The sequence below is a fragment of the Mesorhizobium sp. M7A.F.Ce.TU.012.03.2.1 genome (assembly GCF_004006095.1).
Classification (GTDB): domain Bacteria; phylum Pseudomonadota; class Alphaproteobacteria; order Rhizobiales; family Rhizobiaceae; genus Mesorhizobium.
The window spans coordinates 3,540,823-3,594,899 of record NZ_CP034779.1; the positions used below are offsets into that span (position 1 = coordinate 3,540,823).

Below are 54,077 nucleotides of genomic sequence, written 5' to 3' on the forward strand. Positions count from 1 at the left end.
GGAGTAGGGGAGTAGGGTGGGTTCGAAGGCATTCCAAACATACTCCCTTATTCCCCTACTCCCTTACTCCCATAAATTCTAATTCCCCAGCGCCAGCTGATCCGTGATCTCAAACCGCTCGGCGTCGCCGATGCGGATCATGTTGAGGCTGCCCTCCCGAGTGAAGCGGAATTTGCTGGGCGCGTCGGAACTGGCCGGCCGGCCGCCGCGGAAGGAAATGACGCGCGTGCCGCCATCGGGCCAGGTGACCGTGACGTCGGCCTTGTCGGCGGTGCGTACGACGTTGACCTTGCAGCGCTCCATTGGCTGGCCGACATAGCGGGCGCAGGGAATCTCGGGATCCGGTGAGACGTCGGGCGCCGCCAGCGCCAGTGCGTACGCATCCTGCATCGCGGCACGGCCGATTTCCGCTGCCGATTTTGGCGTACTTTCGGCTGCCGGACCGGCGCCGCCAAGCCGCGCTGTCAGGTCGGGCGGCGGGACCGGCGCGCTGTTGGCCGAGCCGGTGGCGTGGGATTGATCCGGCGCCGAGGACTGCCCGGTCTCATTGGCGCTGCCGGTGGAGGCAACCACCGGCGCATCGGCCGGTCTTGTCTCGCCTTCGACATAGGGGGCCGGATTGAGGGGGATGAGATAGCGCGCCGGCGCCCAGCCGCTCAGCTTCTCCTTGCCCGTGCTTTCGACCTTGCACCATTTGTAGCCGTTGATGTCGTTGCAGCCGAGATTGGTGACCATGTCGCCGCTGCTCAGCCGCGCCTCGACCGTGGCGACCGGCGATGCCGTGGTGCGGACCTTGAGAAGGTCGTCCGGCGCCAGGCCGGTGACGACGGAGATGACGAGCTCCGGCGCCTCTTGGGCCATCTCTTCAGCCATAGCGGGGGCAATCACCGGCCACGCCGTCATCAACAGCGGAGCCGCAATCAGCGCATGGAGGGTTGTTCGGAGCGTAACTGTGCGCCTCATCGTTTGGCCGTGCGCTGATACCGTGCCGCGGCGGATCGAGCCCGCCGCAAGCCCGGCCGGTTTTATAAGGGACGACGCGGCGCCATGTAAGCCCGAAAATTCGGCTCGCCGTTTCGCCAGCCTCAACCCGGACCGCCGGGCCGTGAGGCAGCTCAGCTGGACGGGCGTGAACGCGCAAGAGCGTTCAGCCGGGCATGAACGCCAGAGCGTTCAGCCGGGCAGGGGCATGAACCCGGTTCTGAGCGCGTGAGCCCATTCCGGCCGGCCCGCCTGTTCGGCCTGTCTGGCGGCCGCCTCATGGTCGTAGTCGACGGCGATGGCCTCGAAGCGGTCGGGCTGGCCGTTGCTGCCCAAGGTGACGATGCCGTAGCGCGCATACGGCGAGCCCTGCTCGGAGACATGCGCCGGCGGTGTGGAATCGTCATAGGCAGGGCAGCCGATGCTGCCCGGATTGAAGATGACGGGACCATCGGGGACGCGGATCAGTTCCGCGCGGTGGCTGTGGCCGCACAGCGCGATGCGGCAAGCCGGGTCGAGCGTCTTCAGCCGCCGCCGGATCGCCGCCAACGGCGCACGCACCAGCTGGCCATTGACGATGGTATCGGCGAGATATTTCTCGTCATGGTCGGGACGGGCGTGGAAAGCGATGATTCCGGGTGCGATCTCCAGCGTCAGCGGCTGGGCGAAAAGCATCTGGCGCTGCGTCTCGGTCAGCCGCGCCTGCGCATAGACGTCGGAGGGCCACATGGTGTCATCAGCGGGGTCGGCGGCGACACGGCGGTCGTGGTTGCCGCGCACCGTCGGCAGGTTCAGCGCCTCCAACCGCGCAAATGTCTCGCGCGGCCAGAGCGGGCCGGAAACGCTGTCACCGAGATTGACGGTCAGGTCGGCGCCGCCGCGCCGGCGAAGGTCATCAAGCACGGCGTCGAGCGCCAGCACATTGCCGTGGATATCGGCGAATACGGCGATGCGCATTTCGGGAAGCTCCTGTGTGACGCCGCTTTTCCTTTTGCCCACGTCCGTGGGGCGAGGAACCCAAGTTCTGCAAGGTCAGGCGTGCACTTCGATGTCGTGGCCGCCAACCGCCGGCAGTGCCGGATCGTCGCCGGCGGCGGCGATGACGCTGTCGAGCAGGCCGGGGAAGCGGGCGTCGAGATCGGCACGGCGCAGTGTGATCATGCGGTTGGTGCCGACCACTTCGGCGCGGGTGACGCCGGCCTCGCGCAATTTGGCCAGGTGGTAGCTCAGATTGGTCTTCGAGCCGAAATCGAGGAACTGGCTGCAGTTCAGCGGCACGCCCTGCTTGCTGGCGAGATAGCTCACGATGGCGAGCCGGGTCGGATCGCCGAGCACGCCAAGCACGATCGGCAGGCTGATCTGGTCCGTATTGGGGTGTGGCAAGGTCATGGCTCGAAACTAAGCACAGTCGGGTCCGATTTCAACGCATCCATCATTGTTGGCCCGCACGCGACCTTTCTCCGTCTGGCGCCGATGCTCCCGACCTGTGCTGACACAGGGCTGTCAGGAAGGTTCAGCTATTTTTCCCTGGCTACATTGACATGATGCCCTATTGTGTCCAATTGTTCAATAACTTTTGAACTAAGGACATCCCGCCATGGACAAGCGCCTTTTCTGGCTCGCGCTCGGATCGTTCACGATCTCGACCGAAGGCTTCGTCATCTCCAGCCTTCTGCCCGACATCGCGGCGGATGCCGGTATCTCCATTCCGCTGGCCGGCACGCTGATCACCGCCTTCGCGCTCGCCTATGCGATCGGCACGCCGATCCTGGCGACGCTGACAGGCGAGTGGGACCGGCGCCGCGTCATCCTGTGGACGCTGGTGTTCTTTGTGCTCGGCAACGTCGCCGCTGCCTTGAGTTCCTCCTTCGAACTGCTGCTGATCGCGCGCATCGTCATGGCGCTGTCGTCGGGCCTGTTCGCCGCAACCGCGCAAGGCACCGCGGTGGCGCTGGTCGATGATCATCACCGGGCGCGTGCCATCGCCGTCGTCGTCGGCGGCACCACGGTGGCCGTTGCCCTGGGGGCGCCACTGGGCGCGCTCGTTGCCACAGTTGCCGGCTGGCGCGGCACCTTCTTTGCCATCGCCGGCCTTGGCGCGCTTGCCGGCGCGATCCTGTGGTACCGGCTGCCGCGGGGCATCGTTGGCACCAGGCTGCCCTTGAAGCGCAGGCTGGCGGCAGCGCTGCGTCCCGGCGTGATGCCGATCCTGTTGACGACAGTGCTGGCGCTGATCGGCGCCTTCACCGTCTTTGCCTATGTCGCGCCGCTTGCCATCGAGGGCGGCGGTCTCAGCCAGATCGCGCTGCCCGGCATGCTGCTCGCCTTCGGCGTCGGCGCCGTCATCGGCAACATTGGCGGCGGCCAGGCTGCCGACCGGTTCGGCGCGACCCGCACCGTCGGCTGGTCGTTGGCGCTGAGTGCCGGCATGCTGGTCCTGCTGTCGGTCATCCCGACCTTTCTGCCGCCGCATATTGCCGGACCGGCGCTGATGGCGATGATGGTGCCGTGGGGCATCGTCGGCTGGGCCTTCCCGCCGGCGCAGGCCAGCCGCATCATCAAGCTGGCGCCCGACGCCGCCCCGATCGTGCTGTCGCTCAACGCCTCGGCGCTCTATCTCGGCGTCGCACTCGGCGCGGTGGTCGGCGGTGCCGTGCTGCGCTACGGCGCGCCGGCCGATCTCGGCTTGGTCGCCGCGATCTTCCCGATCATCGGGCTTGGCATCGTGGTGGCCGGCCGCCGGGCGGCTCGGCCTGTAGAGATGCCTGCCGAGTAATCTCTTTGAAAGCCGTCGGCCGGCTCAGCTGGCCGGCGGCAGATCGAAATCGAGCGCGGCGATGTCATCCAGCGCCGCGCGCAGCTTTTCAGCCTTGTCCCTGCCGACGACATCCTCGAAATGTTGCTGGGCGATCTGCCACAGTTTCATCGCCGCCTCTAGCTTGGCCAACCCTTGGGGCGTCAGCCGCACACGCTTGACGCGGCGGTCCTCCGGATCGGCGAAGGTCTCGACATAGCCGTCGCGGATCAGTGGCTTCAGCGTATGGCCGAGCGCCGACAGGTCCATGATCAGCGACGTGGCGATGGCCCCCATCGCCGGCTCGTCGCCGATATGGATCTGGTAGAGCAGGCCCTGCTGCGTCGCCTTGAGGCCTGATGGCTCCACCACATCATCATAAAACTTGCCGAGCTTGCGCGTCGCGCGGCGCAGCGCGGCGTTGTTGCAGAGCGTGAGGCCGGGCAAGCTGTCCTTTGACATGATGGTCCTTGGCGCCGGCGAATGAGGCCCGGCTGCACCCCTCAAATAATCCCCGTCCGTATCATTGACAAGATAGTGGCATATGCCTACTTCCCAATTAGTGGTATATGCCACTAAATCAATCACGCGGCTTTCGGTAGCGCGGCAGATGCCACGGCGCCGGGTCAGTCGAAACGAACCAGATCAGTCGAAGAAGGAACAGGACAATGAGTGGACAGGGCAACAAGGGCACGGCGGTCGTCACCGGTGCTTCGTCGGGCATCGGCGCGGTCTATGCCGACCGGCTGGCGGGGCAGGGCTACGATCTGGTGCTGGTGGCGCGGCGCGCCGACCGGCTGGAGGAACTGGCCGGGCAGCTGCGCCAGACCTATGGCCGCAAGGTCAGCGTGATCAGCGCCGACCTTTCCAACGACGGCGACGTCCGCCGCGTCGAACAGGCGATCGCCAGCGACGACAGCGTGACGCTGCTGGTCAACAATGCCGGCCTTGGCGGCCAGTCCGTGGTGGCAATCGCCGATGCGGACGCTGCCGAACGCATGATCAAGGTCAATGTCATCGCCCTGACGCGGCTGACCCGTGCCGTGCTGCCGGGGTTTTTGGCGCGCAACAGAGGTGCGGTCGTCAACATCGCCTCCGTGCTCGCCTATGAGACCTCGTTCGGCGGCATCTACAGCGGCACCAAGGCCTATGTCGTCAACTTCACCGAGGCTCTGCACCGCGAGGTGGAGGGTACGGAGGTGAAGGTGCAGGTGGTGCTGCCGGGCGCGACACGGACGGATTTCTGGGAGCTTGCCGGCAGCGATATCGACCAGCTTCCGAAGGAAATCATCATGAGCGCCGACGATATGGTGGATGCGGCCCTTGTCGGCCTTGCCAGGGGTGAAGCCGTCACCGTGCCGGCGCTCGCCGAGCCGGCCAAACTGGACATTTTCCTCGGTGCCCGGCAGGCCTTCTACGGCAGCCTGCACGCCGACAAGCCGGCGGCCCGCTACGCGGCTTGAGGTTGAGCGCAGAGGCTGGTTTGCTTCGCAAACCAGTACCCCCACCCCGCTGCTTCGCAGCGACCCACCCCACAAGGGGGAGGGTTAGGGGCGCGCCAACCCCCTTTTGAGGCTTGCAAAAGGCACGCTCCCCACCTCCCCCTTGTGGGGAGGTCGGACCGAAGGTCCGGGTGGGGGTCTGCGCTGACCTTGCAGGACTTGGCTCCTTCTTCGCAATTCCATGGCCGTCTAAGCCGTCCGCCACATCGGAATGATCGAGGCGGCCAGCACCAGTGCCAGCACGATGTTGAGCGCGCGCCATTGCCATTCGGTCTTGAGCAGCCGCGCCAGCACCATTCCGGCCACGCACCACAGTGAAAGCGAGGCGGCGGCCGCGAGGCCGAAGGTGGCGCCGAGCAGCAGCGCGAGCTGCACCGGTCCGCTGGCCAATGCCGCGAACGAGGCCGCGGCACCTAGACCCATCGCCCAGCCTTTCGGGTTCATCCATTGAATGCCGGCGCCGCCGAGAAAGCTGTTCGGCCTGGCCATGCTCACATCCATATTGGGCGGTCCGCTGCGGCCGATCTTGATCGCCAGCCAGACGAGATAGAGCGAGCCGACGACCTTCATGGCCAGTTGCAGCGAAGGCACGGCAAGCAGCAGACCGGCAAGCCCGGCGGCAGCGGCACCCGTGACGGTGGCGAGGCCGGCGGCGCTGCCGACCAGCAGGGGCACGGAACGGCGAAAGCCGAACTGCGCGCCGGACGCCGTAGACAGGGTCGTGGCGATGCCGGGCGTGGTGGTGGCGACGATGGCAAAAAGGATGAGCGGGAGAATGGGCTCGAGCATGCGGCGTCCTCTGTCAGAGGGCTGCGATCGTAGCTGCGTGCGAACTTCAGTAAATGCAATGTTTGCCATGGTCAGCATTAGGATAGATAATGCCACCCATGATCCGAAATCTCGACATGGCGCTGATCCGCACCTTCATCACCGTCGCCGACAAGGCCAGCATGACGGCGGCGGCCAATGCGCTGCACCTGACGCAAGGTGCTGTCAGCCAGCAGGTCAAGCGGCTGGAGGAGGCGCTCGGCTCCAGCCTGTTTACGCGCGACCGGCGCGGCTTGCGGCTGACGCGCACCGGTGAACAGCTGTTCGGCAGGGGCAAGCGGTTGCTGGCCTTGAATGACGAGATCTGGGCCGAGATGGCTGGGACATCGGTGGCCGGCCAGGTGCGGCTGGGCGTGCCCTACGACCTTGTCGGCACCTTGCTGGCGCCGGTGCTGAAGACCTATGCCGAGACCTATCCGCAGATCGAGATATCGCTGGTCTGCGCCTCGTCGCCGGAGCTGACGGCTGCCCTTGCGGCCGGGACCATCGACCTTGCGGTGATCGAGGAACGCGTCGGCCCGTCGGCCGGTGAGTGCCTTGCCATCGACCGGCTGGTCTGGGTCGGTGCCAAGGGCGGCATTGCCCGCGCCAAGCGGCCGCTGCCGGTTTCGATCGTCGCCGACACCTGCGCCTTCCGCCCGGCGGTGCTGGCGGCGCTCGGTGAGCACGGGCTGGAGTGGCGCACCGTGTTCGAAAACGGCAACATCGACGCGACGACGGCGACGGTGCGGTCGGACCTCGCCGTCACCGCCTGGCTAGCCTCCACCGTGCCGGCGGATCTCGACATATTTCCAGCGGAGTCCGGCCTGCCGCCGCTGCCGAATTTTGCCATCAATCTGCATCTGCCGAGGCACGGTGTCGGGCCGGCGGCGCAGGAATTCGCGCGGCACATCCGCGATGGCCTGGCGCGGCGGCCGGTGGCGGCTTGAGAGACTTCTCAGAACTTGGGTTCCTCTACCCCGTTCCTCTCCCCCCTCCGGAGGGAGAGGAAAGCACGCCTGTCCGAACCCGATAGATAGGTAACAGAATGGACTGATTAGATGGGTGACAGTTTTCTTGTCCGCCGGGAGGACCGGCGATGGTTTGGCGAGAGACTGGCATCATGGATGGCGCCAACCCAACCGCTTGGCGCTGCCGCGAACCCATCATAAGGGGGAAAACTGTTACCTATGTATCCGGTTCAAACTGTTACCCATCTATCGGCTGGACACGCCAAGGCCGTCCTGCTACTTCCAGTTCCTGCGCCGTTCGAGCTCGGCCTCGGATGCTTCTCCTGTGACAAACGAGCCGACCTTGATCTCGCCTGATCGTTCGTAGGTCGCCATGATGACGCCTGTGCTGGTTGCCTGCGACTTGATGAGCTTGAAGGCGGCCGGCATCGCGCTGTCGCCGAACAACCGCTTGCCCTTGCCCAGCAACAGCGGGAAGATCATCAATCGGATTTCGTCGATCAGCCCGTTGGCGAGCAAGGTCTGGATCAGATCGCCAGATCCCTGGATGAGCAGGTCAGGTCCATCCTCCTGCTTGAGGCGGCGCAACGTCGCGACGATATCGGGTCCGAGCGCTTGCGTGTTCTGCCAGGTGAGGGTGTCAGGCCGATGCGTCGCCACATATTTGGTCGCGGGGTTGAAGGCATCCGCGATCGGATCCTTCTGATACGGCCAGTAGGCGGCGAAGATGTCGTAGGTTCTGCGGCCGAGCAGCAGGGCGAAAGGCTTGGAGAACAGTTCATCCATCGCCGCGCCCCCCGCCTCGTCAAAGTAATGGAAGGTCCAGCCGCCGAACTTGAAGCCGCCGACCGGATCCTCTTGCGGGCCGCCGGGCGCCTGCATGACGCCGTCGAGGCTGACGAATGTCGCAGAGATGATCTTTCTCATTCCAATGCTCCCGCTCTTCGGTCCACGCCGTCGTGGCCGGACTTCAGCCCAAGGACGGGCGACGAGCCACCGGTCCGACAGGACATATGAAATTTTGGCAAACCACCATCATTTGCGAGGCCCGGGATGGAGATCTTCCGACGAGAACCAGACATCGCCCGATATGGCGGTGGCGGTGTCGTCCGGCGCCTTGTCCTGGACCAGCCAGATCGAGCGGCTGCGCGCGGCCTGCTCGCGGGTCGGGATCCTCGACGCTGAGTCTGCGAGCGAGGCGCCGACGCAGGGAATGAACCACGATCGCATGAACGGATCGCAGGCGAAGCCTTTTTCGGTGCGGATCACCATCACCGCCAGCGGGACGCGCTCGGCCGGGCGCCAGGGGAAGATCATGCGGCCGCCGGGCCGCAGCGCCTTCAGCCACCCTGCTGGTGGCGCTGCGACGCCAGCATTGACGTAGATGATGTCGGATGGCGGCAGGGGCGTCGTCACCGCATCGCCATGGACGACCGTTGCATTGCCATGTGCTTCGAGATTTTTGCGCGCCAGATCGGCCAGCTTTTCGTCGAGTTCGAAGCCGGTGACGGTGCCGCCTGGTAAAACCAGCCTGGCCAGCACGGCGGTGTAGTAGCCGGTGCCGGCGCCGATATGAGTGACGGCCTCGCCAGGTTTAGCCGCAAGCTTTCCGATCCACATGGCATGCAGGAAGGGCTCGCCATTGTTGATGCCCTTGTCGTCGTCGAGCGTCACCAGCACGTTCTGGTAGACATGGGCCGGGTCGGCGCTCGGCGTCGTGACCTTGCCGTTGCCGGCGATGACCGTCCACGGACCGGGACCGAGAAACGCTTCGCGCGGCACCTCGGCGAAAGCCGCTTCCAGGCGTGGATCGGGCGAGCCGGCATGGGCGACCAGCAGCCGCGCGTAGAATTTCCTGATGTCTTCGATCCCGGCCATGCTGCGGGACAACATAGCGCGGATTGTCGATTTGTCGCGAGACTACCCTTTGCGCACGGTAGTTGATTTTCGAAGCGGAGCTTAGCCGATGCCGAAGATGGTGTCGTAGAGCAGCTTGAAGTTGAGCCCCAGGATCACCGCGGCGACTACCCAGGCAAGGGCGGCGACGCCGCGCGGAATGGCGAGATTGCCCATCTTCTTTTTGTCGGAGACGAACTGCACCAGCGGGACGACCGCGAAAGGCAACTGCATCGACAGGATCACCTGGCTGAACACCAGCAACTGGCCGGTGCCCTTTTCGCCATAGAGCGCGGTGACGACCACCACCGGGATGATGGCGAGGCCGCGCGTCAAGAGCCGGCGTGCCCAGTTGGGGATGCGCAGGCGCAGGAAACCCTCCATGACGATCTGGCCGGCAAGCGTTGCCGTCACCGTCGAGTTCAGGCCGGACGCCAGCAGCGCCACCGCGAACAGGATCGAGGCGATGCTCAAGCCAAGCAGCGGCGACAGCAGCTCGAATGCCTGGCCGATCTCGGCGACATCCTGGTGGCCGGTGTTGTGGAAGGCGACCGCCGACACGATCAGGATGGCGGCATTGACGAACAGCGCCAGCATCAGGGCGATGGTCGAGTCCGTCGTTGCCCATTTGATGGCGTCGCGCTTGCCTTTGTCGGTGCGCTCATAGGCACGGGTCTGCACGATAGAGGAGTGCAGATAGAGATTATGCGGCATGACGGTGGCGCCGATGATGCCGATGGCGATGTAGAGCATCTCCGGGTTGGTGACGATCTGCGACGACGGCACGAACATGGCATGCAGGATCGAGCCTGCCGGCGGGGCGGCGACAAAGATCTGGATGGCGAAGCAGCTGAAGATGATGATCAGCAGCGCGATGACGAAAGCTTCGAGATAGCGGAAGCCCTTGTTCATCAGCAGCAGCACGAGGAAGGCGTCGAGCGCCGTCAGCATGGCGCCGCTGATAAGCGGAATGCCGAACAGGAGTTGCAGCGCGATCGCGGTGCCGATGACTTCGGCCAGGTCGCAGGCGATGATGGCCAGTTCGCAGGCGATCCACAGCACGAAATTGACCGGACGGGGATAGTAGGCGCGGCAGGCCTGGGCGAGGTCGCGGCCGGTGGCGATGCCGAGCCGTGCCGCCAACGCCTGCAGCAGGATCGCCATCAGGTTGGACAGCATGATGATGAACAGCAGCGTGTAGCCGAACTGCGCGCCGCCGGCGAGATCGGTCGCCCAGTTGCCCGGATCCATATAGCCGACCGAGACCATGTAACCGGGACCCATGAAGGCGAACAGGCGGCGGAACCAGACCCCCGAACTCGGAACGGCGATGGAGGAATTGACTTCACGCAGGCTGGGCTGCTCGTCCTCGTCGGGCCTGGCGAACCGCCATGAGGAACGGGAGGCTGTGGCTTCGGCTTCGGACATGGGGGAGGGCTTTCCGGGAGACTGGGCGATGTTCCCTAAGCTATGCCATGGCTCAACATTATGCAATATGCTATATTTCATTGTCGTTGCTTTTCATCCGGCCGGCGGTCATCGGGTGGAAACGGCAATCGGAAGCGCTGGTTGCACCTGTGGCGCAATGCAAATAAACGGCCTGAAGAATCAGAGCCCGTGCTATGAAAGCATGGATGGCAAATAGTCCTGGGAGGAGCGCGTATTGGCGCTGAAGAACAGACCGGTCCCGCGCGAGCCGCTGCTTGACGCCGAAATTCATTCGGAGGGCTTCCGGCAGCAGCGCGAAGCGCGCCGCAGCGCGCTGGTCGAGGATTATGTCGAGCTGATCGCCGACCTGATCGAAGACGGCAACGAGGCGCGCCAGGTGGACATCGCCGCACGCCTGGGCGTCGCCCAGCCGACAGTGGCCAAGATGCTGACCAGGCTGTGCGCCGACGGCCTGGTGTCGAGAAAGCCCTATCGCGGCGTGTTCCTGACCGATGCCGGCCGCAAGGTCGCGGAGCAAAGCCGCATCCGCCATCAGACGGTGGAAGCCTTTTTGCGCTCGCTTGGTGTCAGCGCCGAGACGGCGCGCATCGACGCCGAAGGCATCGAGCACCATGTCAGCGCCGAGACGCTGGAAGCTTTCCGCAAGGCGATGACGGCGCGCTGAGCCGCCAGATTTCCGGCGCTGCCGGAACCGTCGCACGCCGGGCACGTTGCTCCCGACAGCGCGCGTTTTGTCGCGCGAACGGAGGAAGCGATGGGCATCGAACAAGCACCGACCGCAAAGGGCAAGCAGGCGGCCGCGGGACTGAAACAGGCGGCGGCGAGGGACGAGCGCAAGACCGAGGCGGAAACCGGCCGTCCGCTTAAAAAGGGCGCGGCGCGTTTCGAGGAACGGTCGAAGAGCTCTGACGGCAAGAGCGCCGGCGCCAAACAGGAAGATTAGGCGTCTGACGTGATTGGCTGCAGGCCAAGGCCGCTGTTGGACGTGGTTTACGTCCTTTCTTGCGGCAGTGTCTATCGCCCTCCGCTATGGCTGCGGGCGTTCGAGCCTTTTGAAAGGTCCAGTGGACCTTTCAATTTGCCTGCGGCAAACCGTTCCCTCACTCCCTGACATCCTGCACCCAGCTGCGCGGGTGGCCGTCGACGCGGAACTGGAAGATGAAATAGGGCGGGATGCAGGTGCCTTTGCCGGCTTTTGCCTGCACCAGATCGTCATAGCCTGCGGTGCAGATATAGTCCTCGCGGCAGGGATGCGCCTTGTCGCAGGCGCGCAGGCCGGCGGTCTTGGTGAATTCCTTCGTGCAGAATTTGTGGTCCTTGCCCGACGCGATGCAGTCGTTGAAGCCGGTCTTGGCCAGACGTCCGCACGTCGCCTCGCCGGGAAGCTTGTCGCAGCTCGCCTTGCGCAGCATGCCACCGGGAAAGCCGCCGGTCTTCTGCTGCGGATTGTCGTAGCGCTGGCGCGCCGCGCCATAGCCGGCGAGCTTGACCGGCGGCTTCTTGTCCCGCGCCGGGTCGATGGCGCAGGCCTTGGCGGTGGCCGGGGAGAGGCGGCAATACTGGTCGTTGCCCCAGGTCGACATCTTGATCTCGCCGAACTCGACCGGGTCGCCGACGGCCGTGCCGGCCTCGCTGACGCAGGTGCCGAAGCCCGGATGGATGGCGCTTTCATGGACGCCAGCGCAGCGCAGGCCGGTGCCGCAGGTCCAGTCCTTGAAACTTGGGTCCTCGCCGCGATAGCAGATCGAGCCCCAGCCATTGTAGAGGTCGGTGCCTTTCAGCGCCTCGGCATATCTGGCGTCCGGACGGGCGGCGAAGCCGCGCGTAAAGTCCGGGTGACTGCCGGCGGCGAACTGCTCGACGATGGCGCGGCGGCGCGGCAGGTCGGCGAAGAACACAGCCGAGCCCGGCACGAAGACGGCGTTGCGGCGCGGCTCGCTGGCCGGATCGGCGCCGGTGTAATGAAAGCCGGCAATGCCATGCGTCTGATGGCAACCGGTGCAGCTCATCTCGTTGAGCCGCAATTTGAAGCCGGCCGCCGACTTGATGGTGGCGAGCGTATTGCCCCTGGCGACGTAGTCCTTCAGCGCCTTGTCGATGTCGGCGTCGTCGACCAGCCCGTAGACGATGTTGTTCTGCGACCGGCTGAGGCCGCCGGGTGCGACGGAGACGGCGCTCCTGGCCAGGAATTTTTCATCGATGACCAGCCGGCCATGGTCGAGGTCGTAGATGTTGCGGTCGGTGAGCAGCCATTTGGCGAAAGACGGCTTGTCGGCCAGCACGGTGGCGCGGTCGATCTGGTTTTCCATCTTCGCTTCATAGAAGCTGGACGTCGCCGGATCCCATTTGAAGATCTTCAGGAGGTATTCGGCATGACCGCCGAAATCGCGCCGCGTCGAGGCAGACAGGCGCAGCACCTGCATGTTGAGTTCGAGTCGCATGATCTGCGACGAATTGAGCATGGCGCCCGACAGCGGCCCCTCGTCGGAGCGCAGCCAGGCGGCAAGCTGGTCGGGTGGCAGGTCTTTCTTTCCGGCTGCCAGCCAGCGCTGGGCAACATCGGCGCAGGACCCGTCGGTGGCGCTTGGCAGGTCCTTGGAGGCGCGCGCTTGTGCCTGCCTGGGTTTGGCGTTGAACACCAGGCTCATGGTCAGCGGCAGCCGCGAGGAAATGCGCTGGCCTCCCTTTCCCTTCACCGGCTTTTCAGCAATCGAATAGTGGAAGCGATAGATCAGCCGGATCTCGCCGCATTCAGTGTGGCCGAGATAGCCGCGGTCCATGCGGTTGACGACGCCGGTGAGGTCCAGCGTCGAGCCGTCGTCGTCGATGTATTTTGGATTGAATTTCTGGCTGGTGTCCTTCGATCTGGCCATGTCGGCGACATAGGGGTCCGGACTGGTCTTCGGCTCGTCGGCGATCTGCTGCTTGACTGTGTCGCGCACCGTCGCCAAAGCCGGTACCGAGAACAGACCGCGATTGTCGACCTCGCGGGTCAGGCCGAGCGCTGGCCCCAGCAGGCGGCTGATCGACAGTCCGCCACGCTCCAATGCCTGCAAGGTGGCGGGGTCGGTGACGGCAACGCTGGAATCGAGCGTCACCGCGCCGGCTACCGGCGTGCCGAGGCAAAACAACGCCGCAATCAGCGACAGGAACGAACCGATCGTCTTCAAGCCCAATACATCCCCCATCCACGAGCAATGCTACAGGCCTTGCGCACTCTCGGCCAGAGCGGTGAGGCCGTCATGCCAGAACCGCCGCGGTCTGGAAAAATGCTGTGACTTGGAGCAACCATTGAGATAGTTGTTTGTTGGGTTGAGCCCCGCAACAACGGGGAAGTTTGCAGCGCGAGGAGTTGCCATGCTCTGGAGAGGCCGTCGTCAGAGTGACAATATCGAGGACGACCGCAGCGGCGGTGGCGGGCTCGGCGGCGGCGGTGGCCAGTTCCGCATTCCGATCGGCGGTCGCACCGGTGGCGGCGGCAGCATCTTCCTCGTCATCCTGGTGGTGCTGGCCGGATGGTATTTCGGCTTCGATCCGTCGACGATCCTGGGTGGCGGCGGCGGCGGACTGGCGCCGGGCGGCGGCGGTCAGATCACCGAGAACAGCGGCCAGGACAGCGGTGCCACACCTGCCAATGACGAGATGAAGCAGTTCGTGGCGACCGTGCTGGCCGAGACCGAGGACACCTGGTCCGGCATCTTCAAATCTCAGGGCCTGACCTACGAGGATCCGAAGCTGGTGCTGTTTTCCGGCCAGGTCCGCTCGGCCTGCGGCTTTGCTTCAGCGGCGGCCGGACCGTTCTATTGTCCCGGCGACCACAAGGTCTATCTCGACATGACCTTCTTCCAGCAGCTCGACCAGCAGTTCGGCGCCTCGGGCGAATTCGCCCGCGCCTATGTGATTGCGCATGAGGTCGGCCACCACGTGCAGAACCTAGCCGGCATCATGTCCAAGTTCAACCAGATGCGGCAAAGCATGGGTGAGGTCGAAGCCAACCAGATGTCGGTGCGAATCGAGCTTCAGGCCGACTGCTTTGCCGGCGTGTGGGCGCATTACACCGGGCAGAAAGGCATATTGGAGCAGGGCGACATGGAGAGCGCGCTGAACGCCGCCAAGCAGATCGGCGACGACACGCTGCAGAAGAAGACGCAAGGCTATGTCGTGCCGGAAAGCTTCAACCATGGCACCTCGCAGCAGCGGCAGACCTGGCTGGCGCGTGGTTACAAGAGCGGCAAGCTGTCGGAGTGCAACACGCTGAGTGGGCCGATCTGACCAGGCCGTTTTCGAGCTTCACCTGCCGGCGATGTTGCCGTCAGGGGCTGTCAGGATGAACGCATCCGGATTGTTCCCTTATTGTTCCTTGCCGCGAGCTCGCCTATAAGCTGCGTCCGCCTAAGCCTGAGGGCGAGCAGAGGAGCTTGATCCTGCATGATCGACCCCAAAACCGCCAGACGGGGCCTTGCGCTCGTCTTCACCACGCTGCTGCTCGACATTATTGGCTTCGGCATGATCATGCCGGTGCTGCCGGCCTATCTCAGGGAATTGACCGGGGTCAGCATCAGCGGCGCGGCGATCGAAGGCGGCTGGCTGTTCTTCGTCTATGCGGCGATGCAGTTCGTCTTCGCGCCGATCATGGGCGGCTTGAGCGACCGGTTCGGGCGGCGCCCGATCCTGCTCGCCTCGGTGCTGACCTTTTCCATCGACAATCTGATCTGTGCCGTCGCCTGGTCCTACCCGATGCTGTTCATCGGGCGTGTGCTGGCCGGCATTTCAGGCGCCAGCTATTCGACGACTTCAGCCTTCATCGCCGATATCTCGAACGATGAGAACCGGGCAAAGAATTTCGGCCTGCTCGGTATCGCGTTTGGCGTCGGCTTCGTCATCGGGCCGGTTCTGGGCGGGCTGCTCGGCACGTTCGGGCCGCGCGTGCCATTCTATTTCGCCGCCGGGCTCGCCTTCGTGAATTTCCTCATTGCGTTGTTTTTCCTCCCGGAAACGCTCGATGACAAGCATCGCCGCCGCTTCGAGTGGAAACGCGCCAACCCGGTCGGCACGCTGCTGCAGATGCGCCAATATCAAGGCATCGGCTGGATCGGGCTTGTCTTCTTCCTGATGACGCTCGGGCACATGATGTATCCGGCGGTCTGGTCGTTCGTCTCCAGCTACCGCTATGGCTGGAGCGAGCAGCAGATCGGCTTCTCGCTCGGCGCCTTCGGCCTGTGCGGTGCGATCGTCATGGCGACGGTGCTGCCGCGCGTGATCCCGCGGCTTGGCGAGTGGAAGACGGCGGTCATCGGCCTGACATTCACGGCAGCCAGCGCCTTCGGCTACGCCTTCGCGTCGCAAGGCTGGATGATCTATGCGGTGATCGTCGTCGGCTGTCTGGAAGCGCTGGCCGATCCGCCGCTGAGGAGCCTCGCCGCCGCCAAGGTGCCGCCTTCGGCGCAGGGCGAGTTGCAGGGCGCGATGACCTCGATCTTCTCGATCACCTCGATCATCACGCCGCTGCTCTATACGGCGATCTTTTCCTGGTTCACCGGGCCAAGCGCGCCGGTGACCTTCGGCGGTGCGCCCTATCTGGTCGGCGCATGTTTTCTGACGCTGGCGGTCATCGTCTTCGTCACCAAGGTGGCGAGGCCCGCGGCGCGCGCAAATGTCTCCGCCGGCGTCGCCGAAGATGGAGCGCAGGTGTGAGCCATGACAGCCGCATTGCGCTGACTCGGGACGGACTGTCGCTGTCGCGGTTGGTCTTCGGCGCCTCGCGTCTGCTCGACAGCGCCGCCCGCCCGGATGCCGATCAGGTCGCACGGCTGATCGGCACCGCCGTCGATCTCGGACTGACCAGCTTTGATCATGCCGACACCTATGGGCACTATGACGTTGAAGCGGCCTTCGGCGCCGGGCTGGCGCGCTGGAAAGGCAAGCGCGACAGCATCGAACTGATCTCGAAATGCGACATCATGAAGAAATCGCCAAACCGGCCGGACAACCGGCTGAAGCACTACGATACCAGCGCCACTCATATCGCGGCCTCGGTCGACCGCTCGCTCGCCAATCTCGGCACCGACTATCTCGACCTGTTGCTGCTGCATCGGCCGGACCCGTTGATGGATGCCGATGAGACGGCGACGGCACTGGCCGGCCTGGTCAAAGCCGGTAAGGTGAGGGCGGTCGGCGTCTCCAATTTCACGCCGTCGCAGTTCGATCTGCTGGCCTCGCGAATGCCGTTCGCGCTCGCCACCAACCAGAGATGTCGGTGCTGAAGACATCAGCGCTGACCGATGGCAGCCTCGACCACGCGCAGCGCCTTGCCTATGCGCCGATGATCTGGTCGCCGCTCGGGGGCGGCTCGCTGTTCACCGGCAAGGAGGGGCGCGAGGCGCGGGTGCGGGCAGCGCTTGCCCAGGTGGCAGCGGAAATCGGTGCCGGCGATCTTGCCGCAGTCGCCATCGCCTGGCTGCTGCGCCATCCGGCCCGGTTGGTGCCGGTGCTGGGTTCGATGAAGCCGGAACGGCTGGCGGCCATGATCAGGGCGCTGGACATCGTGCTCGACCGCGAGCAATGGTTCGCCATCCTGGAGGCCAGCGAAGGTCGGTCGGTGGTGTGAGGGCGAGGCTTGTGCCGCTTGGAGGTCTGCCAGCGGCACTATCGATCATTCGCTTTGGCGGACTGTTGTTGTTCCATGGATATTGGCCGAGGCCCTCAACGTCGTCATCCTCGGGTCTGCGCTGCGTCGCTACGCTCCTTGCTCCGCCCATGGATGGCGACGGGAGGCAGGTCTCAGCCAAATGTCGAAGTCACGCGATTTACCTTCGAATGATCAGAGCTTCCTCGTCGAGGATTTAGTGCTCAATTCATTTCACTCGGAATGCGGAATATTGATCTGCGCCAATTCGGCGTATGTGAGCCGGCCCCGCAAAATATCCATGGTCACGTCAGCGGGCAGTGCTTTTTCGATTTTCAGCTGAGCCTTGCGTTCGTCGTAGATCGCCACATCCGCGGCGTCTTCAAGGCCTTCTTCAGCGGCATGCAGGTTCGTATTTTTGCGCATGTCTTTGCCCCCAAAACTGCGCCGCGCCGTCGCGGCGATCCGCTAAGCCCGTTCGGCCAGCAATTCCTCGCCGCGCTTCTCGCGGATTAGATTGACGAAGCGACGGAACAGATAGTGCGAATCCTGCGGGCCGGGCGAAGCCTCCGGGTGATGCTGGACCGAGAACACCGGCCGGCCGGTCAGCGTGATGCCGCAGTTCGAACCGTCGAACAGCGAGACGTGGGTTTCCTCGACGCCCGATGGCAGCGAGTCGGCATCGACGGCAAAGCCATGGTTCATCGAGACGATCTCGACCTTGCCGGTGGTGTGATCCTTGACCGGATGGTTGGCGCCGTGATGGCCCTGGTGCATCTTGGCGGTCTTGCCGCCCAGCGCCAGTGCCAGCATCTGGTGGCCGAGGCAGATGCCGAACACGGGGATGTCGGTCTTCAACAGATCCCGGATGACCGGCACGGCATAATCACCGGTGGCTTCCGGGTCGCCGGGGCCATTGGAGAGAAAAATGCCGTCCGGCTGCATGGCAAGGATTTCTTCGGCGCCGGTCTTGGCCGGCACCACCGTGACCTTGGCGCCGAGGCCGGCGAGCAGGCGCAATATGTTACGTTTGACGCCATAATCGATGGCGACGACATGCATTGTCGGTTCGGTCTGTTCGCCAAAGCCTTCGTTCCACACCCAGGGCGTCTCGCGCCAGACCGAGGACTGGCCCGAGGTGACATCCTTGGCGAGGTCGAGGCCGATCAGGCCCGACCATGCGGCGGCGCGCCGCTTCAGATCGTCGAGATCGAACACGCCGTCGGGCGCGTGCGCGATCACGGCGTTGGGCATGCCCTTTTCGCGGATCAGCGCGGTCAGAGCGCGCGTGTCGATGCCCGACAGGGCGACGATGCCGCGCTTCTTCAGCCATTGGTCGAGACCGGTGCCGGCGCGATAGTTGGAAGGGTTGGTGACATCGGCCTTGAACACGGCGCCGACGGCACCGGCGCGGGCGGCGGGATTGAGGTCCTCGATGTCCTCGTCATTGGTGCCGATGTTGCCGATATGCGGGAAGGTGAAGGTGACGATCTGGCCGGCATAGGAAGGGTCTGTGAGGATTTCCTGGTAGCCGGTCAGCGCCGTGTTGAAGCAGACTTCGGCGACGGCGGAGCCGGTGGCGCCGAGGCCGCGACCTTCGATGACGGTGCCGTCGGCCAGCACCAGAAGGGCGGTCGGCTTTTCAGTGGCCCAAGCGGGGGTCAAGGTGGGCGTCATCTCGGCCATGCGGCACTCCTATCAGGCCGCGCGCTGCAACCGGCCCGGCGGGCCATCTGCGCGGCAAACGGCGCGAAGCGGCGATTTCGCGGCTCCCACGCAGTCAAATTTCCGTTCATGCAAGGCCCAGTACATAGGGGAAGGGGGCAGGGCGGTCAATGATCATGCGAAATGCCGCCATGTTTTATTTCGCCTAGCAAAATCAGTGGCTTGCCCCGGCACATCAGGATTTGCCTTGGCTCGCCCCCGGCGCTATTGTCCGCGCCGATCGAAGGAGAATGCACCATGCGCGGCAAAATCGCCGAATCCCTGAAGAGCGCGATGAAGGCGCAGGACAAGCACCGGCTGCCGACATTTCGGCTGATCCAGGCCGCCATTCACGACCGCGACATCGCCAATCGCGGTTCAGGCAAGGAGCCGGCCAGCGACGAGGAGATCCTGCAGATCCTGGCCAAGATGGTGAAGCAGCGCGAGGAATCGGCCAAAGCCTTCGACGACGGCAAGCGGCCCGAACTCGCCGCGCAGGAGCGCGGCGAGATGGAGATCATCCGCACCTTCCTGCCGACGCAGTTGGACGATGCGGCGGTGACGGCTGCGGCGCGCGAGGCGATCGCCGCGACCGGTGCGGCCAGCCAGAAGGACATGGGCAAGGTGATTGCCGCACTGAAGCAGAAATATGCCGGCCAGATGGATTTCGGCAAGGCGAGCGGCATCGTCAAGGGCCTGCTGCAGTAGGGTGCTGCTCATCTCGTCGCTTGGGTGGCCGACCGGGCGCTCCCGGAACCCAGATCCGTCCAGAATCGAAGTCCAGGAGTTGGAACTCGGATACCGCTGAGATGTTTATCCGTCATGCAACTGGAGAGATGTCATGACTGAGAACGAAACCCGCTATGAAACCGGTGCGACGAAATATCCGGCAAAGACCGATGCCGACGCTTCCGATGAATTCTCCCAGGATGCGGCCGCCAACAAGAAGCCCGTCGGCGGCATCGGGCTCACCCGCCGGATGGGCGAAGTGGAAGACCGAACCCGCCAGTCGGAGGGACAAAACCCGCCAAGGCAAGTCACGCCGAGCGCCGCAACCGAAAAGACGTCCGGCGCCGGCCCCGCTATCGCGGAGCGTTCAAAGGACGCCAAGGCTCCGAAGAGCGGCCGCCAGCCTGGAGCGTATGTCAAGAAGTGATCGCTGGACGGGACCCGAGAGGTCCTGGCGTTGCCACTTGCGCCTTTCGCGACTGGTTGGTGGGTGTCTGTCCGGCGGGCCCCGTCGGCTCCAATGCACGGCGCAATGCCGGCGCTTCCTGCTGGATATGATCCCACAGACGGTTGGCGATCGGCCCATGCGGCCGGTCGCGGCGCCGCGCCACCACCAGTTCGTCGGTGCGGCCCGGCAGGTGGCGGCCGGCAATGGATTGCAGGCGCCCGTCATACAGTTCTTCCTCGATCAGGAAGCGGGGCAGGTGGCCCCAGCCAAGGCCCTGCAGGATTATCTCCTTCTTCATGCCCTGGTCGGCGACGAGGCATTGCGGCGCGCCTTCGATCAGCGAATAGTTTTGTTGTGGCGAATGGCGGGCGCTGTCGCGCATGACGCATTGGGTGAGTGCCTGCATCTGATCCAGAGTGATCGGCTGCTCGATACGCCCGGGCAGAAAGCCCGGCGCCACCACGGGAATGAAGGACACCTTGCACAGATCGACCCATTCCACCCGCGCATCGCCCTTGTCGACCCAGTGCAGGATCAGATCGGCTTCGTCATCGAATAGACGCTCCCATGGGCCGCCCACCGCTTCAAAATGCAGATGCAGGCGCGTGCCGGGGCACTGTGCGAAGAACCGCCCGAGCATGCCCAGCACATGCGGGCGCGGGCACAGGTCGCCTATCACCACGTGGATCTCGCTTTCCTCACCCATCGCCAACTGGGCGGCATGGACGCGCAAACCGTCCAACTCGCGCAGCAGCGATAGCGCTCGGCGGTGGAACGAAAGCCCGGCCTCGGTCGGACGCACGCGATAGCCGCTGCGGTCCAAAAGGATGAGGCCGAGCTGTCGTTCCAGCTTGGCGACGGCGGCGAACACCGCCGGGTGCGAGCGATACAGCATGGCCGCCGCAGGTTGAAAACCGCCGGTGCGGACCACTGCATCGAAGCATTGCAGGTCGTGCAGAGTGAATTCGGCCATATCAGTTTTTATTACAGAGATTGTCCTATCTTTGTAATATCAACAAAATCGCCCCACGGCTAGGCTCTGTCTCGTTCAACGTTCCAGAAGGAATCTTCATCATGAATGAGCTGAATTTCGTCACAACGGGCGACGGCACGCGCATCGCCTACCGCTTCGATGGCGAGGCAAGCAAGCCGGTGCTGGTGCTGTCGAATTCCATCGGCACCACGCTGCACATGTGGGACAGGCAGATCGGCGAATTGTCGAAGCATTTCCGTGTCCTGCGCTACGATTTTCGCGGCCATGGCGGATCGAGCGTTCCCGTCGGCGCCTACTCGCTCGACCGGCTTGGCCGCGACGTCATCGAGCTGCTCGACGCGCTCGACCTGCAACGCGTACATTTCGTTGGCCTGTCGCTCGGCGGGTTCGTCGCGCAGTGGCTCGGCATCCACGCGCCCGAGCGGATCGACCGGCTGATCCTGAGCAACACCTCGTCCCATCTCTCGCCGGCAAGCTATTTCGACGAGCGGATTGCCGCGGTGCGGCAGGCGCCGGACATGTCGGAAACCGCCGAGACGTTCCTGAGCAACTGGTTCCCCACGTCGATGGTTGCCGCCAACGAGCCCGTGGTCGAAGAGTTTCGCACCATGCTGCTGGCTATCGACCGGCAAGGCCTGGCGGGTCTGTTCGCAGCGGTTCGCGACGCCGATCTTCGCCGCACCGTAGCACTGATACCCCGGCCGACGCTGGTGATCGCCGGTCGGCACGACACGGTGACAGCAGCCAGCCACGGTGAGATGATTGCCGCGGCGGTGCCCGGCGCGAAGCTTGTAGTGCTGCCCGCGGTCCATCTGTCGAACATCGAATATCCGGCAGAGTTCATCCAGGCTGTGGTCGATTTCCTGCGCTGAGCTGGAGCGCGACGGAAAGGCGTCCGGCACCAGTCCGGCGGTCGCCGAAACGTTCAAAGGACGTACTGGTTCAGAAGGCGGGGCGGCGGCCTCGGTCAACGTGAGCCCTAGGTGAACCGAGCCATCTGGCGAAAAGCTTATTCAACGCCTTCGGAACGATCCCGTCACCTTGCCATTATCAGCACGAGAGCCGGCTCGGACAGGCAAGCGCCGTGACCCGACCTTAGAGGCGGCCGATGACTTTCGAGCGCCAACACGAACACACCGGAGGAAGCGATGACTGGACGCAAAACCCATGACCAACAAATTCGCATCATTGAAGAGCGAGAAAACACAAAGAATGCCGGCAAGGATTTCGATTCAGAGGCGGATCTGAAACGATCAGCGGCGGAACGCGAAGCGCTGCGCAAAGGGTCGGACATGAGAACCGACACACCGGACCTCGTCGATCCGGACGACCGCAACATCCTTCGCGGTAAAAATCAGGAAAGCGTCCATCACAAAAACCGTCCTGACGACTAGATGAGCACGATTCTGGAACATTTGTCATAGATTGGAGGCAGCCCATGGCACGCGGGAGCAAGAAACACATCGGAGCAGGTTCGCAGGGAAAGGGTTCTGGCACAGGCGCCATGACCGTAACGCCAAAGGACAAGCTTGAAGAAATCAAGGTTCTGTCCAATCGCGACAAGGCGCAGCATTCCAAAGAACGCGGTTTGGACTCCAGGCAGGTCGCGACCGAGCAGCATCAGGATCATGCCGCCAACCGTTTGCGGGACTGACGCTTGACACGGGCGCCTGCCTCGGCACGGCTGCCCAGGGAGCCGTCAGGTTCGGTGCCGACGCTATTTGACTCCGAGGCTTTCGGGCCAAAGCGCCTGGATTTCTTTCGGCAGGGCATCGCGCACCTTGGCCGATTGGCCAAGATCAATATGCCGTGCAAGAACTCGGAACACCGAGCGTGCCGCCTCCTCGGGATCGACGGGGCGAGAGGGACGGCAGAAGCACCAACTCGCTAGGCGGAAACCTCAAGCACGATCTTGCCACGCACATGCTCATTTTCCAGCCGTTCTTCCGCTTTGGCGACCTCTCCAAGAGGGTAGGTGGCTTGCACGAAGGGGGTGACCTTGCCGGCCTCGATGAGGCGGCCGATCTCGGCAAGATGCGCCGCATTCGGTTCGGCCAGATAGGAGACGCCACGCGCCCGGCGCAAGTTTGCCTTTTCCTGCGACGGTTCGGAAAGAGTGGAAACGAGCGTCCCGCCAGGTTTGAGCACCTCCCAGGAGCGGTCCTGCGTGTCGCCCGCGACAAGGTCGAACACCAGGTCGACCGCATCGACGACCTCTTCGAAACGCTGGTTCTTGTAGTCGACCGTCTGATCGGCGCCGAGCTCACGGACGAAAACCACGTCCTCGGCGGAAACGGTTGTCGCGACGAACGCGCCCGCGGCCTTGGCGAACTGGATCGCCAGATGACCGACGCCGCCGGCGCCGCCATGGATGAGAACCCGTTGCCCGGATTTGAGGCCGCCATGGTCGAAAAGGCCCTGCCATGCAGTGATGCCGGCAAGCGGCACCGCCGCGGCTTCGACATGGCTGAGACGATCCGGTTTCGCAGCCGCCTCCGTCGCCTTGACCACGACAAATTCGGCATTGCCGCCCCGGTCATGACCAAGCATCGCGAATAACGGGTCGCCCTTCTTCAACGTATTTGCCCGCGTGCCGCATATTTCCACCGTGCCGGACACGTCGCGCCCGAGTGTGACCGGCAGGTTCTCGTTCGTCGAACCTTCGCGGATCTTGTAGTCGATCGGATTGACGCTCGCGGCGCGAACCCTGAGCACAACCTCGTCGTCAAGCGGTTGAGGCAAGGGGACTTGATCGATCGAAAGAACCTCAGGTCCGCCAAAAGCATGGATGCGGGCTGCTTTCATGTCGGCATATCTCCTGTTGCTTGGCTGTCGGCGACGGTGTCTGCTGGGCTGTCGTCAGCGGCTGTGCAGCCCAGGTCGCGGAGGCAGGCACACCGGTTTCCCAGCGGGCCACCGCCGCTGCAAGGTCGCCACTCCTGCTAGGCCGTAGACTGCGTCGGCGGGTTTTGATTCACATGGCGGCAAGGCTAGAACCAGACTTGCTGGCTTTCTAACTGGGTAGCAGGCCGTTGGTTCCAACCACCGCAATCGGCTGAACGTGGTGCCGGAAATTCTCTCCTCGGCCAGAGCATTCAACCAGTCTGATCCATCCGGCCCTTATGCACACAGCTGTTTTGAGTAGCGACGCCGAGGAGAGAGGCGGGGCCGAAGCTGCTGGCGCGCTGACCTTGGAGATCGGATTGAATCATTGCTGGTGGGTCGCAGGGCCGCCGATCAATGCGGTTCGCACGACGAACATAAAGCAGCACGGTCTTAATCGACGCGGCGGCGCGATGCGGACTTCAAGACGCTTCGCAGATCGGCAGCGGCTGTGGCGGCGGTGCCGGATGATCCTTCCTGTATTGGGCGATGATCGGCTCAAGGGTCTTTCTCGGCCAGAATTTCGGTGTGCCGATTTCCTTCAGGCAGGACGCGTTCCAGTAGGCGCCCGGCTGTGAACGGTCGGCTGCGACCGCGGTGATGTCGCGCGATTCCGGGTAGATGTAGAGCGTCGTCGGATTGTCCTTGACCATCGGGATGATCCGCTTGGCATCCGCCGGCGACCAGCTGGTGCAGCCATTGCTGCGACCGCCGGCATAGTCCACCAGCTTGCCGAACGGCACGAAGCCGTCATGGTCGGCGTGCGAGCTGTTCGGGTTTTTGCGCAGGCACATGCCATGCAGCACCTGGGCAGCGTGACCGCCGATCGCCCGCTGCCTGGCGTTCGCGGCTTCGCCTTCGCCGTCGAACTGGATGAAGGTGCGCTGGAAAACCGCGTCCTGCTTCGCGCCAGTGCGGTAATAGCCCTTGAACGAGGTTTTGGCCTCGCTGGTCATATAGGCGCCGCCGGCCGTCAACGATGAATCCATCGCATTGCCGAAGTTCTTCGCGCACCGTTTGCCGTTTGAAAAATCGACGACGCCTTTCAAATTCCGCCCGCTGCCGTGGCCTGACGAAATCGCGCTAAACGACTGGCTGGCCTCGCAGATGACGTAATAGCGACGGCCGAGCACGCCATTGCCCAGATCGCTGGGGCGTGTCGCATCCATGGCGAAGTAGCAGGGGTTCTTGACAGCGCCTTGCGCGACCTTCTTCAGGTAAAGCGCGCGGGCTCGTTCGAGGACAATCTGTGAGATCTGGCCGTCGCTGTTGCCGACATGAGCCTGCAGCCAGGCCGGCACGTCAGAAGGTGCGGCAAAGGATCGAGCCGACACCGTCCCGGCGATGACGGCGACGAAAAAGCTGGCGACGACGCCCAGAGGAACAGATCTCAACCGCACCGGATCAATTCTCCTTGTCGAAGCGAATGGCGATTTCTTGCGGCATTGCCGCGAGAATCGATCATAGATGGCCTCGCATTATCGGGCGAAACACATCTTGTTTAGCGTACCCGCATGAAGAGCCGTAAAGTAGGTCGATGCATGCAACGGCCTACGCCGACATGCTGGCTCCAGGCTTGCGGCGGACGTCTTCGCTTCCTTGAAGCAGGGCAACGAACTCGGGTTGGCGGGTCCCTTCGGAGGCCGTCGGCGCGTTGGCTGACGGAGCATCAAACGAAAACCCGCCTGTGCGGCGGGTCATTGGCGCAAATCAGCACCATGGACAAATATGTACCATAGCTGAGGGCAGGAAGTCAAGAAAAAATTCCTATCGTGAAGAGCCGCGAGTCCGGAGCCTGATCCCTGGAGGTCGGCGATTTTCGATCCGCAGGGATTGAGCTATCATCTGATTCTGGCGCGGCCCACGCCACCTCCCTCCGCCGGGAAAGCATCGTTCATGCAGGGCGCTATCCAATCACCGAACCGACTGTTCGAGCACTTGGCATAAGGAGGGGTTGCAAAAACGGCTCGCACCAGGAGGTTTTGCGATGAAGTTGTCCGCGCCCATCTACCATCTCAAGCGTCAAGCCAGGCTTTTGTCCCGCGAGGGCAAGATTGCGCTGCACGAAGCGCTCGACCGTATTGCCGCCCAGGAAGGTTTTGCCAGCTGGAGCCTGCTTGCAGCCAAGGCAGCCGAGGCGGCGCCCGCCGGCATGCTGTTTGCGCAACTTGCGCCCGGCGACCTGGTTCTGGTCGGTGCGCGACCCGGACACGGCAAGACGCTGATGAGCCTCGAACTCGCGGTCGAAGCCATGAAATCAGGCCATCGCGGTGTCTTCTTTACGCTCGAATATACGCAAAGGGATGTGCTGGACCGGTTTCGAGCCATCGGGGCGGACCCGGTGCAGTTCAACGACCAGTTCACATTCGATAATTCCGACGCCATCAGTGCCGCCTATATCGTCAAGGCATTGGGTTCGGCGCCGCGCGGCACGCTGGTGGTGATCGATTATCTGCAACTGCTCGATCAGAAGCGGGAAAACCCGGACCTGATGGCGCAGGTTCGCACGCTGAAGGCCTTTGCCCGCGACAAAGGATTGATCCTCGTCTTCATCTCGCAGATCGATCGGTCATACGATCCGGCGAAGAAGCCATGTCCCGATATCGGCGATGTGCGGTTACCGAACCCTCTGGACCTGTCGCTGTTCGACAAGACCTGCTTCCTGAACAAGGGCGAAATCCGGTTCCAGGCGGCAGGCTGACGATCAGGTCAGCCTGCCTTCATTGGGCCGCTGCCGGCAGATTCAGAGGCTGCGCAACCGATGCCGAACCGTGCTGCGCGCGCAATGCTTCGGCTGCCTGGCGAACCACTTCGGATATAAGCAGCAGCTGTTTGGCGATCGGGCTTGTCTTGCGCCAGATCATGCCGATCGTCCGCGACGGTTGGGGGTTGGCGAAGTGGGCGATAGAGACCGCCGCCGAGCGCGTCTCCACCGGCACGGCCATTTCGGGGATCAAGGTGACGCCGACGCCGGCGCCGACCATCTGCACCAGGGTCGACAGCGAGCTGCCGTCCAGCAACTCGCGCGGCCGTGCCGAATGCATGTTGCAGAACGACAGCGCCTGGTCGCGAAAACAATGGCCTTCCTCGAGCAGGAGCAGCCGCATCTCGCGCAACATTTCGCGGTTGGGCACCGGCTTTCCCTCATCCTCGCCGGGTCGGACCAGCACGAAGTTCTCGGCAAACAGCACGATTTCCGTCAGCGACGCTTCCGATACCGGCAAGGCGACGATGGCGGCATCGAGCCGCCCGTCGGCCAGTTCCTGGATCAGCTTCTGCGTCTGCGTTTCGCGCACATGGATATCGAGCCCGTCATGCATGCGGGCGAGGTTGCCGATGATGGCAGGCAAAAGGTAGGGTGCGATCGTCGGGATCACCCCGATGCGCAACCGTCCCACCAGCCGGTCGCGCGAGGCGCGGGCCAGATCTGTCAGCTCATCCACCGAGCGCAGGATGTCGCGAACGCGCAAGGCGAATTCCTCGCCGAAATTGGTCAGCCGGACCTGGCGTGGCCCTCTTTGGAAAAGCTCCGTGCCAAGCGTTTCCTCCAACTCCCGGATCTGCACCGAGATCGCGGGCTGCGAGATCGCGCAGGCATCGGCGGCACGGCCGAAATGATTGTGCCGCGCCAGCGCCTCGAAATAACGCAACTGCTTCAGCGTCAGGTTTGTCATAATGTCATCTTATCGCTGTAATCAGGAAATCCAACTTAAATTAATGAAGCGGCTTTGCTATAGGAGTCGCAACGAAGATGAGGAGCAGCCGGGACCGCCTGGTGAGGCGCATGCCCGCGGCAACAGGACATCCAACATATTCGGTCGCGTATCGGGCATATGGTCATCGCGCCAGCCATGAAACGGACCACCTCCAGGGACATCCAACGTCCCTGTTCACGCAGCAGTTGAACAGTTCAACACAGCCACGATCGGAGAAGAACATGGACGCACAGACCGATGATCCCAGCGCCGGCAAATGCCCCGTTGCGCACGGATCCTCCAGCAGGAGCAACCGTGACTGGTGGCCCAACCAGCTCGATCTCGGCGTTCTCCATCAGCAATCGAACCTTTCGGATCCGATGGGCGAAGAGTTCGACTATGCCGAGGAATTCAAGTCGCTCGATCTCGATGCGGTGATCAAGGACCTGCACCAGGTGATGACGGATTCGCAGGAGTGGTGGCCGGCCGACTTCGGCCATTATGGGCCGCTGTTCATCCGCATGGCCTGGCACAGTGCCGGCACCTACCGCATCGGCGATGGCCGTGGCGGCGCCGGGGCCGGCCAGCAGCGTTTTGCTCCGCTCAACAGCTGGCCGGACAATGCCAATCTCGACAAGGCGCGCCGGCTGCTGTGGCCGGTCAAGCAGAAATATGGCCGCAAGATCTCCTGGGCCGACCTGCTGATCCTCACCGGCAACGTCGCGCTGGAATCGATGGGCTTCAAGACCTTCGGTTTTGCTGGCGGCCGCGCCGACGTCTGGGAACCCGAACAGGACGTCGATTGGGGTTCGGAAACCAAGTGGCTCGACGACAAGCGCTACTCCGGCGACCGCGAACTCCAGGGCCATCTCGGCGCCGTCCAGATGGGATTGATCTACGTCAATCCGGAAGGGCCGAACGGCAGACCGGATCCGCTGGCTTCGGCACGCGACATCCGCGAGACCTTCGCGCGCATGGCCATGAACGACGAGGAGACCGTGGCGCTGATCGCTGGCGGTCACACCTTCGGCAAGACCCACGGCGCCGGCGATGCCTCGCTGGTGGGTGCGGAGCCGGAAGGCTCGAGCATCGAGGCGCAGGGCCTTGGCTGGTCGAGCAAGCACGCCTCCGGCATTGCAGGCGACGCCATCACCTCGGGCCTCGAGGTGACCTGGACCACGACGCCGACCAAGTGGAGCAACAACTTCTTCGACAATCTGTTCAACTTCGAATGGGAACTGACCACGAGCCCGGCCGGCGCGCATCAGTGGACGCCGAAGGGCGGCGCCGGTGCCGGGACCGTGCCGGATGCCCACGATCCGTCCAAGCGCCGCGCGCCTGCCATGCTGACGACCGATCTCGCACTGCGGGCCGATCCGGCCTACGAGAAGATCTCGCGGCGCTTCCATGAGCATCCGGACCATTTCGCCGACGCGTTTGCCCGCGCCTGGTACAAGCTGACCCATCGCGACATGGGTCCGATCGTTCGTTATCTCGGCCCGCTCGTGCCGAAGGAAGAGCTGATCTGGCAGGATCCGATCCCGGCGGTCGACCATGAACTGGTCGGCCAGCAGGACATTGCGTCGCTGAAGGCGAAGATCCTGGCATCGGGCCTTTCGGTCTCCGAATTGGTCTCGACTGCGTGGGCCTCGGCCTCGACGTTCCGCAATTCCGACAAGCGCGGTGGTGCCAACGGGGCACGTATCCGACTGGCACCGCAGAAGGATTGGGACGTCAACCAGCCGGCGGAACTGTCGAAGGTGCTAGCGAAGCTGGAAGCCATCCAGACGGAGTTCAACGCGGCACAGACCGGCGGGAAAAAGATCTCGCTGGCCGATCTCATCGTGCTCGGCGGTGTCGCCGCGGTCGAGAAGGCGGCGAAGGACGGCGGCCACGAAACCAAGGTGCCGTTCACGCCGGGCCGCATGGATGCTTCACAGGAACAGACCGATGTCCATTCCTTTGCCGCGCTCGAGCCGAAAGTCGATGGCTTCCGCAACTATGTCAGGGGCAAGCAGCCGATGTCGGTCGAGGCCATGCTTGTCGACCGGGCGCAATTGCTGTCGCTGACCGCGCCCGAGATGACGGTTCTGGTCGGCGGTCTGCGCGTGCTCGGCGCCAACACGGCCAAGTCAAAGCACGGCGTGCTCACCGACCGGCCGGGTACGTTAACCAACGACTTCTTCGTCAATCTGCTCAGCATGAACACGGTCTGGGATCCGGCCGCCGGCTCCGACGAAGTCTACGAGGCGCGTGACCGCAAGACCAAGGCGGTCAAGTGGACCGGCACCCGTGCCGACCTGATCTTCGGCTCGCACGCCCAGCTCCGCGCGCTTGCCGAGGTCTACGGGTCGGCGGACGCCAAGGCGAAATTCACCAGGGATTTCGTCGCGGCATGGACCAAGGTGATGAACGCCGACCGCTTCGACATCGCCTGAGATCGCTAAAGGTGATCCGGCGCGGCCGCGCCGGATCACCGGTCCTCCCAAGGACCCAACGCCAGGGCCGTGTTTCCAGCGATGGGAGCGCGGCCTTGTCGTAAGAGATTGCGCTTTGGTGGACCGTGCCTTCCTGGGCAGGGATGCTATCTTGCCGGTGTCGCGTCTCCGCCAGTGCACCATGATCGAAATCGTCAAACCCGCGCTCGAACATCTGCCGTCCTACAAGGCGGCGCTCGAACGCGGCTGGTCGCCGGACAATGTGCGGCTGATGGAGGCGACGCGCGAGCAGCTCGCGGCCATCGAAAAGGATCCCGTGGCCTTTCTTGCCGACCTCGACGATCCCCAGGCCAAGGGTGGCGCGATCAGTTTGCCAGACGGCAAAAAGGTGCCGCGCCTACCGGGCTTCCGCCGCTGGATCTGGGACGGCGAGGCGTCGGGCTCGATCGGCTTTCGCTGGCAGAAGGGCACGTCGGAATTGCCGCCGCATGTGCTCGGCCATATCGGCTATGCGGTGGTGCCGTGGAAGCGGCGGCGCGGCTACGCCACCGAGGCGCTGCGGCTGATGCTGGACGAGGCGAGGGCGGTCGGCCTGGCTCACGTCGAGATCACCGCCAAGCCGGGCAATCCGGCCTCGCACAAGGTGATCCTGGCCAATGGTGGCAAGCTGGTCGAACGCTTTTTCGAGGATGCTGCCTACGGCGGGGCGGAAAGTTTGCGGTTCAGGATCGAGTTGTAGGGGCGCGGGGCGCCGCGGCCGGAGGGGTGGTTAGTTCTGCAGCATTAGTAATTGTAGGTCTTCACATGCGCCGTCATCGGAGTTCGTCCGGAAGCGCCAATAGCGGCCATCACGTCGAGTAAATCCGATACAATACCATGGCGATGAGCATCACCACGAGCGCGATGAAAATGCGTTCCACCCACCGCATCAGCTTCGACTTCGAGGGGTTGCCCGATATCGCGTTTCCCAATATGTCCCCAAGAAAATGAAGCAAATTGTCCATCGCGTGGTTGGCCTCCGATTTTATACATTTTGCCGTCAGTGATTGTACTGGATCAACCACTTTAACGTTAGCATGTCTGCGAAAAGTCAAAGCAGAAATATGCTCGTTTTTACGTCGCCCAGTGCCGGTGGTTCTGCAGCGCTGCGACTCTCTAAGGTCACTGCACGGAACCCATAAGGCTGCGCCGCGTCGCTCCTTGTTCCGCCTCACCCATGTTCGTCAGCGCACAGCGCGTGATCGGACAGCGCGCGGATGACGTAGCAGTCGCCAACCGTCTTGCCACTGCAGCACGTGGCGATGCGTTCGAGCTCGGCCTCCAGCCGCTTTAGCTGAGTGATCTTCTCCCGTACCGAGATCAATTGTTCTTCGGCGATCCGGTCGGCGTGGCCGCAGGGCTGCTCGGGGTGGCTGCTCAATTCGATCAGCGAGCGGATGTCGTCGACGGCGAAGCCGAGGTCGCGGGCGTGGCGGATGAAGGCCAGCCGCTCCAGTTCCTGCCTGGAATAGCGGCGCTGGTTGCCTTCCGAGCGCTCGGGTGCCGCAACAAGGCCCATCTGCTCGTAGTAGCGGATGGTCGGCACCTTGACCCCGGTTCGGCGCGAGAGATCACCGATCGAAAACATGAAATTTTCCTCTTGAAGCTCTAGTGACTAGAGCAATTACAGTGCTGGACATCAGGATTCAAGACCCATGCGGCGACGCCGCGCGGGCAAGGCAGACAGGTAATGTGGTGACGGCACCCCTCAAGCAGGAAACAATCGGGCAGACACGGTTCAAGATCGGCGGCATGGACTGCGCCTCCTGCGCGGCCAAGATCGATACGGTGGTGCGCCGCCTCGACGGCGTCGCCGATGTCTCGGTTTCAGTGACCGGCGCCAGCATGACGGTCAGCCATGGCGGTTCGCTCAACGATGGCAAGGTGCTGCAGCAGGTGGCGCGGCTCGGCTACGGCATCGTCAAGGCGGAAGGCGGGGCCGATGGGCGTGCTTCAGTGGCCAAGGCACATGACCATGCTGATCATGATCACAGCGATGCCGAGCCGGGGCAGGCGTGGTGGCGCTCCCGCCGGACGGTGTTGACGCTGGCCTGCGCGGCAGCGCTTCTCGCCGCCTATGGCATCGGCCATCTGTTTCCGACGGGCGAGCGCTGGGTGTTCCTGGGCGCGTTGCTGGTCGGCCTGGTGCCGATCGCGCGGCGCGCGCTGATGGCGGCATTGGCCGGCACGCCGTTCTCGATCGAGATGCTGATGACCATAGCGGCGATAGGCGCCGTGATGATCGGCGCCACGGAAGAAGCCGCCGCCGTGGTGGTGCTGTTCCTGATCGGCGAACTTCTGGAAGGTGTCGCCGCCGGCCGCGCGCGGGCGAGCATCCAGGGGCTTGCCGACCTGGTGCCGAAGACAGCTCTGGTCGAGCGGGCAGGCGGCACATCGGAGGTTCCCGCCGAAGATCTCGCGGTCGGCGATGTCATCGTGGTGCGGCCGGGTGACCGCATCCCGGCCGACGGCGAGATCGTCGAGGGGTCGAGCTATATCGACGAGGCGCCGGTGACCGGCGAGAGCACACCGAAGCGCAAGGGTGTCGCTGACGCCGTCTTTGCCGGCACGATCAGCACCGACGGCGTGCTCAAGGTGCGGGTGACGGCGGCCGCGTCCGACAACACCATCGCCCGCATCGTGCGGCTTGTGGAGGAGGCGCAGGAAGCAAAGGCACCGACCGAACGCTTCATCGACCGCTTCTCGCGCACCTACACCCCGGCGGTGCTGGCGGTCGGCGCGCTGGTTGCGCTGTTGCCGCCGCTGCTCATTGGCGGCGACTGGAACGAATGGATCTACAAGGGCCTGGCGATCCTGCTGATCGGTTGCCCCTGCGCGCTCGTCATCTCGACGCCGGCGGCGATAGCCGCAGGTCTTGCGACCGGCGCGCGCCGTGGCCTGTTGATGAAAGGTGGTGCGGTGCTGGAAGGGTTTCGCCGGGTCACGGCGGTGGCCTTCGACAAGACGGGCACGCTGACCGCGGGCAGGCCCGTGGTGACCGACATCATGGCCTATGGCCGCGATGAACGCACCGTGCTGGCGCTGGCGGCGGCGCTCGAGCAGGGTTCCAGCCATCCGCTAGCCATGGCGATCCTCGACAGGGCCAAGGCTGATGGTGCGCCGGTGCCGCCGGCTCTGGCGGCGAAGGCGATCTCGGGCAAAGGTGTCGAGGGCAGCGTCGGTGGCGTCGCCGTCTTCCTCGGCTCCGGTCCAGCGGCGGGCGAACGCGCCGACATGACGCAAGTGCAGCGCCTCGCCGTCGACAGCCTCAACGGGCAGGGCAAGACCGTCTCAGTGCTGGTCGCCGACGGCGTGGTGGCAGGACTGATCGCCATGCGCGACGAGCCGCGGCCGGATGCGGCGGCCGGCATTGCGGCGCTGAAGGCCGAGGGCATCCGCACGATCATGCTGACCGGCGACAATCGCCGCACGGCCGAAGCCATCGCCGCTTCCCTCGGGATCGAGGCGCGGGCGGAGTTGTTGCCTCAGGACAAGCAGCGCATCATCGGTGAATTGCAGCGCGAAGGGCTGAAGGTCGCCAAGGTCGGCGATGGCATCAACGATGCGCCGGCGCTCGCCGCCGCCGACATCGGAATCGCCATTGGCGGCGGCACCGATGTGGCGCTGGAGACGGCGGACGCGGCGATCCTGCATGGCCGCGTCATGGACGTCGCGCGCATGGTAAGACTGTCGCGGGCGGTGATGGCCAATATCGGCCAGAACATCAGCGTTGCGCTCGGGCTGAAGGCGGTGTTCCTGGTCACCACCATTTTGGGCATCACCGGCCTGTGGCCGGCGATCCTGGCCGATACCGGCGCCACGGTGCTGGTCACCGCCAACGCCATGCGCCTGCTGCGCTGGCGCGGGTGAAGTGGTCTATTCCGCCGGAGCCGTCAGCGGCGGCGTGGCGTTGCTGCGCCCTTCCCAGACATAGGATGCCAGCGCCACCGCGACGGCGACCAGCATGGCGATGGCGCCCAGCAGCGGCAGGCTGCGGTAGCCATAGCCGCTGTTCAGCATCGCGGCGCCCAACGACGCGGCCAGCGCGATGCCGACATTGAAGCCGGACGGAATGAGCGACGAGGCGAGGTTCGAGGCGTCCGCCGTCCAGGCCAGGATGCGGGTCTGGATCGGTGTGCCGATGGCGAAGTTGAGGCCGCCCCAGATGACGATCGCCACAACCATCGGCAGGGGATAGGGGCTGACGGCGTAGATGACGGCCAGCGTCACCGCCTGCAAGGCCAGCATGGTGATTAGCGACGGCATCAGCTTCCAGTCGGACAGCTTGCCGCCGAGGAAGACGCCGAGCGTGGCGCCGACGCCGTTGAGCAGCAGCACCCACGGCACCAGGTTCTCGTCGAGCCCGGTGACCTCCAGCAGTGTCGGGGTGATGTAGGTGAACAGGCCGAACTGGCCGATCATCAGCATCAGCATCAGGATCAGCGAAGTCCAGACCTGCTGGCGGGCCAGCACACGGACCTCGCGGGCGAAACCGGCAGGCTTGGCCGATGAGCCGGTGGTGCGCGGCAACAGGGCTGCCATGGCAAGCGTCGCCGCCACGCCGAGCGCGCACATCACCCAGAAGGTGGCGCGCCAGCCCCAGATGTTGCCGATCGCGGTGCCGGCCGGCACGCCGATGACGTTGGAGACGGTGAGGCCGGACAGGATGACGGCGACAGCCATGCCGCGCTGGTCCTCGCGCACGAGACCGACGGCGACGACCATGGCGACGCCGAAATAGGCGCCATGCGCGACCGCCACGGCAATGCGCAACAGTAGCATCGAGGTGAAGTCGGGCGCCAGCGCGCAAGCCGCCTGGCCGATGGTGAAGGCGATGGCGAGGCCGAGCAGCAGGCTCTTGCGCGACAGCGACTTGGTGGCGAGCGCCAGCAGTGGACCGCCGATGGCGATGCCGCAGGCATAGCCGGAGACGAGATAGCCGGCCGAGGGAACCGAGACGCCGAGCCCCTCCGCCACTTGCGGCAGCACGCCGGCAATGACGAATTCAGTGGTGCCGAAAGCAAAGGCGGCGATGAACAGGGCGATGAGCGGAAGCGACATGGGGGAAGCCTTAGCTGGAAGGGCCTCAAACCACGGATGGGCGTCGCGGGCAATCCAGAAATTTTTGTCGCTGGTTTAGGTTTTCTTGAGTGGGGCGAGGCGGTGAAGCGCCAATCTCCCTCACGAGGGGGGAGATCGGCTGCTTCTCAGCTCGCCTTCAACCTGGATCCAGTCAGCAGACCGCGCTCTTCGAGCACCGGATAGGCCATCGAGGCCAGCAGCGAATTGATCTGCTTCAGGTCGCGGATGGTGTCGAGATGGATCGAGCTGGTCTCGACGCTCTTGGCAGTGCCGTCGCGCAGGCGCACGAAATGGCTGGCGCTGGTTTCTTTTTCGCGGTCGCGAAGCCGGTCTTTTTCCAGCACCAACTGGCGCGCGGTCTCGGGATCGCGCGACACCAGAACGTTGAAGGCAAGCCGCGCATTGGCCAGCACCGAGCTATGGAAGGCGCACAGCTCGGCCCAGCCCTCGTCGGTGAATTCCAGTCCGCGCTCGAACTTCTTTTTCACATGCACCAGCATGTTGCGCACGATGATGTCGCCGACCTGCTCCAGCTTGACGCAGGCGCCGATCAGCTCTTGGCAGCGCAGCGCCTCGTCCTCGGTCAGCGCGTTCCTGGTCAACTTGGCGAGGTAGAGCTTGATCGCGGCGTGCTTGCGGTCGACGCGGTCGTCGAGTGCGGCCAGCGCTTTAATCTTGTCGGCGTCGGCGCTTTCATAGAGTTCGATGATGCGCTTGAGCATGATCTCGATCGTCTCGCAGACCCGCACCACCTCGCGGGTGGCATTGGCCAGCGCCTGGCTCGGCACGTCGAGCGCGCTTTCGTTGAGCGCGGACAGCTCGACGATGTCAAGCGAGGCGGCCGGCACGGGCTTGGTGCCAAGTGCGACGATCTTCTCCGAAGCGCGGTAGACGAACCCTGCCAGCGGCAGGCCGGCGAGCAGGACCAGCACGTTGAACAGGATGTGCGCATTGACGATCTGGTCCGCCGCCGTCGAACCGAGAAAGGCGAAGTGCGGCCTGAAGATCATGACCAGGATCAGCATGACAAGCGAGCCAAGCCCGCGCATCAGGAGATTGCCGATCGGTACGACGCGCACTTCGGGGCTTGACGAGCGGGTCAGCATCGGCGCGATGATCGAGGAGCCGAGGTTGACGCCGAGGATAAGAACGACGCCGAGTTCAGGCGTGATCAGGCCGCGGCCTGCCAGCGTCGCCATCAACAGCACCGCCGCGATGCTCGACTGGAACAGCCAGGTGATCAGCGCCGCCAGCAGATAGGCGGTGATGGAATCGGTCGAGAAGTAGTTGATGATGACCGGCATGAGCTGGCTGTTGCGCAGCGGCTCAGACGCCTGTCCGATCATCTCCAGCGACAGGATCAAAAGGCCGATGCCGACCAGAATGCGGCCGGTCTGGCGCCAGTCGCGCCGCTCGGTGGCCATGAACATGACCGTGCCGGTGATCAGGCACAGCGGCACCAGCAAGGTGAGGTCGAAGGTCAGCAGCTTGACCACCAGTGCAGAGCCGATCTCGGCGCCGCGCACTGCCAATTGGCCCGCGGCGCCCGAGACGATGCCGGAGCCGGCGAAGGAGCCGACCAGCAGCGTGACGGCGGTGGAGCTTTGCAGGGCGATCGCAAGGCCGGTGCCGGCCAGCACCGCCATGATCGGATTGCGCATGGTGGCGCGCAGGCGATGGCGCAGCACGTCGCCATAGGCGCGTTCGACGCCGGTCTTCACCATGCGGGTGGCAAACAGCATCAGCGCCACGGCGCCGGCCAGATGCAGAAGGACGACGGACCCGCTCATTTCGTCCCCCGCATGCAAACAGGATGCGCGTCCTGTTTGGCGTGGCGATCAGAAGGGAAAACGAGGGTACGAATCATGTTCATGGCGGTGGCTTATAATAGCTCGAATATTTTAGCCGGATAATAAAATCTTGTCGATTTCAAGGGCCGTTGCCGCGCGACGGGCGGTGTCGGAAAATGGACGGACGCGCAAATGGTTGCATTGCTGGGCGGGCGCGAAGCAACGGATAGGCCAAGTTGGCAGCGCGACCGGCTCCTGCCTTTGCGATTATGTTCAGCACTATTCGGTAAATAGAGGAAATCATTACACAATTGTGATGCAGGCGTTCAGTTTCGGTTCATCGGTGGCCCGCTATTCCTCTGGCATCGACAACCAAGGAGACTTCTCTTGAAACGCATTGTCCTTTCCGCACTCGCTTTCTCGATGCTGGCCGCTACGTCCCTCACCGGCCAAGCCGCACCGCTGAACGCACCGAACGCTCCGCAGTCGAACTACAGCCAGGTCGACTGGCAAAAGCCCACCAACAGGGATGTCAAGAAGCGCTTCATCCAGAAGCGCGTCCTCCATAAGAAGGTCATCGCAAAGCGCAACAACTGGCGCAACGGCCACAAATATTCAGGCTGGAACAGCACCAGCCGATCCGCGACTACGGCCGCTATGGCCTGCATCGTCCCGGCCGCGGCCAGGAATGGATCCGCGTCGGCAACGACTATGTGTTGGTCGGTGTGCTCTCCGGCGTCATTTTCGGCGCGCTTGCCGCGCACTGATCGCTCCCCAGGCGGATATTGGAAAGAGGCGGCCCGCAACGGCCGCCTCTTTTGCCTGTGGAAACCGGGTATGGCCCGCATTAAGGGTCGTCGGATTTCGCGGGTATGATTATATAATCGGGAAACGAGTTCCCCGATGCGCTTTCCACCCGCCTTCCTCGACGAGATACGCGACCGCGTGCCGATTTCATCGGTTATCGGCCAGCGCGTCGCGTGGGATCGCAAGAAGACCAACGCGCCACGCGGCGACTATTGGGCGTGCTGCCCGTTTCATGGCGAGAAGAGCCCATCCTTCCACTGCGAGGACAAAAAGGGCCGCTACCACTGTTTCGGCTGTTCTGTTTCGGGCGATCATTTCAAGTTCCTCACCGAACTCGACGGGATGAGCTTTCCCGAAGCGGTCGAAAAGATCGCCGACATGGCCGGTGTGCCGATGCCGGTTCGCGATGCGCAGGAGGAGCGGCGCGAAAAGGAACGCGCCAGCCTGACCGACGTCATGGAGATGGCCACCGCCTTCTTCCAGGAACGGCTGCAGGGGCCGGAAGGCGCCAAGGCGCGTGCCTATCTGCGCGACCGCGGACTGACGCCGGCGACGCAGCAATCGTTCCGGCTCGGTTTTGCGCCCGACAGCCGCAATGCGCTGAAGGAGCATCTCGCCGCCAAGGGCGTGCCCAAGGCCGACATCGAGGCTTGTGGACTGGTGCGCCACGGTGACGACATCCCGGTTTCCTATGACTGGTTCCGCGACCGCATCATGTTCCCGATTCCGGATTCCCGGGGCAAGATCATCGCCTTCGGCGGCCGTGCTTTGCAGCCGGACGCGCTGGCCAAATACATGAACTCGCCTGACACCGAGCTCTTCCACAAGGGCAATGTGCTCTATAATTTCGCCCGCGCCCGCAAGGCCTTGGCCAAGGGCGGCACGGTCATCGCCGTCGAAGGCTATATGGACGTGATCGCACTGGCGCAGGCCGGCTTCGAGAATGTCGTGGCGCCGCTCGGCACCGCGCTTACCGAGAACCAGCTCGAACTGCTCTGGCGCATGGCGCCGGAGCCGATGCTGTGCTTCGACGGCGACAAGGCCGGGCTGAAGGCAGCGTGGCGGGCCGCCGATATGGCGCTGCCATCTGTGCAGGCCGGCCGTTCGGCGCGCTTCGCGCTGCTGCCGGAAGGCAAGGATCCCGACGATCTGGTCAAGACCGAAGGACCGGATGCTTTTCGTCGCGTGCTGGCCGAGGCGCGGCCGCTGGTCGACCTTTTGTGGATGCGTGAGACGGCGGGCGGCGTCTTCGATACGCCGGAGCGGCGGGCCGAACTCGAGAAGACGCTGCGCGAGCTGACCAGCCGCATCCGCGACGAAAGCCTGCGCTACCACTACCAGCAGGAGATGCGCGAGCGTGTGCTGAGCTTCTTCGGCTCGCAGCGCAGTGGGCGTCAAGGTCGGCAGGACTGGAAACAGGGCCAGGGCAAGACGGCCGCGCCCGGCGGGCAGTTCGCCAAAGGCGGTGGCGGCCGCATTGCGATCACCGAAAGCCTCGGCCAGTCGGCTTTGGTCAAACGCGGCGGCGAGGGGATGTCGGTGCGCGAGGCGACGATCATCGTCGCGTTGATCAACCATCCGGCGCTGATCGACGAGAATTTCGCCCATATCGAGTTCCTCGATCTCGCCAACTCCGACCTGAGGCGGCTGCATGCGGCAATCCTAGATGCGATGGCGCATGAGATGGCCAATGACCGGCAGGCGGTGATTGCGACGATCGAACGCGCTGGCTGCGCCGAGATCTGGGAGCGGGCCGTCGGGCTGATCCGGCGGATGCGGCAATGGCCGGCGCTGGAGACCGCCGCCCTTGAAGATGCCCGCGATGCTTTCAGCCAGGCGCTGCACTTGCAGCGCAGCGCGCGCACCTTACATAAGGAACTGAAACAGGCGGAAGCGGCGCTCGCCACCGATCCCACAGACGAAAACTACCGGCATCTGATCGAAATTCAGGCGCAATTCCAGGATGTGCAGGCCACGGAAGCGCTGATCGAAGGGTTTGGCGTCTCCTCGGGCAGGGCTGGGCGAGCTTAGTTGGAGCGAGTGAATTGAGAAAGCGTCGTTGCGCGTCCAAATGGCGCGTAACGGGCTAAGTCGGGTAATTGATTCGCTTTTTTCATGCGAATCATGCGAGAGGCGCTTGACCTTCTGGCAGATTGGCGGAATCAGGACGATTCGAAACGTTAACCCGAACCCGCGTCGACGGGAAATAAGCGATGTGAGGTACTGGTCACTGGACAGGCAGCCCGCCTGCCACAGATATCAGGGTTAATCTGGACTTAATGCATGTCGCCCAAAAGGGGAAACCGATTTGGGCAACGACATACACCAAACGAAACGAGTTGATGCAGTTACTGGCCCGGTGAAGCGCGTTTCATAAGCGAGCGCATCCGATTTGACTGGTCCGACAGCTTACGCGGCTTTGAAGTTCGGCCGCTAGGAGAAGATAAAGACTATGGCGACAAAGGAAAAGGAAGAGGTCGAAACCGAACGCGAAGGCGCCACCGATGGCCCTCTGCTCGACCTTTCCGATGATGCTGTCAAGAAGATGATCAAGGCCGCCAAGAAGCGCGGCTATGTCACCATGGACGAGCTGAATTCGGTGCTGCCCTCAGAGGAAGTGACCTCCGAGCAGATCGAGGACACGATGGCGATGCTGTCCGACATGGGCATCAACGTGGTCGAGGACGACGAGCAGGGCGAGGAGCCCGAGGCCGCCGACACCGCGGCCGATGCCGAGGAAGACGCCAACGAGTTGGCTGAGCAGACCGGCACCGCGGTCGCCGCCACCACCACCAAGAAAGAACCGACCGATCGCACCGACGATCCGGTGCGCATGTATCTGCGCGAGATGGGCTCGGTCGAGCTGTTGTCGCGCGAGGGCGAAATTGCCATCGCCAAGCGCATCGAGGCCGGCCGCGAGACGATGATCGCGGGTCTGTGCGAAAGCCCGCTGACCTTCCAGGCCATCATCATCTGGCGCGACGAACTCAACGAATCCAAGATCCTGCTGCGCGAGATCATCGATCTCGAAGCCACCTATGCCGGCCCCGAGGCCAAGCAGGCGCCGGTGGTCGAGCGCGTCGAGGAAGCCAAGGTCGAGGACAAGCCGCGCCGTTCGCGCGACGACGAAGACGACATCACGAATGTCGGCGCCGATACGCGTGGGCTGACGGATGACGACGACGAAGACGAGGACGAAGCGAGCCTGTCGCTGGCCGCGATGGAAGCGGAACTCCGCCCGCAGGTGATGGAGACGCTCGACGTTATCGCCGACACCTACAAAAAGCTGCGCAAGCTGCAGGACCAGCAGGTCGAGAACCGTCTGGCCGCCGCCGGCACGCTGTCGCCCAGCCAGGACCGCCGGCTGAAGGAGCTCAAGGACCAGCTGATCAAGGCGGTGAAGTCGCTGTCGCTCAACACGGCGCGCATCGAGGCGCTGGTCGAGCAGCTCTACGACATCAACAAGCGCCTGGTGCAGAACGAAGGCAAGCTGCTCAGGCTGGCCGAAAGCTACGGCGTGCGCCGCGAAGAGTTCCTGAAGGAATATCAGGGTTCCGAGCTCGACCCGAACTGGACGCGCTCGATCGGCAATCTGACCTCGCGCGGCTGGAAGGAATTCACCAAGAACGAGAAGGATGCGATCAAGGACCTGCGCGCCGAGATCCAGAACCTCGCCACCGAAACGGCGATCTCGATCCTGGAATTCCGCAAGATCGTCAATCAGGTGCAGAAAGGCGAGCGCGAAGCGGCGATCGCCAAGAAGGAAATGGTCGAAGCCAATCTGCGCCTCGTCATCTCCATCGCCAAGAAATACACCAATCGCGGCCTGCAGTTCCTCGACCTGATCCAGGAAGGCAATATCGGCCTGATGAAGGCGGTCGACAAATTCGAATACCGCCGCGGCTACAAGTTCTCGACCTATGCGACGTGGTGGATCCGGCAGGCGATCACGCGTTCGATCGCCGATCAGGCGCGCACCATCCGTATTCCGGTGCACATGATCGAGACGATCAACAAGATCGTGCGCACCTCGCGCCAGATGCTGCACGAGATCGGCCGCGAACCGACGCCGGAAGAACTGGCCGAAAAGCTTGCCATGCCGCTCGAAAAGGTGCGCAAGGTCTTGAAGATCGCCAAGGAGCCGATCTCGCTCGAAACGCCGGTCGGCGACGAGGAGGATTCGCATCTGGGCGATTTCATCGAGGACAAGATGGCGATCCTGCCGATCGACGCGGCGATCCAGGCCAATCTGCGCGAGACCACCACGCGCGTGCTGGCCTCGCTGACGCCGCGCGAGGAGCGCGTGCTCAGAATGCGCTTCGGTATCGGCATGAACACCGACCACACGCTGGAAGAAGTCGGCCAGCAGTTCTCGGTCACCCGCGAGCGTATCCGCCAGATCGAAGCCAAGGCGCTGCGCAAGCTCAAGCACCCGAGCAGGTCGCGCAAGCTGCGCAGCTTCCTGGATAGCTGAGACTTACCGATGCAAAAAGTTCAAGGGCGCCGATGGCGCCCTTTTTTGTTGTGGGACGCACTCTTGCGGGCGAGGCCCTTCGGGAGGATAATTCGGTGTCGGATGCATTTTCTGGGCGACAACCCGGATGCCCGCCCCGGCGAAGCCGCCGTGCTCCGTGGCCCCGGAGGGAGGTGTGCCATGACAAGCTACATCGTGCTGATGAACTGGACGGAGCAAGGTGCCAGGAACATACGCGAGTCACCGAAGCGGCTCGACGCCGCCAGGAGGCAACTGGGAGACATGGGCGGATCGTTCAAGACGTTCTACCTGACCATGGGCGAATACGATATGGTGGCGGTGGTCGAAGCGCCCGACGACGCGGTGCTGGCGCGCTTCTCGCTGATGCTGGCGGCAGCGGGCAATGTCAGGACGCGGACGCTGAAGGCCTTTCCCGAATTAGCCTACCGCGAGATCATCACCTCGCTCGGGTGAAGGAATCGGCAGGGTTTCTCGAAGTCGCTGGTTGGTGCCGGCCTGGTGGCGCTTTGCCGCAAGACGGGGCGCTTCGCCGTGATAGAATGTGGCCGGGGAGATCGCGATGAAGAAGGTTTCGATATTGGTCGCCAGCTTTGCCGCTTTGTCGTCGCTGCCGTTTTCCGCCGGCGCCAGTGCGCAAAAACCGGTCGGCATGGCCAATCCGGCATCCGTCCATTGTGTCGATATCGGCGGGCGCCTGGTGATCAGGAAGGACAAGGCCGGTAATGAATATGGATTCTGCGGCTTGCCCAATGGGCGCCTTTGCGAGGAGTGGGCGCTGTTTCGCGACAACAAGTGCATCGGGCCGAAGGCGGCCATGCGCCGCAAGTGACACACCTGCCATCATAGGGTGAGATCATGTCCGAACCGCATTCCCATTCGCATCTGTGGCCCGGCGTGCCACTCGCGCTTGGCTCGGCCGCCCTGTTCGGGGCGACGCCGCCGCTCAGCAAGCTGCTGCTCAATGGCGTCAATCCCTTCATGCTGGCCGGCCTGCTCTATCTCGGTGCCGGTCTTGGCCTCGCTCTGTACCGCCTGCTTCGGGGCAGGCAGGCCGCGGCCGGGGAGGCGCAACTGACCGCTGGGGATATTCCCTGGCTGGCGCTGGCGATCGGCATGGGCGGCGTTATCGCGCCGGTGCTGCTGCTGTTCGGATTGACCCTCAACACGGCGTCCAGTTCGGCGCTGCTGCTCAACCTGGAAGGGCTGGCGACGATGGCGATCGCCTGGCTCGTCTATCGCGAGAATGTCGACCGGCGCCTGCTTTTTGGCGCCTTCGCCATTCTGGCGGGTGCCATTCTTCTGTCGTGGCAAGGTGAGGGCGTCGCCTTCAACCGTGGCGCCCTGATGGTGGCAGGGGCTTGTCTGGCCTGGGGGATCGACAACAATTTCACGCGCAGGATCTCCGCCACCGACCCGGTGGTGATCGCCATGCTCAAAGGGCTGGTGGCGGGTGTCGTCAATGTCGGGCTGGCGCTTGCCGGCGGGGCCTTGTTTCCCCCGGCGTCGGTCATTGCAGCGACCGCCGCAGTCGGTTTCTTCGGCATCGGGGTCAGCCTGGTGATGTTCATCGTGGCGCTGCGTCATCTGGGCACCGCGCGGACAGGGGCCTATTACTCGCTCGCTCCCTTCATCGGCGCGTTGCTGGCAATCGCCATCCTGGGTGACGCCGTCACGCTCAAGCTGGCTGTCGCCGGACTTCTGATGGGCGTTGGCCTGTGGCTGCATCTGTCGGAACACCATGAGCACGAGCACGATCATGAGGAACTGGAACACGAGCACAGCCATTTGCATGACGAGCACCACCAGCACCATCATGACGGGCCGGTGAGCGAGCCGCATTCGCACTGGCACCGGCATGCCCCGATGCGCCACCGGCATCCGCATTATCCCGACCTGCACCACAGGCATGGCCACGGATAGATGCTGACCGTCTGGTACAACACGCGCTGCCCGGTCTGCGATGCCGGAATCAGCAGGCAGAAGCGGCGGCTGATCGAGGCGGTCAAGGCCGGGCGGATCGAGTTCCGAGATATCAATCTTGAACCGGCAGCGCTTGCCGGACTTGGCGCGTCGCTTGAGGATATCCGCCGCCGGCTGCACGCCACCGATGCGGCGGGCAGGCTGCTGGTCGGCGCCGACGTTGCCATCGCCGTGTGGAAGGTCACGCCGGGCGAAGGCTGGCTGGCGATGGTGTTCGGCAATCCGTTTGTCTTGCCGCTGACACGCTTTGCCTACGACCGCTTCGCCGATCTTCTCTATGCCTGGAACCGCCGCAAGGGCCGCTGGTAGCGGTTCGTCATTGATGACCGCAGGGCAAAAGGTCCGGAGGACATCTCCGGACCTTTTTCGTGCGCGCTATCGGCTGGCCGGCTTGCACAGCGCGCCGACGATGCGGCGCACTATCGGCAGCACCAGCAGCAGCGTCGGAAACGCCACCAGCCACGACAGACCCCAGGCGGTCAGCCAGATGGACGGCAGGTCGGGGTGGAAGCCAAGGCTTTTCAACGTCGAGATCAACGAGACGATGAAGGTCATCAACAGCGACAGCACCAGCGGGCTGAGAACAGCGGCATAGCGCGCAGGCAGTTTCCTGCGCTGATATCTTGCATTCATTTCGGGTGTTCCCTGAAAGTGTCCGGTCCGTCGCATTGGCATCCATTCGCCGGTGGCCGGCAAAATTGCCCGGAAGACCGGGTTGGATGCGTTGCTTGACGTCAGACGCTTACGGAGCAGCCGAGGCGCTCGCCGGCCTTCTAGCGGCACGTTCCAATGAAAGCAAGCCTCTGGCGCCGCATTCAGATACATCGTAAGATATATCTTGACTCCGTCGATTGGCTTGCCTAATTAAGACATATCGTAAGATACAACTCAAGGAGCAATCAATGCACAAACATTTTGGGAACAATCATTTCGGCGAACGGATGTTCATGCACATGGCCGGCAAATTCGGTGGCAGAGGGGGCGGCGGTTTTGGCCCGTTCGGACAGGGCGGTCGCGGTGGCGGGCGCGGAGGCCCGGGCGACATGTTCCGCGCCGGGCGCATGCTGGCCGACGGCGACCTCAAGCTGATCACGCTGTCGCTGCTGGCCGAGGCACCGCGCCACGGCTACGACATCATCAAGGCCCTGGAGGAGCGCACCAGCGGCATCTACAGCCCGAGCCCGGGCGTGGTCTACCCGACGCTGACCTTCCTGGAAGAGGCCGGCTATGCCGCCTCCGCCGCCGACGGCAACAAGAAGGTGTTTTCGATCACCGAAGCTGGTCAGGCGCATCTCGCCGACAACCGCGAGATGATCGATGGCGTGCTCGACCATCTCGAGCGCTTCGGCCGCAAAATGGCCAAGGCGCGCGACTGGTTCGGCTGGAACGACGAGAGTGAAGAGGGCGGGCGTCGTGGCGGCCGGGGTAGCCGCGGGGATCGTTCGGAAGCGCGCGACGAATTCCGCGCAGTCCGCCACCGACTGCGCGCGGCTCTGGGTGACTTCGTCGACGCCCCGGCCGACAAGCAGGCCGAGGCGATCGCCATCCTCGAAGGCGCCGCCGAGGCGCTGGAAGCGCTGTCGCACAAGTAAGCTTGTCCAGCCGACCGGACGCAGCCCTTGCCCGCTGGGCCAAGGACCGATAGTGAAATTCATCCCGCGTCACTCTACATGGTGCGGGATGAATGCTGTTGGAGGAAGCCCGATGTCTTTTCTGAAGCGTCTTTTCGGCGGTGGTGGCGGCGGAACCCAGGCGGCTGAGCCGACGAGTGCAGCGCCAGCCAAGCAGGTCGAGCACAAGGGCTTCCTGATCAGCGCCACGCCCTACAAGGCGGATGGCCAGTACCAGACGTGCGGCGTCGTCTCCAAGGAGATCGACGGTGTGGTGAAGGAACACAAATTCATCCGCGCAGACCGTTTCGCCGGGCTCGACGATGCCGTCGACATCTCGATCAAAAAGGGCATCCAACTGGTCGACGAGCAGGGCGACCGGATTTTTGGGTAGATCCCAGCAGGGCACTGCCTAACCATGCCGGTCTTTGCACCACGATGGACCTCTCGGTCCGGGTTGACCTACGACCGCCGGCGGATCAACTCGTCCTGGCGGGATCGATCGTCATCAGGCGGGTCCTGGCCTCGATCAGATGCCTTCTCGCGGCCCTTATCCGGCCGCACAATGCCAGATTAAGAGCGACGCCGCCTTCCTCGTCAGCAAGTCATTCGCGCGCTTCAGAGAGTGCTCAGCTCTCCTTATGCGCAGTCTGGCGTTGGCCGCTTCGATGCTGTGAATTTCAATCATTGTGCCGCGTCCTTTGCGGTTCCGGTCCCTTCACGGATTAAACCGCCGCTGATCATATTGGTTCCGGTGCTGTGACCATTCTGCGGCCGCCGCTATTTCGTTGTGGTGTTGAATTCACGGTTCGCCGCATAATCGATAACGAAGGTGCCCTCGGGAGCGCGAACGCCCTGCTTCACATTTGATATAGTCACCGTTGTGGTAAGTCCCTTCTCGTCGGTGAGGCTCCATCTGCGCAGATCGAGCGATTTTCTGTCGAACACCATGGAGATGTTCGAGTTGCCGAAAGCCGATCTGTCGGCCAGCTTGACGGTAACTTGGGCGCCGTCGTCTCTGATGCTCTTGAGGCGACTGCCGGAGAAGTCGACCTTGTTGTCGAGCAGCAGCTTCAGCGGCGTCTTCGAGAGAGCATAGAGCCGCGATGTCTTCAGTTTCCTGTTGTAAACCACCAGGGATTTACCATCCGCAATCACGCTGATCCCAGATTGGCCAGCATAATTGAACCGGATCTTGCCCGGGCGTTGGAGAAAAAACCTGCCATGTTTTCTTTCCGCCTTCGGGCCCGACTGCACGAAATCCCCTGACATAGATTTCACCGATGAGAAGTGATCGGCAATCGTCTTCGCATCAACCAGCGCGGCCGAAATCGCAATCGTGGACGCGATATTCAACGCGGCAGCGCCGACAGCGGCAAACAAGAAACCCGGCAACTTTTTGATCCGATAGGCCATTCGATTAACCCCAAGCAGACGCGTGATCGAAGGAGATCACGCGTCTTGAGATCAGTAGCCGTCCGGGCACCGCGCGACGTAAACCCGGCCGTACCGATCACGATATCTGCACTGGCCGGCTTCGCTGGCGTGGCCGATGACGGCCCCGGCTATCGCTCCCACCGCACCGCCAACAACCGCCCCTTCCACAGGGTCTCCGGCCACTGCGGCGCCTACGGCCGCGCCACCCAAGCCGCCGACGGCGGCGCCTTGTTCGGTACGGGAGCACGCCGAGAGCGGAATGAGCAGGCTCAAAATGAGCAGCGTCTTTTTCATCGTTTCTCTCCTGAGGCTACTATTAGCCAAAGCTTAAATGCTTAAGAGAGCTTTTCGATCCATCGACCGTTGCCTGCCATTCAAGCCTGGCCGTGGCGGAGCCGCGCGCCTTCGGCTCAAGTGGTACCCTCACTGTGTGGACGGGTGCGCGAAGGTCGCGCTTGGTGCAAACGTGGCCGGGGACTTCCGCACTCGCACAAGGGGGAGCGGATGAAACAGGGGACAGGATCCGCGGCGAACCGAACGGGCCAGGCTGATTGCGCGCCTGGCCAGCAAGGTTTGGAAGTCGACCCGAACTAAGCCGGCTGCAGTTCCCTGCGTGGCAGTGGCGGGAACGCGATGGCGATGCCGACCGCGCCGAGCCCGATAAGAGCCGAGCCGATGAACAGCCAGGAATAGTTGGCGTAGGCATCGAACACCATGCCGCCGGCAAGCGGTCCCAATGCCATGCCGAGGCTGGACAGCATGGTGGCGGCGCCGAACACGGTGCCGAGGATGCGCTGGCCGAAATATTCGCGCGCCAGCACCGCATAGAGCGGCATGACGCCGCCATAGGTGGCACCGAAGATAACGGCCAGCATGTAGAACTGCTCAAGCTGGCTGATCGACAGATAGGCGGCAATGACGATCGCCTGGATCGCCAGGCCCGCGATCAGCACCGGCTTGACGCCCAGCCGGTCGGCCAGCACGCCGTAGAAGAGCCGGCCGCCAAGGCCTGCCAGACCTTCGACACTGTAGATCGAGACCGCTGCCATGGGGGCGACGCCGCACAGCATGGCATAGCTGACCATATGGAAGATCGGTCCGGAATGCGCCGCGCAGCAGGCAAAGAAGGTCAGCCCGAGCACGATGAATTGCGGCGAGCGCAGCGCCTGGCCGACTGTCAGGCCGGCACCTTCGGCAACCGGCGCGGAGCCGGTGTCGACCAGGACGGGCTTCGGCCGCTGGCGCACCAGCAGCACCACCGGCAACAGCAGCACCCAGGCGGTAATGCCGATGTCGAACATGGCGGTGCGCCAGTCATAGGCGGAGATCAACCAGCGGGCGAAGGGCGAGATCGTCATCGGCGCCACGCCCATGCCGGCCGAGACCAGTGAGACGGCAAGGCTGCGGTTGGTGTCGAACCAGCCCGTGGTCAGCGCGATCATCGGCGCGAAAAAGGCGCTTGCCGCGAGACCGACCAGCACGCCATAGGTGATCTGGAAGCTCAGCAGCGAACCGGCGCGGCTGGCCAGCACCAGCGCCAACCCGAGCAGCACCGCGCCGATCATCACGACGATGCGGGCGCCAAAACGGTCCGATATCGCGCCCCAGGCGAAGCCACCAAGGCCCATCACCAGGAAGTTGAGCGTCATGGCGCTGGAAATGCCGGCGCGCGACCAGTTGGTGTCGATCGCCATCGGCTCCAGGAATATCGCCAGCGAAAACATCGTCCCGATGGCGACACAGGACATCAGCGCGCCAGCGGCGACGATGACCCAACGATAGGAAAGGCTCATTCAAATCTCCCATGCCTAAAGGCAGCGCTGCGCGCTGCTTGCACGAAGGACGCCGGCACCGGGTTCGATCCTACAATCCGGTTGCATTTTTTATCCAGTTTGATGTGACGCCGTTTTCGGCAGCTCAGATCGGCAGTTCCGACGTGTATTTGATCGTCTGGCTGGGGACGTCGGTCTTGACGTTCTGCACGCCCTTGATGCGGCTCAGATGCTCCGACTGGAAGCGGCGGTAATCGTCGATGCCGGCCGCCACCACGCGCACCATGGCGTCGCAATCGCCGAGCATCAAATAGCACTCCATCACCTGCGGCAGCTTGGCGACTTCGGTGGCGAAATGCTCGATCGTGTCCTCATCCTGCGTTTTCAGCCAGATGCGGGTGAAGAAGGTGAGGCCCTTGCCGATGCTGCCGGGGTTCAGCACTGCGACGTAGCGATCGATGATGCCGGCTTCCTCCAGCAGCTTCACGCGCCGCAGGCAAGGCGAGGGCGACAGGCCGACCTCTTTGGCCAGATCGTTGTTGGCCATGCGGCCGTCGCGCTGCAGCGCCCGCAGGATCCGCTTGTCGATCTCATCCAGCTTCATGGCTCTAGATTCCATCTATTTTGAAATTAATGGCACTCAATGCCGAACCTAGTTGAAGTACAACAATATTCGCAACCATATTGCGGAGAATTGTGGGTATGTTTGCCGCCAGTGTCATGAGAGTTCAAACGCAGGGCAGCGGCGGCCGCGAGGCGCGCCAGTGGAGACACATGAGCATTTCACAGGCAGTCGAGGCGGCGGGCAATGGTTCGCGATCCGAATTCCGCCGTGGCGTGGCGTCCTGCGCGCCGGTGCTGTTCGGCACCATACCCTATGCGCTGGTGCTCGGCGCCCAGGCCACGCAAAAAGGGCTGAGCACGGTCGAACTGTCCGCGATGACAGGGCTGAATTTCGCCGGCGGTTCGGAATTCGCGGCGATCCAATTGTGGACGTCGCCGCCGCACATCGTGCTCATCGTCGCCATCACCTTCCTGGTCAACAGCCGTCATTTGCTGATGGGTGCGGCACTAGCGCCGTTCCTGCGCCACCTGCCGCGGCGCAAGGTGTTTCCGGCGCTTTTCTTTATGTGCGACGAGAGCTGGGCGCTGGGCCTGGCCGATGCCAGACAGCGCACTGCTGCCGGCATCATGCCGGCCTTCAGCCCGCGCTACTATATGGGCGCGGCGCTGGCGATGTATCTCACCTGGGTGGTCTTCACCACGCTGGGTGCCTTGCTCGGTCCGATGCTCGGCGACGTCGGAGCCTATGGTTTCGACATGGCGTTCCCGGCTGTCTTCCTGGTGCTGATGCGCGGCATGTGGACGGGGATGGCGGCGGCGCGACCCTGGCTGGTCAGCCTGGTCGTGGCGGCACTGGTCTATCTCTTCGTTCCCGGCGCCTGGTATGTCGCCGCGGGCGCCATGTCGGGTCTGGTCGCGGCCTGGCTGATGGCGAGTGATGCATGATCGATGCAACGACCTTTTTCACCATCGTGCTGATGGCCGGCGTCACTTATCTCACGCGCATCGGCGGCTATGTCGTGCTGCGCAACCGTACGCTCAGCGGGCGTGCCACGGCTGTGATGGAAGCTGCGCCCGGTTGCGTGCTGATTGCGGTCATCGCACCGGCCTTCGTGTCGAAGTCCCCGGCGGATATTCTGGCGCTGGCTGTTACGCTGGTGGCCGCCACGCGGCTTTCCATGCTGCCGACTGTGCTGATCGGAGTCGCTTCGGCGGGGTTGCTCAGGCATTTCATCGGCTAGAAAGGCAGCGGCCAGTTGGCTTAGAGGCTCTTTGGCCACTGTTGGGCGGCATGTATGACGGTAAGTATTTCGACGGCATCTTCGCTTACGCGATAGGGGACGATATATGGGATATCGGCCAAAACGAGTTCTCGCGTCGCCTTGATGCGTCCAACGCGACCCATAGCCGGCTGTTCGGTAAGCAACTCCGCTGCGGACAAGATGCGCCCAATGACACGGGCGGCAGCTTCGGGACTGTCTTTCTCGATATGCGCGCCGATTTCGCCAAGCCGACGCAAAGCCCGCTTGGTCCAACGGATTGTCTTGCGGCTCATGGATCAGCCGGCGGGCTTGACGTATTTCCCGATCACGGCGGCCAACTCTTGTTCGCTGGCGAACTCACCGCGCTCGGCCTCGGCCAATCCGGCCTCTATCTCAGCGAGTTGCCACTCTTGACGAGCTACAAAGTCTTCGATGGCCTTGGCGGCCACATAAGAGCGCGAGCGATCGAGCTTTTCGGCAAGTTGGTCGAGCCTGTTTGTCGTGTCGTCGGGGAGGCGTACGGTGAAAGCCGTCATGGTTTCGATCCACTTGGTTCATTGTGATTGTGAGTGAACCAAGGTGGATCGTCAAGTCACACCCAAAGGACTCTGGTCGCTTCGCGCTGTTTACTGTCAGGAAAACAAGCGGGGAGCGCATTGAAAAAGGGCGGGCGCCAAGCGCCTGCCCTCCAATTTAAGTCTTTTCCCTATGCGGCAGCCGCGACACCCTGGCTGGCTGCCACCACGGCATCGACCTTGGCGGTCGCCTTGGCGAGCGCTGCGGTCACCGCGTCAGGACCCATGCCGACGCCTTCGATACGGATGACATCGACATCGGTCATGCCGAGGAAGCCGAGCACGCCGCGCAGGTAGGGAATGGCGTGATCGAACTGCACGGCCGCACCTTCGGAATAGATGCCGCCCGAAGCCAGCACGATATAGACCTTCTTGCCGGTGACGAGACCCTTGGGGCCGTTCTCGCCATAGGAAAAGCTCTTGCCGGAACGAGAGATATGATCGACCCAGGACTTCAGCGTCGAGGAGATGTTGAAGTTGATGAAGCCTGTGGCCAGGATCACGGTGTCGGCAGCAAACAGCTCGTCGAGCACGACATCGGAGACGCCGACGACCTCAGCCTGGCGCGCAGTGCGCGCTTCCGCCGGCACGTAGATGCCGCTCGCGTAGTCGGCGTCGATATGGGGGAGCGGATTGGCGACGAGGTCGCGCACGACGAGCGTGTTCGACGGATCGGCGGCGACGAGCTTTTCAGCGAATTCGGTAGCGATGCGGGTCGAATGGGAGGCGGCGCCGCGCGGGCTCGAAGTGATGAGAAGAATGGACATTTTGGGCTCTCCAGCGGTTGGAATGATTTGTCCCGCCAGATATGGGGCTTTCGATCCATTCAATAAACTGGTATATTTTCTATACGATCCATCTATAAGTTAGATATCACGATGCAGCCCAATCCGACGCTCGATCAACTTCAGATCTTTGTGACAGTCGCCGAAGCCGGCAGCTTCTCGGCCGCCGGCCGCAGGCTCAACCGGGCACAGTCCGTCATCAGCTACGGCATAGCCAATCTCGAGGCGCAGCTGGGGCTGAAACTGTTCGAGCGCGAGGGTACCCGCGAGCCGCAACTGACCGAGATCGGCCGGGCGATGCTGGAGGATGCGCGGCGCATGATCGGCGTGCTGCAGCGCATCCGTTCGCGCGTCGACGGCCATCACCAAGGGCTCGAGGCTGAAGTCGCGCTGTCGGTCGACGCAGCGTTGCCGTCGCCGGTGCTGGTGCGGGTGCTGAAGGCGTTCGAGGCGCAGTTTCCGACCGTGATGCTGCGCCTGCATATCGGTACGCTCGGCCTGATCCCCGATCATGTCGTCAGCGGGCAGGCCGACCTTGGTATTGGCGGCCTGCTGGGCGATGTCGATGTGCATCTCGTGCGCATCGGCTTCATGTCGATCGTGCTGGCCGCCGCGCCCAGCCATCCGCTGGCCCTGCTGCCGAAGCCGGTGGCGATCGAGGATGCGCGCGAACACACGCAGCTTGTCGTCACCGACCAGTCGGAGCGCACCAAGGGGCGCGACTTCGGCGTCTTCGCCTACCGCACCTGGCGGCTGACGGATGTGCGCACCAAGCATATGCTGATGCGCGAGGGGCTGGGCTGGGGCGGGCTGCCGCGCTGGCTGATAGCAGACGACCTGGCGAGTGGCCGGCTGGTCGAAATCGACCTCGAATCCTTCAGGGAGGTGAGTTCGCCGCTGTTTGCCATGCACCGCAACGATCGCAGCCCGAAGCCCGCGGCGGCCTGGCTGATCGACCAGTTCAAGCGCCAGCTCGGCTGCTTCAACGAGTTCGAACCGGGCGAGGTGCCTGAGGAAGAGACAGGCCATCGATCAGTGCCATGAGCACGGCGCGGTAGTCCTGAGCTGACGCACCGGCCTCGATGGCCAGGGCGGCACGATCGAAGGCGGAGCCGAGCAGCGCGGTCAGCGCGTCGGCCGGCAATCTCGTCATCGTCTGCGCCCGCATCGCCGCGACCAGCCCTTCGCGCAGTGAGCGGTTGCCGTGGCGGTTGTCGATCGCGTCCATGGCGGCGCGGCCAAGCACGGCCGGGCCGTCGAGCAGCAGTAGCCGCGTGCGGCCGGGTGCGCGCATCGCAGTGAGATAGGCGTCGGAGCCGGCAATGAGCGCGTCGCGGGCATTGAGCGATGGCGGCGAAGCGCGCTCGATCTCCTCAGCCACCGCCATCGCCTCCTGCTCGACCACGGCGGCAAACAGCGCCTGCTTGTCGGCGAAGTGATGATAGAGCGCGCCGCGCGTCACGCCGGCGGCAGCGACGATCTCCGGCGTGCTGGTCTCGGCATAGGATTTTTCGGTGAACAGCTTTCGTGCCGCGGCAATCAGGTCGGCGCGCGTCGCCTCGGTGCGGTCACGGTTGGAACGACGCGCGGAATCGCGTTGCATACATACAGCCTGTATGTTAATTGAAGTTACATGCAGACTGTATGTTAATCGACGGGAGAAGGAAAGATGAAGACGACGAGCTATTACCCGGTGCTGATGACCGGCGACGTCGCCGGCACGACGGCGTTCTATGTCGAGCATTTTCGCTTCCAGCCGCTATTCGAAAGCGACTGGTATGTGCATCTGCAATCGGTGGAGGACAGAAGAGTCAATCTCGGCATCGTCCAGGGCGATCATGAGACGATCCCGGAAGAGGGGCGAGGCCGCGCGTCGGGCCTGCTGATCAACTTCGAGGTGAGGGACCCGGATGCGGTCTATGAACGGATCGTCGCGGCCGGGCTGCCGATCCTGCGCTCTCTA

Annotated in this window: 56 protein-coding genes and 3 pseudogenes (1 of these 59 running past the window's edge); 30 read left to right on the top strand and 29 right to left on the bottom strand. The window is 63.5% G+C overall.

Features of this window, described 5'->3' with window-relative positions; genetic code table 11:
• Positions 1-78: 78 nt before the first annotated feature.
• The 3 genes from EJ079_RS17170 to EJ079_RS17180 all read right to left on the bottom strand — a co-directional run bounded on the left by EJ079_RS17170 (position 79) and on the right by EJ079_RS17180 (position 2,370).
• Positions 79-873 (bottom strand): SH3 domain-containing protein, encoded by a 795-nt coding sequence (locus EJ079_RS17170; RefSeq protein ID WP_348629715.1) that lies wholly within the window; start codon positions 871-873, stop codon positions 79-81.
• 300 nt (positions 874-1,173) lie between these two features.
• Positions 1,174-1,938 (bottom strand): metallophosphoesterase family protein, encoded by a 765-nt coding sequence (locus tag EJ079_RS17175; RefSeq protein ID WP_127809596.1) that lies wholly within the window; start codon positions 1,936-1,938, stop codon positions 1,174-1,176.
• A 75-nt stretch (positions 1,939-2,013) separates the two neighbouring features.
• Complete coding sequence (locus tag EJ079_RS17180) at positions 2,014-2,370, bottom strand: helix-turn-helix transcriptional regulator (protein WP_127809597.1); 357 nt, start codon at positions 2,368-2,370, stop codon at positions 2,014-2,016.
• 208 nt (positions 2,371-2,578) lie between these two features.
• Here EJ079_RS17180 and EJ079_RS17185 point away from each other — a divergent pair, with 208 nt between their 5' ends.
• Positions 2,579-3,757: an MFS transporter gene (locus EJ079_RS17185; RefSeq protein ID WP_127383298.1), complete on the top strand. Its 1,179-nt coding sequence runs from the start codon at positions 2,579-2,581 to the stop codon at positions 3,755-3,757.
• A gap of 24 nt (positions 3,758-3,781) precedes the next feature.
• Here EJ079_RS17185 and EJ079_RS17190 read toward each other — a convergent pair whose 3' ends face one another.
• A complete protein-coding gene (locus EJ079_RS17190) occupies positions 3,782-4,237 on the bottom strand; it encodes a MarR family winged helix-turn-helix transcriptional regulator (RefSeq protein WP_127809598.1) in 456 nt (151 codons plus the stop codon).
• 206 nt (positions 4,238-4,443) lie between these two features.
• Between EJ079_RS17190 and EJ079_RS17195 the strand changes: the two genes are divergently transcribed.
• On the top strand, positions 4,444-5,238 hold the full coding sequence (locus EJ079_RS17195; protein ID WP_127809599.1) for an SDR family oxidoreductase: 795 nt from the start codon (positions 4,444-4,446) through the stop codon (positions 5,236-5,238).
• A 228-nt stretch (positions 5,239-5,466) separates the two neighbouring features.
• Here EJ079_RS17195 and EJ079_RS17200 read toward each other — a convergent pair whose 3' ends face one another.
• Complete coding sequence (locus EJ079_RS17200) at positions 5,467-6,066, bottom strand: LysE family translocator (RefSeq protein WP_127398105.1); 600 nt, start codon at positions 6,064-6,066, stop codon at positions 5,467-5,469.
• A 98-nt stretch (positions 6,067-6,164) separates the two neighbouring features.
• Between EJ079_RS17200 and EJ079_RS17205 the strand changes: the two genes are divergently transcribed.
• Positions 6,165-7,034: a LysR substrate-binding domain-containing protein gene (locus EJ079_RS17205; RefSeq protein ID WP_127811350.1), complete on the top strand. Its 870-nt coding sequence runs from the start codon at positions 6,165-6,167 to the stop codon at positions 7,032-7,034.
• 297 nt (positions 7,035-7,331) lie between these two features.
• Here the strand turns inward: EJ079_RS17205 and EJ079_RS17210 are convergent, their stop codons facing one another.
• The 3 genes from EJ079_RS17210 to EJ079_RS17220 all read right to left on the bottom strand — a co-directional run bounded on the left by EJ079_RS17210 (position 7,332) and on the right by EJ079_RS17220 (position 10,379).
• Complete coding sequence (locus tag EJ079_RS17210) at positions 7,332-7,982, bottom strand: dihydrofolate reductase family protein (protein ID WP_127809600.1); 651 nt, start codon at positions 7,980-7,982, stop codon at positions 7,332-7,334.
• A 108-nt stretch (positions 7,983-8,090) separates the two neighbouring features.
• Entirely contained in the window at positions 8,091-8,933 is an 843-nt protein-coding gene (locus EJ079_RS17215) for a protein-L-isoaspartate O-methyltransferase (protein ID WP_164873807.1), read from the bottom strand.
• A gap of 81 nt (positions 8,934-9,014) precedes the next feature.
• Complete coding sequence (locus tag EJ079_RS17220) at positions 9,015-10,379, bottom strand: Nramp family divalent metal transporter (protein WP_127809602.1); 1,365 nt, start codon at positions 10,377-10,379, stop codon at positions 9,015-9,017.
• A 235-nt stretch (positions 10,380-10,614) separates the two neighbouring features.
• Here EJ079_RS17220 and mntR point away from each other — a divergent pair, with 235 nt between their 5' ends.
• Both mntR and EJ079_RS17230 read left to right on the top strand, forming a co-directional pair.
• On the top strand, positions 10,615-11,064 hold the full coding sequence (mntR, locus tag EJ079_RS17225; protein ID WP_127271216.1) for a manganese-binding transcriptional regulator MntR: 450 nt from the start codon (positions 10,615-10,617) through the stop codon (positions 11,062-11,064).
• Positions 11,065-11,154: 90 nt separating this feature from the next.
• A complete protein-coding gene (locus EJ079_RS17230) occupies positions 11,155-11,343 on the top strand; it encodes a hypothetical protein (protein ID WP_127321885.1) in 189 nt (62 codons plus the stop codon).
• 157 nt (positions 11,344-11,500) lie between these two features.
• Here the strand turns inward: EJ079_RS17230 and EJ079_RS17235 are convergent, their stop codons facing one another.
• Positions 11,501-13,570, bottom strand: a complete 2,070-nt coding sequence (locus EJ079_RS17235) for a hypothetical protein (protein ID WP_245481684.1) — start codon at positions 13,568-13,570, stop codon at positions 11,501-11,503.
• 187 nt (positions 13,571-13,757) lie between these two features.
• Here EJ079_RS17235 and EJ079_RS17240 point away from each other — a divergent pair, with 187 nt between their 5' ends.
• The 3 genes and pseudogenes from EJ079_RS17240 to EJ079_RS17250 all read left to right on the top strand — a co-directional run bounded on the left by EJ079_RS17240 (position 13,758) and on the right by EJ079_RS17250 (position 17,007).
• Entirely contained in the window at positions 13,758-14,672 is a 915-nt protein-coding gene (locus tag EJ079_RS17240) for a neutral zinc metallopeptidase (protein ID WP_127809604.1), read from the top strand.
• A 156-nt stretch (positions 14,673-14,828) separates the two neighbouring features.
• Entirely contained in the window at positions 14,829-16,094 is a 1,266-nt protein-coding gene (locus tag EJ079_RS17245) for a TCR/Tet family MFS transporter (protein WP_127809605.1), read from the top strand.
• Positions 16,091-17,007, top strand: a pseudogene (locus EJ079_RS17250) (aldo/keto reductase). Before EJ079_RS17245 ends, EJ079_RS17250 begins: the two are co-directional and overlap by 4 nt.
• 252 nt (positions 17,008-17,259) lie before the next feature.
• Here EJ079_RS17250 and EJ079_RS17255 read toward each other — a convergent pair.
• Both EJ079_RS17255 and carA read right to left on the bottom strand, forming a co-directional pair.
• Positions 17,260-17,451: a hypothetical protein gene (locus EJ079_RS17255; RefSeq protein WP_127809606.1), complete on the bottom strand. Its 192-nt coding sequence runs from the start codon at positions 17,449-17,451 to the stop codon at positions 17,260-17,262.
• 42 nt (positions 17,452-17,493) lie between these two features.
• Positions 17,494-18,711 carry a glutamine-hydrolyzing carbamoyl-phosphate synthase small subunit gene (gene carA / locus EJ079_RS17260; protein ID WP_127809607.1) on the bottom strand — a complete coding sequence of 406 codons (1,218 nt, stop codon included), beginning with the start codon at positions 18,709-18,711 and terminating at the stop codon, positions 17,494-17,496.
• 276 nt (positions 18,712-18,987) lie between these two features.
• Here carA and EJ079_RS17265 point away from each other — a divergent pair, with 276 nt between their 5' ends.
• Both EJ079_RS17265 and EJ079_RS17270 read left to right on the top strand, forming a co-directional pair.
• Positions 18,988-19,437, top strand: coding sequence for a GatB/YqeY domain-containing protein (locus tag EJ079_RS17265; RefSeq protein WP_127809608.1), 450 nt, complete (start codon positions 18,988-18,990; stop codon positions 19,435-19,437).
• 133 nt (positions 19,438-19,570) lie between these two features.
• Entirely contained in the window at positions 19,571-19,885 is a 315-nt protein-coding gene (locus tag EJ079_RS17270) for a hypothetical protein (RefSeq protein WP_127396753.1), read from the top strand.
• Here the strand turns inward: EJ079_RS17270 and EJ079_RS17275 are convergent.
• The gene (locus EJ079_RS17275; RefSeq protein ID WP_127809609.1) at positions 19,875-20,879 is read right to left on the bottom strand and encodes a LysR family transcriptional regulator; all 1,005 of its coding nucleotides are present in this window, start codon (positions 20,877-20,879) and stop codon (positions 19,875-19,877) included. The genes EJ079_RS17270 and EJ079_RS17275 overlap by 11 nt on opposite strands.
• Before the next feature lie 101 nt (positions 20,880-20,980).
• Here EJ079_RS17275 and pcaD point away from each other — a divergent pair, with 101 nt between their 5' ends.
• From pcaD to EJ079_RS17290, 3 genes are all read left to right on the top strand, one after another.
• On the top strand, positions 20,981-21,772 hold the full coding sequence (gene pcaD / locus EJ079_RS17280) for a 3-oxoadipate enol-lactonase (protein WP_127396755.1): 792 nt from the start codon (positions 20,981-20,983) through the stop codon (positions 21,770-21,772).
• Between the two features lie 276 nt (positions 21,773-22,048).
• The gene (locus tag EJ079_RS17285) at positions 22,049-22,294 is read left to right on the top strand and encodes a hypothetical protein (RefSeq protein ID WP_023809680.1); all 246 of its coding nucleotides are present in this window, start codon (positions 22,049-22,051) and stop codon (positions 22,292-22,294) included.
• Between the two features lie 44 nt (positions 22,295-22,338).
• Positions 22,339-22,554, top strand: a complete 216-nt coding sequence (locus EJ079_RS17290) for a hypothetical protein (protein WP_127809610.1) — start codon at positions 22,339-22,341, stop codon at positions 22,552-22,554.
• Between the two features lie 63 nt (positions 22,555-22,617).
• Here the strand turns inward: EJ079_RS17290 and EJ079_RS17295 are convergent.
• From EJ079_RS17295 to EJ079_RS17305, 3 genes and pseudogenes are all read right to left on the bottom strand, one after another.
• A pseudogene (locus EJ079_RS17295) lies at positions 22,618-22,764 on the bottom strand (DUF2267 domain-containing protein); the annotation flags it as partial.
• Between the two features lie 23 nt (positions 22,765-22,787).
• Positions 22,788-23,705 (bottom strand): NADP-dependent oxidoreductase, encoded by a 918-nt coding sequence (locus EJ079_RS17300; protein WP_127396756.1) that lies wholly within the window; start codon positions 23,703-23,705, stop codon positions 22,788-22,790.
• A 500-nt stretch (positions 23,706-24,205) separates the two neighbouring features.
• Positions 24,206-25,183 carry a hypothetical protein gene (locus EJ079_RS17305; protein WP_127396757.1) on the bottom strand — a complete coding sequence of 326 codons (978 nt, stop codon included), beginning with the start codon at positions 25,181-25,183 and terminating at the stop codon, positions 24,206-24,208.
• A 587-nt stretch (positions 25,184-25,770) separates the two neighbouring features.
• Between EJ079_RS17305 and EJ079_RS17310 the strand changes: the two genes are divergently transcribed.
• Entirely contained in the window at positions 25,771-26,484 is a 714-nt protein-coding gene (locus EJ079_RS17310) for a DNA helicase (RefSeq protein ID WP_127809611.1), read from the top strand.
• 19 nt (positions 26,485-26,503) lie between these two features.
• On the opposite strand, the gene EJ079_RS17315 is transcribed toward EJ079_RS17310, so the two are convergent.
• Complete coding sequence (locus EJ079_RS17315) at positions 26,504-27,457, bottom strand: hydrogen peroxide-inducible genes activator (protein WP_127809612.1); 954 nt, start codon at positions 27,455-27,457, stop codon at positions 26,504-26,506.
• A 263-nt stretch (positions 27,458-27,720) separates the two neighbouring features.
• On the opposite strand from EJ079_RS17315, the gene katG reads away from it, so the two are divergent.
• Together katG and EJ079_RS17325 are read left to right on the top strand one after the other, a co-directional pair.
• The gene (katG, locus tag EJ079_RS17320; RefSeq protein WP_127809613.1) at positions 27,721-29,916 is read left to right on the top strand and encodes a catalase/peroxidase HPI; all 2,196 of its coding nucleotides are present in this window, start codon (positions 27,721-27,723) and stop codon (positions 29,914-29,916) included.
• Positions 29,917-30,097: 181 nt separating this feature from the next.
• Positions 30,098-30,655 (top strand): GNAT family N-acetyltransferase, encoded by a 558-nt coding sequence (locus EJ079_RS17325; RefSeq protein ID WP_127811351.1) that lies wholly within the window; start codon positions 30,098-30,100, stop codon positions 30,653-30,655.
• A 44-nt stretch (positions 30,656-30,699) separates the two neighbouring features.
• On the opposite strand, the gene EJ079_RS33335 is transcribed toward EJ079_RS17325, so the two are convergent.
• Together EJ079_RS33335 and EJ079_RS17330 are read right to left on the bottom strand one after the other, a co-directional pair.
• On the bottom strand, positions 30,700-30,948 hold the full coding sequence (locus EJ079_RS33335) for a hypothetical protein (protein ID WP_164873808.1): 249 nt from the start codon (positions 30,946-30,948) through the stop codon (positions 30,700-30,702).
• A 178-nt stretch (positions 30,949-31,126) separates the two neighbouring features.
• Positions 31,127-31,543 (bottom strand): helix-turn-helix domain-containing protein, encoded by a 417-nt coding sequence (locus EJ079_RS17330; protein WP_127396412.1) that lies wholly within the window; start codon positions 31,541-31,543, stop codon positions 31,127-31,129.
• A gap of 107 nt (positions 31,544-31,650) precedes the next feature.
• Between EJ079_RS17330 and EJ079_RS17335 the strand changes: the two genes are divergently transcribed.
• Positions 31,651-33,825 carry a heavy metal translocating P-type ATPase gene (locus tag EJ079_RS17335; RefSeq protein WP_127809614.1) on the top strand — a complete coding sequence of 725 codons (2,175 nt, stop codon included), beginning with the start codon at positions 31,651-31,653 and terminating at the stop codon, positions 33,823-33,825.
• Between the two features lie 6 nt (positions 33,826-33,831).
• Here EJ079_RS17335 and EJ079_RS17340 read toward each other — a convergent pair whose 3' ends face one another.
• Positions 33,832-35,016, bottom strand: coding sequence for an MFS transporter (locus EJ079_RS17340; RefSeq protein WP_127809615.1), 1,185 nt, complete (start codon positions 35,014-35,016; stop codon positions 33,832-33,834).
• Between the two features lie 146 nt (positions 35,017-35,162).
• Positions 35,163-36,827 (bottom strand): Na/Pi cotransporter family protein, encoded by a 1,665-nt coding sequence (locus EJ079_RS17345; RefSeq protein ID WP_127809616.1) that lies wholly within the window; start codon positions 36,825-36,827, stop codon positions 35,163-35,165.
• 387 nt (positions 36,828-37,214) lie between these two features.
• On the opposite strand from EJ079_RS17345, the pseudogene EJ079_RS34280 reads away from it, so the two are divergent.
• The 7 genes and pseudogenes from EJ079_RS34280 to EJ079_RS17380 all read left to right on the top strand — a co-directional run bounded on the left by EJ079_RS34280 (position 37,215) and on the right by EJ079_RS17380 (position 44,418).
• A pseudogene (locus EJ079_RS34280) lies at positions 37,215-37,594 on the top strand (RcnB family protein).
• Positions 37,595-37,730: 136 nt separating this feature from the next.
• Positions 37,731-39,665 carry a DNA primase gene (gene dnaG, locus EJ079_RS17355; RefSeq protein WP_127809617.1) on the top strand — a complete coding sequence of 645 codons (1,935 nt, stop codon included), beginning with the start codon at positions 37,731-37,733 and terminating at the stop codon, positions 39,663-39,665.
• 421 nt (positions 39,666-40,086) lie between these two features.
• Positions 40,087-42,108, top strand: coding sequence for an RNA polymerase sigma factor RpoD (gene rpoD / locus EJ079_RS17360; protein ID WP_013530149.1), 2,022 nt, complete (start codon positions 40,087-40,089; stop codon positions 42,106-42,108).
• Between the two features lie 180 nt (positions 42,109-42,288).
• Positions 42,289-42,582: a GYD domain-containing protein gene (locus EJ079_RS17365; protein WP_127396265.1), complete on the top strand. Its 294-nt coding sequence runs from the start codon at positions 42,289-42,291 to the stop codon at positions 42,580-42,582.
• A gap of 106 nt (positions 42,583-42,688) precedes the next feature.
• Positions 42,689-42,958: a DUF333 domain-containing protein gene (locus tag EJ079_RS17370; RefSeq protein WP_127809618.1), complete on the top strand. Its 270-nt coding sequence runs from the start codon at positions 42,689-42,691 to the stop codon at positions 42,956-42,958.
• 26 nt (positions 42,959-42,984) lie between these two features.
• Entirely contained in the window at positions 42,985-44,049 is a 1,065-nt protein-coding gene (locus EJ079_RS17375) for a DMT family transporter (protein WP_127809619.1), read from the top strand.
• On the top strand, positions 44,050-44,418 hold the full coding sequence (locus tag EJ079_RS17380) for a DCC1-like thiol-disulfide oxidoreductase family protein (protein WP_127809620.1): 369 nt from the start codon (positions 44,050-44,052) through the stop codon (positions 44,416-44,418).
• 66 nt (positions 44,419-44,484) lie between these two features.
• On the opposite strand, the gene EJ079_RS17385 is transcribed toward EJ079_RS17380, so the two are convergent.
• Complete coding sequence (locus EJ079_RS17385) at positions 44,485-44,742, bottom strand: DUF2798 domain-containing protein (RefSeq protein WP_127396261.1); 258 nt, start codon at positions 44,740-44,742, stop codon at positions 44,485-44,487.
• Positions 44,743-45,011: 269 nt separating this feature from the next.
• Between EJ079_RS17385 and EJ079_RS17390 the strand changes: the two genes are divergently transcribed.
• Positions 45,012-45,701, top strand: a complete 690-nt coding sequence (locus EJ079_RS17390) for a PadR family transcriptional regulator (protein ID WP_127326293.1) — start codon at positions 45,012-45,014, stop codon at positions 45,699-45,701.
• A gap of 112 nt (positions 45,702-45,813) precedes the next feature.
• Positions 45,814-46,113 (top strand): HlyU family transcriptional regulator, encoded by a 300-nt coding sequence (locus EJ079_RS17395; protein WP_127326294.1) that lies wholly within the window; start codon positions 45,814-45,816, stop codon positions 46,111-46,113.
• 386 nt (positions 46,114-46,499) lie between these two features.
• On the opposite strand, the gene EJ079_RS17405 is transcribed toward EJ079_RS17395, so the two are convergent.
• From EJ079_RS17405 to EJ079_RS17420, 4 genes are all read right to left on the bottom strand, one after another.
• Entirely contained in the window at positions 46,500-47,135 is a 636-nt protein-coding gene (locus EJ079_RS17405) for an outer membrane lipoprotein carrier protein LolA (protein ID WP_127396260.1), read from the bottom strand.
• A gap of 51 nt (positions 47,136-47,186) precedes the next feature.
• The gene (locus tag EJ079_RS17410) at positions 47,187-47,450 is read right to left on the bottom strand and encodes a YMGG-like glycine zipper-containing protein (protein ID WP_127268100.1); all 264 of its coding nucleotides are present in this window, start codon (positions 47,448-47,450) and stop codon (positions 47,187-47,189) included.
• A gap of 296 nt (positions 47,451-47,746) precedes the next feature.
• Positions 47,747-48,949 carry an MFS transporter gene (locus EJ079_RS17415; protein ID WP_127809621.1) on the bottom strand — a complete coding sequence of 401 codons (1,203 nt, stop codon included), beginning with the start codon at positions 48,947-48,949 and terminating at the stop codon, positions 47,747-47,749.
• 124 nt (positions 48,950-49,073) lie between these two features.
• The gene (locus EJ079_RS17420) at positions 49,074-49,532 is read right to left on the bottom strand and encodes an Lrp/AsnC family transcriptional regulator (protein ID WP_127268102.1); all 459 of its coding nucleotides are present in this window, start codon (positions 49,530-49,532) and stop codon (positions 49,074-49,076) included.
• Positions 49,533-49,702: 170 nt separating this feature from the next.
• On the opposite strand from EJ079_RS17420, the gene EJ079_RS17425 reads away from it, so the two are divergent.
• Together EJ079_RS17425 and EJ079_RS17430 are read left to right on the top strand one after the other, a co-directional pair.
• A complete protein-coding gene (locus EJ079_RS17425) occupies positions 49,703-50,437 on the top strand; it encodes an AzlC family ABC transporter permease (RefSeq protein WP_127399415.1) in 735 nt (244 codons plus the stop codon).
• Positions 50,434-50,733, top strand: a complete 300-nt coding sequence (locus EJ079_RS17430) for an AzlD family protein (protein ID WP_127326299.1) — start codon at positions 50,434-50,436, stop codon at positions 50,731-50,733. The genes EJ079_RS17425 and EJ079_RS17430 overlap by 4 nt, the downstream gene beginning before the upstream one ends.
• 20 nt (positions 50,734-50,753) lie before the next feature.
• Here the strand turns inward: EJ079_RS17430 and EJ079_RS17435 are convergent, their stop codons facing one another.
• The 3 genes from EJ079_RS17435 to EJ079_RS17445 form a co-directional block, all read right to left on the bottom strand.
• Positions 50,754-51,047, bottom strand: a complete 294-nt coding sequence (locus EJ079_RS17435) for a type II toxin-antitoxin system RelE/ParE family toxin (RefSeq protein ID WP_127268105.1) — start codon at positions 51,045-51,047, stop codon at positions 50,754-50,756.
• 3 nt (positions 51,048-51,050) lie between these two features.
• Positions 51,051-51,290 (bottom strand): CopG family ribbon-helix-helix protein, encoded by a 240-nt coding sequence (locus EJ079_RS17440; RefSeq protein WP_127256140.1) that lies wholly within the window; start codon positions 51,288-51,290, stop codon positions 51,051-51,053.
• A gap of 170 nt (positions 51,291-51,460) precedes the next feature.
• Entirely contained in the window at positions 51,461-52,096 is a 636-nt protein-coding gene (locus EJ079_RS17445; protein ID WP_127268106.1) for an FMN-dependent NADH-azoreductase, read from the bottom strand.
• Positions 52,097-52,207: 111 nt separating this feature from the next.
• On the opposite strand from EJ079_RS17445, the gene EJ079_RS17450 reads away from it, so the two are divergent.
• Positions 52,208-53,158 (top strand): LysR family transcriptional regulator, encoded by a 951-nt coding sequence (locus tag EJ079_RS17450; protein WP_127326301.1) that lies wholly within the window; start codon positions 52,208-52,210, stop codon positions 53,156-53,158.
• Here EJ079_RS17450 and EJ079_RS17455 read toward each other — a convergent pair.
• Positions 53,097-53,717 carry a TetR/AcrR family transcriptional regulator gene (locus EJ079_RS17455; RefSeq protein ID WP_127809622.1) on the bottom strand — a complete coding sequence of 207 codons (621 nt, stop codon included), beginning with the start codon at positions 53,715-53,717 and terminating at the stop codon, positions 53,097-53,099. The genes EJ079_RS17450 and EJ079_RS17455 overlap by 62 nt on opposite strands.
• A 66-nt stretch (positions 53,718-53,783) precedes the next feature.
• On the opposite strand from EJ079_RS17455, the gene EJ079_RS17460 reads away from it, so the two are divergent.
• On the top strand, positions 53,784-54,077 hold the 5' portion of the coding sequence (locus EJ079_RS17460) for a VOC family protein (RefSeq protein ID WP_127809623.1). Its footprint extends 132 nt past the window's final position; only the first 294 of its 426 coding nucleotides appear in the window; it begins with the start codon at positions 53,784-53,786; its stop codon lies off the right edge, out of view.

Coding starts and splice junctions, on each gene's coding strand:
- EJ079_RS17170 (WP_348629715.1), bottom strand. CDS start 873: ATGGCTGAAGAGATGGCCCAAGAGGCGCCGGAGCTCGTCATCTCCGTC.
- EJ079_RS17175 (WP_127809596.1), bottom strand. CDS start 1,938: ATGCGCATCGCCGTATTCGCCGATATCCACGGCAATGTGCTGGCGCTC.
- EJ079_RS17180 (WP_127809597.1), bottom strand. CDS start 2,370: ATGACCTTGCCACACCCCAATACGGACCAGATCAGCCTGCCGATCGTG.
- EJ079_RS17185 (WP_127383298.1), top strand. CDS start 2,579: ATGGACAAGCGCCTTTTCTGGCTCGCGCTCGGATCGTTCACGATCTCG.
- EJ079_RS17190 (WP_127809598.1), bottom strand. CDS start 4,237: ATGTCAAAGGACAGCTTGCCCGGCCTCACGCTCTGCAACAACGCCGCG.
- EJ079_RS17195 (WP_127809599.1), top strand. CDS start 4,444: ATGAGTGGACAGGGCAACAAGGGCACGGCGGTCGTCACCGGTGCTTCG.
- EJ079_RS17200 (WP_127398105.1), bottom strand. CDS start 6,066: ATGCTCGAGCCCATTCTCCCGCTCATCCTTTTTGCCATCGTCGCCACC.
- EJ079_RS17205 (WP_127811350.1), top strand. CDS start 6,165: ATGATCCGAAATCTCGACATGGCGCTGATCCGCACCTTCATCACCGTC.
- EJ079_RS17210 (WP_127809600.1), bottom strand. CDS start 7,982: ATGAGAAAGATCATCTCTGCGACATTCGTCAGCCTCGACGGCGTCATG.
- EJ079_RS17215 (WP_164873807.1), bottom strand. CDS start 8,933: ATGGCCGGGATCGAAGACATCAGGAAATTCTACGCGCGGCTGCTGGTC.
- EJ079_RS17220 (WP_127809602.1), bottom strand. CDS start 10,379: ATGTCCGAAGCCGAAGCCACAGCCTCCCGTTCCTCATGGCGGTTCGCC.
- EJ079_RS17230 (WP_127321885.1), top strand. CDS start 11,155: ATGGGCATCGAACAAGCACCGACCGCAAAGGGCAAGCAGGCGGCCGCG.
- EJ079_RS17240 (WP_127809604.1), top strand. CDS start 13,758: ATGCTCTGGAGAGGCCGTCGTCAGAGTGACAATATCGAGGACGACCGC.
- EJ079_RS17245 (WP_127809605.1), top strand. CDS start 14,829: ATGATCGACCCCAAAACCGCCAGACGGGGCCTTGCGCTCGTCTTCACC.
- EJ079_RS17255 (WP_127809606.1), bottom strand. CDS start 17,451: ATGCGCAAAAATACGAACCTGCATGCCGCTGAAGAAGGCCTTGAAGAC.
- carA (WP_127809607.1), bottom strand. CDS start 18,711: ATGGCCGAGATGACGCCCACCTTGACCCCCGCTTGGGCCACTGAAAAG.
- EJ079_RS17265 (WP_127809608.1), top strand. CDS start 18,988: ATGCGCGGCAAAATCGCCGAATCCCTGAAGAGCGCGATGAAGGCGCAG.
- EJ079_RS17270 (WP_127396753.1), top strand. CDS start 19,571: ATGACTGAGAACGAAACCCGCTATGAAACCGGTGCGACGAAATATCCG.
- EJ079_RS17275 (WP_127809609.1), bottom strand. CDS start 20,879: ATGGCCGAATTCACTCTGCACGACCTGCAATGCTTCGATGCAGTGGTC.
- pcaD (WP_127396755.1), top strand. CDS start 20,981: ATGAATGAGCTGAATTTCGTCACAACGGGCGACGGCACGCGCATCGCC.
- EJ079_RS17285 (WP_023809680.1), top strand. CDS start 22,049: ATGACTGGACGCAAAACCCATGACCAACAAATTCGCATCATTGAAGAG.
- EJ079_RS17290 (WP_127809610.1), top strand. CDS start 22,339: ATGGCACGCGGGAGCAAGAAACACATCGGAGCAGGTTCGCAGGGAAAG.
- EJ079_RS17300 (WP_127396756.1), bottom strand. CDS start 23,705: ATGAAAGCAGCCCGCATCCATGCTTTTGGCGGACCTGAGGTTCTTTCG.
- EJ079_RS17310 (WP_127809611.1), top strand. CDS start 25,771: ATGAAGTTGTCCGCGCCCATCTACCATCTCAAGCGTCAAGCCAGGCTT.
- EJ079_RS17315 (WP_127809612.1), bottom strand. CDS start 27,457: ATGACAAACCTGACGCTGAAGCAGTTGCGTTATTTCGAGGCGCTGGCG.
- katG (WP_127809613.1), top strand. CDS start 27,721: ATGGACGCACAGACCGATGATCCCAGCGCCGGCAAATGCCCCGTTGCG.
- EJ079_RS17325 (WP_127811351.1), top strand. CDS start 30,098: ATGATCGAAATCGTCAAACCCGCGCTCGAACATCTGCCGTCCTACAAG.
- EJ079_RS33335 (WP_164873808.1), bottom strand. CDS start 30,948: ATGTATAAAATCGGAGGCCAACCACGCGATGGACAATTTGCTTCATTT.
- EJ079_RS17330 (WP_127396412.1), bottom strand. CDS start 31,543: ATGTTTTCGATCGGTGATCTCTCGCGCCGAACCGGGGTCAAGGTGCCG.
- EJ079_RS17340 (WP_127809615.1), bottom strand. CDS start 35,016: ATGTCGCTTCCGCTCATCGCCCTGTTCATCGCCGCCTTTGCTTTCGGC.
- EJ079_RS17345 (WP_127809616.1), bottom strand. CDS start 36,827: ATGAGCGGGTCCGTCGTCCTTCTGCATCTGGCCGGCGCCGTGGCGCTG.
- dnaG (WP_127809617.1), top strand. CDS start 37,731: ATGCGCTTTCCACCCGCCTTCCTCGACGAGATACGCGACCGCGTGCCG.
- rpoD (WP_013530149.1), top strand. CDS start 40,087: ATGGCGACAAAGGAAAAGGAAGAGGTCGAAACCGAACGCGAAGGCGCC.
- EJ079_RS17365 (WP_127396265.1), top strand. CDS start 42,289: ATGACAAGCTACATCGTGCTGATGAACTGGACGGAGCAAGGTGCCAGG.
- EJ079_RS17370 (WP_127809618.1), top strand. CDS start 42,689: ATGAAGAAGGTTTCGATATTGGTCGCCAGCTTTGCCGCTTTGTCGTCG.
- EJ079_RS17375 (WP_127809619.1), top strand. CDS start 42,985: ATGTCCGAACCGCATTCCCATTCGCATCTGTGGCCCGGCGTGCCACTC.
- EJ079_RS17380 (WP_127809620.1), top strand. CDS start 44,050: ATGCTGACCGTCTGGTACAACACGCGCTGCCCGGTCTGCGATGCCGGA.
- EJ079_RS17385 (WP_127396261.1), bottom strand. CDS start 44,742: ATGAATGCAAGATATCAGCGCAGGAAACTGCCTGCGCGCTATGCCGCT.
- EJ079_RS17390 (WP_127326293.1), top strand. CDS start 45,012: ATGCACAAACATTTTGGGAACAATCATTTCGGCGAACGGATGTTCATG.
- EJ079_RS17395 (WP_127326294.1), top strand. CDS start 45,814: ATGTCTTTTCTGAAGCGTCTTTTCGGCGGTGGTGGCGGCGGAACCCAG.
- EJ079_RS17405 (WP_127396260.1), bottom strand. CDS start 47,135: ATGGCCTATCGGATCAAAAAGTTGCCGGGTTTCTTGTTTGCCGCTGTC.
- EJ079_RS17410 (WP_127268100.1), bottom strand. CDS start 47,450: ATGAAAAAGACGCTGCTCATTTTGAGCCTGCTCATTCCGCTCTCGGCG.
- EJ079_RS17415 (WP_127809621.1), bottom strand. CDS start 48,949: ATGAGCCTTTCCTATCGTTGGGTCATCGTCGCCGCTGGCGCGCTGATG.
- EJ079_RS17420 (WP_127268102.1), bottom strand. CDS start 49,532: ATGAAGCTGGATGAGATCGACAAGCGGATCCTGCGGGCGCTGCAGCGC.
- EJ079_RS17425 (WP_127399415.1), top strand. CDS start 49,703: ATGAGCATTTCACAGGCAGTCGAGGCGGCGGGCAATGGTTCGCGATCC.
- EJ079_RS17430 (WP_127326299.1), top strand. CDS start 50,434: ATGATCGATGCAACGACCTTTTTCACCATCGTGCTGATGGCCGGCGTC.
- EJ079_RS17435 (WP_127268105.1), bottom strand. CDS start 51,047: ATGAGCCGCAAGACAATCCGTTGGACCAAGCGGGCTTTGCGTCGGCTT.
- EJ079_RS17440 (WP_127256140.1), bottom strand. CDS start 51,290: ATGACGGCTTTCACCGTACGCCTCCCCGACGACACGACAAACAGGCTC.
- EJ079_RS17445 (WP_127268106.1), bottom strand. CDS start 52,096: ATGTCCATTCTTCTCATCACTTCGAGCCCGCGCGGCGCCGCCTCCCAT.
- EJ079_RS17450 (WP_127326301.1), top strand. CDS start 52,208: ATGCAGCCCAATCCGACGCTCGATCAACTTCAGATCTTTGTGACAGTC.
- EJ079_RS17455 (WP_127809622.1), bottom strand. CDS start 53,717: ATGCAACGCGATTCCGCGCGTCGTTCCAACCGTGACCGCACCGAGGCG.